Here is a 56,175-nt window from a genome sequence, read left to right on the forward strand (position 1 = left end):
GGTGCTCCTGCTGGTGCCGAAGGCCCGCAAGTCGAAGGCCGTCCAGGCGATGCAGCCCAAGGTCTCGCCGAGCCAGCTCGGCCTCGGTTACGTCTATCGCTTCTGAGCCGCGAACGCTGGAGCTTGCGATTATGTCGTCTGTCTTCTCGCATCTGCTTGTCCGGATCTCTGTCTGCGGCGCTCTCGGGGTGATCGCCGGCGCGTGCTCGGCGACCCTCGACTTCACCGAGTGCTACGAGGACGCCGACTGCGCGTCGTTCTTCGACGACAACAAGCCGATGTACTGCGCGTCCCACGTCTGCAGGCCCCGCGAGAACGGCTGCGACGCCAACTCGCAGTGCGCGGGCCTCGGGGACGCGTACATCTGTGCGACCTCGAGTGCCCCGCGCGAGTGCGCGTCGACCGAGTCGGACGAGTGCGGCGCGCCCATCTACCCCGGCGGCGAGATCAGCGACGACGTCGCGTTCATCGGCGTGATGCTGCCGAAGACCGGCGCCGACAAGGACCTCGGCCTGGCGATGGAGAAGGGCGTGCTGGCGGCGGTCGAGGAGTTCAACGGCAGCGGCGAGCTGCTGAACGGCGACAAGATCGCGCTGGTCGTGTGCGACACCCAGAGCGAGGTCGCGTCGGCGACGTCGGCCGCGCGTCACCTCGGCGACACGCTGACGATCCCGGTGCTCATCGGCCCGGTCGACGACGTCGAGTTCACGACGGTGGTCGATCAGGTGACGTTCGCCCAGGGCGTCAACGCCTTCACCATGGGGCCGATGATCACGGCCGACATGAGCGAGCTCGACACGTCGACGGGCAGCGGCCTGGTGTTCCAGGCGATGGCCGGCGCGAAGTACCAGGGCCCCGCGCTGGGCGAGCGGATCGCGGTCGACTTCGCCGGCGACCCGATGGCCAACGCCATCCTGCTGCTGTCGGAGGACCCCTACGGGCTCAGCCTCTACAACGCGGTGGCGACCGAGGACACGACCGGCCCGAACCAGATCCCGCAGGTCCCCGGCAGCCAGTTCATCGCCTCGTACCGCGGGTTCGACGACGCGACCAAGGGCGCCAAGGCCAAGCTCGACACGGCGCTCGACACCTTCGCTAGCCCGCCGATGCTGATCCTGCTCGGGCGGTCCGAGGTCGCCGACATCATCAAGTACTACAAGACGACCGGGGCTCCGCTGCCGCAGAAGATCTACATCCCCAAGCGGGCGATGGCGGCGGTCGCGGCGCTGAAGGACCCGGAGCTGGCGAACATCGTCGTCGCCATCACGCCCGACCTCGAGACGCCGCAGCTGGCCAAGCTGCGCACGCGGCTCGGCGAGTCGGACCTCAGCCCCGAGGGCGCGCTCGCCTACGACGCGACCATGGCCTCGCTCATCGGCATGGCGGCCGTGAAGTCCGGCGACATCGTGGTCGGCCTCCGCGTCGCCGACGCGTTCAAGAAGCTGTCCGACAAGGCCGGCACTGCGGTCGACTTCGGCGAGGGCCCGAAGAAGTTCGTGCCCGCGGCGCTCACCGCGTTCCAGTCCAACAAGACGGTCGACCTCACCGGTATCACCGGCACGCTCGACTTCGACACCCGCGGCGAGGTGTGCAGCCCGATCGCCGCCTACACGCTCGACGACAAGGGCGGGTGGGTGAAGTCCGCCGTGTTCACGCCGGCCTGCCCCGAGAGCACCGGCACCTGGGCGCCGGTGCCCTGAGCCGCGAGCGCGAGAGGCTGACCGCCAGGACATGTCCTGGCGGTCATGCTGCTTTCGGACTCGGTGAGGCGCGCCGCGGCGACGACCGCTGCGAGGGGTGAGGGCGTCCGCGGCGGCGAGCGCTCACTCGATGAAGGCGTGCCCGGATCGAGAGCTCCAGTGAACAGGCCTCGCCGTCACCTTGCTCGCGCTCGGTCGCGGCTGACAAGCTACAGGGCCGTTCGGACATGTCCGAACGGCCCTGGCCGGGAGCACATGTTTTAAAGATCAGACGAACAGGGCCGGGTCGAGGGCGCTCTCGTCGTTCGACTGGATGCTCTTGCCGAGGGCGATCGCCTGCGGGAGGAGCGCGGCGACGAAGAACTCGAGGTTGCGCTGCTTGCCGATCAGGTGCGGCTCGTCGCCGCGGGTCTGGCGGAGGCGGGCGGCGACCAGCGCCTGCTCGATGCACTCGACGCCGAGCAGGACCAGGCCGAACATGCGGGTGAACGGGACGGCCTGCATCATCGCCGCCTCGACCTTGCGCGCCTTGCCGAGGCCCGCGAGGTGCATCGCGCTGGCGGCGAGCAGCTGCACGGCCTTGCCGATCGCCTCCGCGGGGCCGCCGAGGCCGGCCTCGCCGGCGGCGGCGAGCCGGCCCTGGGCCTCCTGCATCCAGTCGATGAACAGGGCGCCGCCGCCGATCCGCAGCTTGCGGCCGACCAGGTCCATGGCCTGGATGCCGTTGGTGCCCTCGTAGATCGAGCAGATCTTGACGTCGCGGACGAGCTGCTCGACCGGATACTCGCCGATGTAGCCGTAGCCGCCGTAGACCTGGACCGCGCCGACGGCGACCTCGAAGCCGAGGTCGGTGCAGGTGGCCTTGAGGATCGGCGTGAGCAGGTCGATGCGGCCGCGCAGGCGCTCGCGCTCGGCCGGGTCCTCGCTGGCGTGCTCGCGGTCGACGACCAGCGCCATGCGCAGCAGCAACGACCGCATCGCCTCGGCGTAGACCTTCTGCGTCATCAGCATGCGGCGGACGTCGGGGTGCTGGACGATCGCCACGCTCGGCGCGTCCTGGCTGCGGGCCTCGCGGATCGACTGGCCCTGGATCCGCTCCTGCGCGTAGCCGCGGGCGTAGTTGTAGGCCGCGGCCGCCATCGCGTGGCCCTGCACGGCGACGCCGATCCGGGCCTCGTTCATCATCAGGAACATCAGCTCGATGCCCTGGTTCTCCTGGCCGAGCAGCACGCCGCGGCACGGGAGATCGCCGCCGAGGCCGAGGACGCAGGTCGAGGAGCCGTGGATGCCCATCTTCTCCTCGATCCGCAGCACCTTGGCGCCGTTGCGGGCCCCGAGCGCGCCGCCGACGTCGAACTCGTACTTCGGGACCATGAACAGCGACAGGCCCTTGGTGCCCTTGCCGGCGTTCGGGGTGCGCGCGAGGACCAGGTGGACGATGTTGTCGGTCAGGTCCTGGTCGCCGCCGCTGATGAAGATCTTCTCGCCCTCGAGCAAATAGACGCCGGGCTCATCCGTGGGGGTGGCGCGGCAGCGGTTGTCGCCCACCGAGCTGCCGGCGCCGGCCTCGGTGAGGCACATGGTGCCGCCCCACTCGCCGGTGAACATCTTGCGGGCGATCATCTCCCGCGTGTCGGCCGGGCCGTGACCCAGGATGACGCGCGCCGCGCCGACGGTGAGGCCGGCGTACATCATGAAGGCCATGCAGGCGCCACACAGCATCTCGCTCAGGCACATGTGGATCGTGAAGGGCAGGCCGCCGCCGCCGAGCTCGCTCGGCGCCGAGGGCGCCAGCCAGCCGCCCTCGCGCAGGACCTCCCAGGCCTCGCGATAACCCCGCGGGGTCTTCACGTTGCCCTGGCCGTCGAAGCTGCAACCTTCGAGATCGCCGGGGGCGTTGATCGGCGACAGGACCTCCCGCGCGAGGCGCTCGCCCTCCGCCAGAGTGGCCTCGTAGACCTCGCGGTCGAGATCGGCGAAGCGCGGGATCGCGGCGAGTTGCTCGTGCGCGGCGAGCTGGTCGAAGAGGACGAAGTGGAGATCGCGGAGGTCGACGGAGAAGCTGGTGGTGCTCACGATTCCTCGCTTTGGGCCGCGGCGCGAAGGCGCCGTCGCACTGTGGTACTTCCTCGAACCGAGGGCGTCCAGGCCACAGGCACGGGCTCGCGCCGAGGGTCGGGGGATCGCGCCCCCAAGAGGCGCTGGCGTCGCTTCCGGGCGCTTCGTGAGGATGCAATCGTCGGCGACGCGCTCCCGCGGGCAGGAGCGCGGCCAAATTGACCGGCGTGGCGCAGGTGCTCCTGTTCAACAAGCCCTACGGGGTGCTGACGCAATTCACCGATCGCGAGGGCCGACCGACACTGGCGAACTTCATCGACGTCCCGGGCGTGTACGCCGCCGGTCGCCTCGACTTCGACAGCGAGGGCCTGGTGGTGCTGACCGACGATGGGGCCCTGCAGCACCAGCTCAGCGATCCGCGTCACAAGCTGCCGAAGACGTATTGGGTGCAAGTCGAGGGGACGGCCGAAGAGGCGGCGCTGGACCGCCTGCGCGCCGGGGTGGTCCTCCGAGACGGCCCGACCGCACCCGCCGAGGTGAGGCTCATCGACCCGCCGCCGCTGTGGGAGCGAACACCGCCGATCCGCACGCGCCTGACGATCCCGACCTGTTGGTTACAACTTGTCCTGCGCGAGGGCCGAAACCGCCAGGTGCGGCGCATGACCGCCGCGGTCGGCTTGCCGACGCTGCGTCTGGTTCGCTGGGCGATCGGGCCCTGGACCCTCGACGGCCTCGCGCCGGGGCAATGGCGGGCGCTGACGGCCGAGGAGGCGCGGTCCCGGGGTCAGCGCCAGCTTTTCCGCCCGCGGCGGCCGTGCTAGCGTCCAACGAGCGCGATGGCGACGAACGAAGGGAGCCGCGACTCCGGCCAGGCTGGCGAGGATCGATCGGGGCCGCGGTTGACCGCGGTCATCGTGGATCCTCCGGACTCGCTCCCGCCGACTCCCGTGGTCGCGAACGAGTCGAGCGCCGACGACGACTTCGCGGAGGAGTATGAGGCAGCGCTCGAGAACCAGGTCTCGGCGGCCCACTTCTCGATCGACCTCGGACGGCCGTCCAGCGCCGACGCCGAGCTCGATGGCCAGCCGACCAGCGTGGACGGCGAGCCCCACACCGACGACGAGAAGACCGTCGAGCGCGCCGCCGCCAAGAGCATGAAGGCCACGGCGGCCAAGCGCGACGCGCTGTTCGGCCAGGTGCTGGCCGATCGCTACCGGATCCTCGACCTCATCGGCAAGGGCGGCATGGGCAAGGTCTACCTCGCCGAGCACGTGGCGCTCGGCAAGAGGGTGGCCGTCAAGGTCCTGAACCCGGCCTACACCAACCGCCCCGACCAGGTGAAGCGGTTCCTCCGCGAGGCCCGGGCGGCCTCGACGATCGGCCACGAGAACGTCATCGACATCACCGACTTCGGGGCGATGCCCAACGGCCAGGTGTTCTTCGCCATGGAGCACCTGCAGGGCGACGACCTCGGCAAGATCCTCAAGAAGGGGCCGATGTCGTGGGGGCGGGCCCGCCGGGTGATGCTGCAGATCTGTCGCGCCCTGCAGGCGGCCCACACCCACGGGATCGTCCACCGGGACATGAAGCCGGAGAACTGCTTCCTGATCCAGCGCAACGGGATCCGCGACTTCGTCAAGGTGCTCGACTTCGGGATCGCCAAGTTCCTCGAGGAGAACCGCGACGGCGGCACGAACCCGCTGACGCAGGTGGGGGCGCTGATCGGCACGCCGGAGTACATGGCGCCCGAGCAGATCCATGGCGACCCGGCCGACCAGCGCATGGACATCTACGCGGTCGGCTGCATCCTCTACCAGCTGCTCACCGGCAACCTCCCGTTCACGGACAAGACGATGTACGGGGTGCTGTCGCAGCAGGTGAACGCCAAGCCGGTGCCCCCGCGGCAGCTGGCGCCCGAGGCCGACATCCCGGTCGAGGTCGAGGCGGTCATCCTGAAGGCGATGGAGAAGGACAAGACGCAGCGCTACCAGACGATGGGCGAGCTGATCGAGGCCATCGTCGCGACGCCGCGTGGGACCGCCGGAGACGCCGGGCGGACGACGACCAACCTCGAGGCGGCGGCCCAGGCGGCGCGCCTGGCCGTCGGGGTCAGCATGCCGGCGGGCGCGCTGCCCCCCAACGCGGTGACGCCGGACGATTCGTTGCTGACGCACGGACTCAACAGCAGCGCGTCGGGCCTGCGGCCGACGTCGCTGTCGCTGCCGTGGCGCGGCGGGACGATGGACGCGCAGATGTTGTCGCGTCTGGTGATCGGCCTCGGCGCGGCGGTGCTGGTGCTGGTGGTCGGTCTGGTGTGCGCGCTGAGCCGCGGCGACGACCCGAAGCCGCCGGTCGACAAGCCGACCGAGGTCGCGGCGGTGTCGGCCGGGACGCCCGAGGCGGCGAAGCCGGTCGAGACGGCGCCGGAGCCGAAGGTCGAGGCGCCGCCGGAGACCAAGGTCGAGGCGCCGCCGGAGCCGAAGAAGCCCGACGAGCCGATCGTGGTCGACGACGAGGCCAAGAAGGACCCGGGCAAGAAGGTGGTCGAGGCCAAGAAGCCGCCGTCGGGGAAGAAGGCCGAGCCGGCCACGCCGAAGGGCGAGGAGGCGTCGGCCAACTGGCCCGAAGTGCTCGGGCCGATGGAGCGGTCGCAGGCGCTGAAGAGCTACCGCGCCGAGTTCGAGACCTGTCGGACGATCAGCACCCCGAAGGGCAAGACCTACAAGCTGCGGCTCAAGGTCGACGGGCCCAAGGGGCGCGTGACCGAGGCGACGTCCGAGGACACCAGCGCCGAGGCGAAGTGCCTGGCGCGGGCGTTCAAGACCAAGGTCAAGTTCGTCAACACCCGCAAGTCGCCGCAAGAGTTCACGATCGTCGTGCCGCTCTGATGCGCGTCGCGTTCAGCACTCACGGCTGTCGCCTCAACCAGTTCGAGTCCGACGCCCTCGAGCAGATGGCCCGCGCGGCCGGCCACACCGTGGTCGACGCCGAGGCCGCGCCCGAGGTCGTGGTCGTCAACACCTGCACGATCACCCACGAGGCCGACGCCGACGCCCGCCAGCACGTGCGACGGGCGGCGCGCGCCGGGGCTCGCGTGGTGGTCACCGGCTGCTGGGCGACGGCCGCGCCGACCGAGGCGGCGGCGCTGCCCGGGGTGGCGCTGGTGGTCGGCAACCGCGAGAAGGAGCGGCTGTTCGACATGCTCGCAGAGACATGTTCGGAGGCACATGTCCCGGAGATCCACGTGGCGCCGGTCGACCTGCTGCGGCGGGTCCGCGTGGCCCGGCTGCGCCCGGCCGCCGACCCGCGACGCAGCCGGGCGTACCTGAAGATCCAGGACGGCTGCGACTACCGCTGCAGCTTCTGCGTGGTGCCGCAGGTCCGCGGGCGCAGCGCGAGCGTGCCGCCCGAGGAGGTGCAGGCGCAGCTGCAGGAGCTGGTCGCCGCGGGGGTGCCGGAGGTGGTGCTCACAGGGGTGCACCTCGGGATCTACGGCCGCGACCTGCGACCGCGCGCGTCGCTGTCTTCGCTGGTGGAAGCGTTGCTGCCGCGGCTCGGGCCGGCGCGGCTGCGCCTCGGCTCGGTCGATCCGCACGAGGTCGACGATCGGCTGGTGGCGCTGCTGGCCGGCGACCCGCGGCTGTGCCCGTACCTCCACTTGCCGGTGCAGAGCGGCGACGACGACACGCTGCGACGGATGCGACGGGCGCACACGGCCGCCGACCTGCGGGCGCTGGTGCCTCGCCTCGCCGAGGCGGTGCCGGGCATCGGCGTCGGCACCGACGTGATCGTCGGCTTCCCGGGCGAGTCGGACGAGGCGTTCGCAACGACGCACGCGCTGCTGGCCGAGCTGCCGCTGGCGTACCTGCACGTGTTCGCGTACTCGCCGCGCGCGGGGACCGACGCGGCCTGTCTTTCGGGGCAGATCGACGTGGAGGTCAAGCAGCGGCGCGGGGCGGCGTTGCGGGCCCTGTCGGCGGCGAAGCAGCGGGCGTTCGCGGCGGCGCAGGTCGGGCGGACGCTGCCTGTGGTGCTCCACCGGACGCGGCACCGGCGGACGGGGCTGCTGGTCGGCCGGGCCGGCAACGGGTTGACGGTGCTGCTGCCGGGCAGCGAGGCGTTGCTCGGCCGCTCGGTGAGCGTGGCGATCGAGCGGGCCGAGGAGACGCTGGCGATCGGGCGCTTGCTCGAGTGAGGCACTCGTCGTGGGGCGAACCTTCGGGCGCCTCCACTCGGAGGAGGCGAGGACGTGCGGCTGGCGAAGCCGACTTCGGGGGTGATGCTTGCGTCAGTCCCAGAACCAGGCTTCGGCTTCGGACTGGTGCTCGCGCGGCGGGCGGTAGTCGTAGTGGACCCGCACGTTCTTGGCGTCGACGCGGCGGGACAGCTCGCGCAGCGCGACGGCTTCGGGGTTCGCCGCGAGCTCGGCGACGGTCGGCTCACGGCGGAGCTCGGCGTCCTCCTCGGCGACGATCGGCTTGCCGGTGAACGGGCTCATGCCCAGCACCTCGCCCTTGTGCACCCGGCGGGTGCCCGGGAAGAGCATGTCCGGGCCGAAGTTGATCCACATGGCGATCAGCTCGAGGTCGCCGATCGCCTCGGCCGCGCGGGCGACGTGCAGGGCGACCGCGCCGACGGACGGCGGCTGGGGCGGCTCGGCGTCGGCGCCTCGCAGGACCCCGGCGGCGACGAGCTCGTGCCACAGCGGCGTGCCGGCGTCGCAGTACAGCGAGCCCTCGAGGAGGACGCCGTTCTCGTGACCGACGCGCAGCCGGTCCTCGGGCGGCTCGCGGCAGAGGACCTCCGAGTCCACGAACCGCCACTCCTTCGGGGGCGCGCCCCGGAAGGCGCGGTTGTTGGCGGCGTACTGCGGGTGCGAGGTGAGCGGCAGGCGGTAGGTGAAGCGCCGCTCGACGAGGATCTCGAGCACGCGCCCGTGGGTGAAGCCGCAGTCGAAGCCGGCCTGGAAGTCGTACAGGGCGAAGAACAGGTCGCGGTGGTCGTCGCCGCGGTGGTGCTCGTGGAGCAGCCGGACCGAATCGGCGACCGTGTCCTCGATCTCGTGTTGAGACATGGTGGCGAGCTTATCGCCCGGAGCTCGCGCGCATGTCACGGGCGCGGCAAGGTGGGTCGTGACCCGGCGCGGCTCGGCGGGTCACGAAGACGAGCTGGCCGCGAGGACATGTCCTGGCGGCCAGTCGAGCTCGGGGCGTCCGCGAGTCACGAAGACCGAGCTGGCCGCGAGGACATGTCCTGGCGGCCAGTCGGGCTCAGAGCTTCAGCTTCATGCCGTCGCGAGCGGCGACGGTGCTGGGGAAGTGCTCCTGCGCGGCCGCCTCGATCTTGCGCAGCATCTCGTCGTCGTGGGTCGGGTCGTGGCTGTAGAGGACGAGCTTGCCGACGTGGGCGGCGCGGGCCAGCTTGACGGCCTCGGAGAAGGTGCTGTGGCCCCAGCCCTGCTTGCCGGCGCTGTACTCCTCGGAGGTGTACTGGGCGTCGTAGATCAGGACGTCTGCCCCTTCGGCCAGGTCACGCAGGGTCTCGTTGATGTGGTCCGGGGCGTGCTCGGTGTCGGTGGCGAACACGACCGACTTGCCGCGCTCGTCGACGCGGAAGGCGGTGCTCTCCTGCGGGTGCGGCAGCGGGATGTGCCGCAGCGTGGCCTCGGCGATGGTCGTGACCTCTTGCGGCAGCAGGTGATGGAAGAGCTTGGTCGAGCCCATCACGTCGAGGCCGACGGGGAAGAACGGCGTCGACATCTGCCGGTCGAGGATCGCCCGCGCGTCCTTCGTGCAGTAGATGTGGAGCCGGAAGTCCGGCATGAAGGCCGGCGGGAAGAACGGGAAGCCCTGGATGTGATCCCAATGAGCATGGGTCAAAAACAGGTGGATGACGCGCGAGTGCGCGGCTCGAGTCTGCACGAGTCGGATGCCGAGCTCGCGGATGCCCGAGCCCGAGTCGAGGATGACGGTGTCGGTCGTGCTCTCGAGCGCGATCTGAAGGCAGGGCGTGTTGCCGCCGAACTCCGCGTACTTCGGCCCGGAAACTGGAATGCTGCCCCGGGTGCCCCAGAAAGTCACTTCCATGGGGCGCTATCCTTCGCTGGCTGCATGTTTCGCCGATGATAGGGCAGAACAAATTCGGCTGGCAAGCACGGGCCCATGGCACCTCGGAGGTCGGACGGAGATGATATCGCAGTCCGGCCGCGAAGGGGCACGCGCACCAGGCGGTCGCGACCCGGTTCGCGTGGCGCTGGGAGGCTGCGGGGGAGTCGGGAAACGCCGGGGTTTTTCGCCGCCATTGGGCCGCAGAGCGCGGCGGAGCCCCCAGAGGCCCGTTGCGGGGGCGACCCTGGCGGGGGCGACCCAGTCCCACATGGCGCATGGCGCGTGAGGCGGCGCCGCCGAATTCGCGCGTGGCTGCGAGATCATGGCGAGGCGCACGGGTTTATTTGCGGGGCCGATCCCGGCGCCTTTAGCCGATGATCATGTCCTCGCGGCGGGCCACACCCCCGGTCGCGAAGCGACCCGGGTCCCAGCGGGCGAGCATCGGGTGGGCCTCGCCGTCGACGAGCCAGCGCGCGAGCAGCCGGCCCACCGCGGGCGCCATCATGAAGCCGTGCCCGGTGAAGCCGCACACCTGGATGAAGTCGGGGTGGCCGGGGCTGGGGCCGACGATCGCGTCGCCGTCGGGCGAGACGTCGTAAGGGCCGACCCACTGGCGCAGGACCTTCATCGCCGCGGTGATCGGCATCAGGCGCGTGAGCGTGGCGCTGAGGTGGGTGAGGAAGCGGAGGCTGGAGTGGAGGGTGAGGCTCTCGTCGCTGCCGTCGGGCGCGTCGGGCAGGCTGATGCCGGTGACGAGCTCGCCGCGGGTGCTCTGAGAGAAGTAGAGGCCGGTCGAGAGATCGACGACGAGCGGATCGAGGAACGGCTTGAGCGGCTCGCTGGAGAGGATCTCGTGGCGGTGCGGGCGGTTGGGCAGGTCGATGCCGAGCTGGTGGTTCAGCGCGCCCGACCACGCGCCGGTGGCGTTGACGACCCGCCGCGCGCGCACGACCTCGCCGGTGTGGAGGTGCAGCGCGTAACCCCGGGCCAGCGGCTCGACGCGGACGACGCTGGTGTGCGTGCGCAGGAGGACGCCGCGCTCGACTGCCTTGGCGGCGTAACCCCACACGAAGGCCCACGGGAACACCACGCCGTCTTCGGGGTTGAAGGTGGCGAGCCGGACCTCGGCGACGTCGAGCTGCGGGACGATCGCGTGCGCCTCGGCGGCGGTCAGCAGGCGGGTCGGCGCGCCGACCTCGGCGTGCAGCTGGACGTTGCGCTCGAGCCGGCCCTCGCCGGCCTCGCTGCGGGCGAGGAACAGGTAGCCGCCCTGGCGGAACCACAAGTTGATGCCGAGCTGCTGCGCGAGGTCCTTGCACAGCTCGATGCTCTCCATCATCAGGCGGACGTTGCCGGCGTCGCCCCACTGCATGCGCACGCCGCCGCCATTGCGGCCCGAGGCGCCGCTGACGAGGTAGCTGCGCTCGATGACGGCGATCGACGGCGGCGGCTTGCCCTTGCCGGCGGACAGCAGGGCGAGGTGGTAGGCGAGGCCCAGGCCCATGATGCCGCCGCCGATCACTGCGACGTCGACGTCGGCCGGCAGCGGGGTGTCGGCGCGGCCCATCGCTGCGGTCATGGCGAGGGATCCTCCGGAAGTTCGCTCGCGCCGGCCGCGAGGGCGCCGAAGGTGACCGGCTCGACCGGCGGGCGGGCGGTGAACGGCCGCAGGGCGGCGGGCGAGATCAGGTTGCGGGCGACGAGCAGCCGCCCGAGCGCGGACAGGCACTCCTTGCCCTGACAGGGGCCGGTGCCGAGGCCGGTGTAGCGCTTGATCTCCTCGACGTCCGTCAGGCCGGCGGCGATCGCCCGCTCGATCTCCGTCAGCGTGACGTCCTCGCAGCGACAGACGAAGGTGCGCGCGGTCATGGCAGGCCTCGGCCAGGGAGAGAGGAGGATGAGAGGGACGGCTGGCTGTCCTCGGGGGCAGGTGACTCGGCGAGCGCGCGCAGGAGGGCGGCGGCGCAGCGGTCGACGGTGCCACGGATCTCGGGGGGGGTGGTGGCGCCCGCGAGCTCGCCGACGGCCCACAGGGTCCACGGCGGCGGGGGGGCGGTCTGGGCGTCGGCGGCCTCGAGCGGGTGCGCGGCGGGAGCGGTGGCGATCCGGCCGTCGGCGTCGCAGACGGGGGCGAAGCCGGCGCCTGTGAAGTGGATCGGGGCGCCGGCCTGGGCGGCCAGCTCGAAGGCGGGGGCGGGGTCGGGGGCGAGGGCGACGAGGTCGCAGCGGAGGATCCGGCGGTCGTCGAGCTGCACGCCCTTGACCCGGCGCGCGCCCAGCAGCTTGTGCACCCGCGCCGGGGCGACCCGCTCGGCCGCGAGGAGGCCGGCGAGGTGCTCGGCCCGGGCGCCCTCGCCGATGACGACGACGCGCGCGGTCAGGCGGCGGCCTGTCTGTTCGAGCATGTCCACAAGGCCACGTGCGGACACGACCCCGGGCAGGTCGTTGTTGGCGAGCGGGATGGTCGGCTCGTGGGCGCCGACGGCCAGGACGACGTGGCGCGGGCGCAGCCGGTGGAGCACGGGCGGCTGCTCCGAGGCGGCCGCCCACAGCCGCTCCTGCGGGTAGCAGGCGAAGACGCCGACGCCGGCGAGGAGGTCGGCCGGGAGGTCGGGGCCGGCGAGGGCGGCGGCGGGCCGGCGCTCGACGACCCGCGGTGTGTGCCCGCCGGCGGTCAAGGCGGCCGCGAGCGCGCGGCCGGAGCGACCTGCCCCGATGACCAGGACCTCGGGGACATGGTCGACGAGACCGGCGACCTCGGCCGGCGGCGCGTCCGGCAGCTCGCCGAAGCCGGCCAGCTCGCGGGCGACGCCCTGCATCATCTGGTTGGCGATTCGCGGGTAGACGACGAGGTGGTGGTGGTCGATGCCGCGGCGGAAGATCTGGTCGACGAGGGCGGTCGGGTCGAGGCCGCCGTAGGTGTTCTGCGGCTCGACGAGCATGTCCTCGCGGACAGGTGTGAGGCAGGCCCGCTGGTTGGGCCGGCCGTCGACGCGCACCAGGCAGGTGCCGCAGCCGCCGTGCAGGCAGGCGGGGCCGCGCAGGCGCCGGTACTTGGCGCTGCGGCTGGTGGCGAGCTCGCCGGCGGCGATCAGGGCGGAGGCGACGGTGTCGCCGGGACAGGCGGGGATGGCGGCGCCGTCCCAGCGGAACGTGAGCGTCGGCGGCCCGGGCGGCGCGAGCAGGGGTGCCTTGGGCACGCGCCTGCGATAGCACGCCGCGCTGCGCGGGGACACGGGCGTCCGCGGCCGCGCCGCTTGCCCTCGGTCACGAGCGCCGGCGAGGCGCGAGGTTTCCGACGTGGTCGACGGTTCGCACCGGTCCTGCGACGCGAGTTCCGACGCGGGGGTCGACGGTTCGCGCCGGTCACGAGCACGTTACGACGCGGTGGTCGACGGTTCGCACCGGGGGTAGCGACCCCGGCGGCGGACGCGGATCCGGGGCGCCGGCGATCGATGGCGGGCGCGAGCGAGGTCAGGCGCGAGGAGGGCGGGCGCCGAAGATGGCGGTGCCGACCCGGACCATCGTCGCGCCTTCCTCGATCGCGACCTCGAAGTCGGCGCTCATGCCCATGGAGAGGTGGACGAGGTCGACGCCCGGGCGCGCGATCGCGGCTTCACGGCGCGAGAGCTCGCGCAGGCGGGCGAAGTGGGGCCGGGTCTGCTCCGGATCTCCTTCGGGAGGTTCGGGCGGGATCGCCATCAGGCCGACGCAGCGCAGCTCGGGGCGGGCGGCGATCCGGTCGAGCAGCGCCGGCAGGTCGTTCGCGGTGACGCCGGCCTTCTGCGCCTCGTCGCCGACGTTGACCTCGACGAGCACCTCGAGCGGAGTGGTGGCGCCCCGGCCGGCGCGCAGGCGCGCGACCTCGCGGGCGAGCTCGTCGACGAGCCCCGGTCGGTCGACGGTGTGGACGAGGGCGCCGACGGCGACGACCTTGCGCACCTTGTTGGTCTGCAGCGGGCCGATGAAGTGCCAGCGCGGCGGCGTGACGGCGGCGGCGACGACCTCGGCCTTGGCCACCAGCTCTTGGGCGTAGTTCTCCCCGAGGTCGCCGAGTCCGGCCCGGCAGGCCGCGATCACGGCCTCGGCCGGCTGCTTCTTGCTGACGCCGATGAGCGTCGGCACGGGCCCGGGCCCGCGCCGGGCCACGGCGGCGGCGACCCGGGCGCGCACTGCGGCGAGGTTGGCGGCGATGTCGTCTGGCGTCAAGGACATGCTCTTAAAGGCCTGTTCGAAAGGTCAGGTGGTGGAGGGCGGACGGCCCATCGGGCGAGAGGGGGACGGTCGCGCATGGGACCTGGCGAAAGAGACAGGTGCACAGGTTCCGTGGGTGCTCGGCGCCGGGGCATGGTGACGGCGGCGGACGCGGAGCCGGGCTCACTGCGGCAGGCAGGCGATCGGGGCGACGGCGCCGGCGAAGGTCGGGCCCATGTCGCGGTAGGTGTGGGCGCGCCAGAAGTCGCGCGGGTCCTCGGCGAGGTGGAGGGTGCGGTCGTCGCCGCTGCCGCGGACGGCGATCGCGGTCTCGAGGCCGTCGTGGCGCAGCGGGAACGACAGGGCCAGGCGATCGCCGCGCTGGCGGTAGGTGAGGGTCTCGGTGGTCCACTCGTCGTAGTCGCCGCGGTGGTGCCAGCCGACGCCGCGGCCGTCGATCGCCTGCGGCTGCAGCTGGTAGATCGAGAAGCCCATGCCGCCGGTGGCGTAGCGGACCTCCTCGCCCCACAGCCGCCCGCCGATCCGCTCGGCGGTGGCGAGCTCGGGCATGGCGGGGGTACCTGGCTCTGCAGGCAGGTCGGAGGCGGCCAGGAGCGGCGCGGGGGAGCCTGTCTCTCGGGACATGTCGGCGAGCGCGGGTCCGCGGGGGAGGTCGAGGGCGGGCGCGGGGGAGCCTGGCTCTCGGGACAGGTCGGCGAGCGCGGGGGCGCCTCGTGTTTGCGGCAGGTCGCCGGCGGGGTCGAAGCAGGGGGCGCCGGTGGCGGCCGCCGGGGCCTTGAAGTAGCGGGCGCCGCCGACCTCGCGCGGGTCGTCGTCGAGGACCAGCCAGGTGCGACCGTCTTGCTCTTCGATCCGGTAGCGGACGCGCTGCCGCTCGCCGGTCTTGCGGAAGGTGAGCTCGAGGTGGCCGCCGTCGGCGCGGTAGTCGAAGCTGTGGGTGTTGGTGAGGCCGACCTTGCCGTAGCGGTAGAGGCCGAAGCCGCCCTCGTGGAAGAAGTAGAAGCGCATGCGGTCGCCCTCGGCGAGGGCCTCCCAGCGGTGCCAGACGCCCAGCAGCTCGGGATCGACGGCGTCGGCGTCGCAGGTGTCCTCGGGGACAGGTTCGACGACCTCGGGGGCCTCGACGGCGATGAACGGGGCCGACAGCGCGAGGACCGCGAGGAGGTAGACGCTCGAGAGGCAGAAGGGGCGCCGCATGGCCGAGATGGTAGCACGCGCCGCCGCTGGGCCCGCCGGGGCGCCAGGCATCCCGAACAGGGCTCGTGGGCCGCGGCCGCGCTCGCCGGCTCCGGCGAGCACGGCCGTCCCACGCGAGGGCCGCGCGAGCGAGACGAGCGCGCGAGGTCGCGGGCGTGAGGTGCGGCGAGGTCGCGGGCGTGCGGGTCGTGGGTCGAAACGATCCGCGAGTGCGCCCGGCTGATGCCACGTCCGGCGAGGTCGCGGGCGTGAGGGCGGCGGGCCGAACCATCCGCGAGTGCGCCCGGCCGATCGTACGTCCGACGCGCGGCGCGGCGAGGTTGCGTGAGGGCCCGCGATCCGGCAAAAGCGGCCGACCATGAACGAGCCGGTGCCGCAGACCTCGCCTGTCCTCGTGCTCGCCTCGGCGTCGCCGCGCCGGGCCGAACTGCTCCGCTCGGCCGGGATCGCGTTCACGCGCGCACCGGTCGACGCCGACGAGACCTGGCTGCCCGGCGAGCCGCCGCCGGTGTACGTCGAGCGGGTCGCGCGAGCCAAGGCAGACCTGGCCTTGCGGCCAGGTTCGGTGGTGCTGGCCGCCGACACGACGGTCTGGCTCGAAGGACAGGTCGAGCCGCTGGCGAAGGCGGCCGATCGCGCCGAGGCGGCGGCGATGTTGACGCGGCTGGCCGGGCGCTCGCACTTCACGACGACGGCGGTGGCGATCGCCGACGTCCGCGGGCCCGAGGTCCGCTGGCACGAGTTCGCGGTGACGACGACGGTGTGGTTCAGGCCGCTGACGCAGGTGCAGCTCGATCGCTACCTCGATACCGAGGAGTGGCGCGACAAGGCCGGGGCCTACGGGATCCAGGGCGCCGCGGCCGGACTGGTGCGCCGGATCGAGGGCAGCTACACCAACGTGGTCGGGCTGCCGCTCGCCGAGGTGGTGGAGCTGCTGGAGACGCTCGCGGTCGGCTGAGCCGAGCTCGCGCGCTCGCACGGGGCCGGCGGACCATGGCGATCGGAGGGTTCGCGGCCGAGGTCGTGCGAGTCGAGGTCATCGGCGAGACGTACGAAGCCTCGGCTGCCGGCGCCTGCGTGGATGCTCACCGTGGCGAGGGCCGAGAGTCGAGGCTTCGAGGGCGTTGCTCGCGCGGGCGGGCCGATGCGCAGGGTGTCCTCAAGGACATGGGCGATCGGACATGCTCGAACGGTCAGCCTTCGGGCGGGCCGAGCTTGTCGCCGACCTCGCACAGGAAGTGCGAGCTGGTCGCGCCCTTGCCGTTCATGTTGAACGCCACGTAGCCGGTGAGGACGGGCGGCTGGACCTTGAGGTTCCAGTCGTAGTAGAGCGAGCAGCCGGCGCAGTTGTTGACGCCGGGCTGGCCGACGAACAGCTTGTCGGTGACCCAGTAGGGCAGGACGACGGCGGGGGACTGCGGATCGGGCCGGATCGCCCACTGCGGGCAGTCCTCGCTGTTGAGGGGCTTGCTCTCGCAGCTGCTGCCGGGGGTGACGGGGTAGATGCCCATGATCGAGAGGTAGCCGGCCGCGTCGCTGTCGATCGCGGAGGTCGAGGGGAAGTCGCCGTCGTTCTTGACCGGGGCGAACACGTCCGCGCTGGCGGCGATGATGGCGGCCTTGAGGTGCGCCGCGCTGCGCGGCGAGAACAGGCGCAGGCCCCAGGTGGCGCACTTCTCCTCGGCTTGCGCCGCGGTGAGCGGCTCGCCGAGGAACTTGTCCGGATCGGGCGGGTCGGGGACCATGGTGCCCGAGGCGTACTTTAAAAAGGTGTAGCCGCCGGCGTCGGCGTCCATGTCGCACCAGACGGTCGGGTGACCATCGGCGCGATGGACGACGTGGAGACCGGTCTTCGCCGCGTCGCCCCAGCCGGTCTCGATGTCGAGGCACGAGGTGGCGAGGGTGCAGTCGGGGAGGCAGCCGTACATCGGGTTCGAGTCGTCGCACGCCTCGCCCTCTTTGGCCTGGACCAGGCCGTCGCCGCAGCGCGGGGACAGGTCCTTGCAGAACTTGCCGCAGTGGCCGTAGGTGCCGTTCTTGCCCTTGCCGTCGTCGCACAGCTCGTGGCCGACCTTCACCAGGCCGTCGCCGCAGACGTTCCAGCGGCAGGAGCGGGTGCAGTCGCCCTCGTCGTCGTTGGCCTCGCCCTGGTCGCACTGCTCGGGCGGATCGATCTTGCCGTTGCCGCACGGCGCCGCCGGAGACCCGGTGGTCGAGGTGCCGCCGCTGTCGCCGTGGCCCGGATCGACGGTGGTCGTCATGATGCCGAGCGTCGCACCGCTGCCGTCGGTGCTGCTGCCGTCGCCGCTCGCGGGCTCGACGCCGGTGCTGCTCCCGGGCTGGTCGCCGTTGTCGAGGCAGGCCGCGACCGTCAGTGCCACGCCGATGCTGCCCGCGCGCCACGCGACTCCGACCCAGATCCGAGGAGGGACTCGTTCGTGCATCGACTCGTTCCCGACGCTGGTGAGGGAACAATGGGCGCGGGCAAATTGCAATGATTGCACACGCAACCACCGCGGGCCCGCAGGCGCCGGACTCTGCCGTGCGCTGAATGCGAGGGGCGAGGCTCTGACTAAATTGCGATCTGGCTTACAAAGCGTGCAGTCACTCGCTCGGGACCGTAACGCGCTGCGGCTGCACGCGGGAGCCACGGAGCATGTCCTGGAACGGATTGTCGTCGCGCCAGACGTCGCCGGCGAGCATGCTGATGAGGCCGCGGCGCAGCTGCGGGTCGGGGGTGCGGGCGAAGAACAGGTGGGACACGAGGCGCGTGTGGTAAAAGCGGCGGATCAGCTGCTCGAAGCTGTCGTAGGCGATCTGCATGGTGGCGTGGACGGGGGCCATGAGATCGGCCGCGGCCTCGCGACCTTCGGCGAGGGCGGGGACGAGGACGTCGACGGTCCGCTCGGCGCCCAGCATCGCCAGCGAGACGCCCGAGGAGAACACGGGGTCGAGGAATGCGCAGGCGTCGCCGACACAGGCCCAGCGCGACCCGGAGGGGCGCGTGTTCTTGTAGCTCCAGTTGCGGATCGTCCGCGAGGCGCTGCGGGTCGCCCCGGCGGTGAGGCGACGGCACAGCGGCGAGGCGGCCAGGGCGGCCTCGAAGGCGTCGTCGTCGAGCTTGCCGCGCCACTTCACCAGGCCGACGCTGAGGCGACCGCCGTGCATCGGGATCAGCCAGTGCCAGCCGTCCTCGACGATCAGGACCTTGATGTTGCCCTGCTCGCCGAGCTCGGCCCAGACCTCGGGCGAGAGGCCGTCGAAGTGACAGAAGACGGCGGCGCGCCCGAGCTCGTGCAGCGGGGCGATCGTGCGGGCGCCGCGGCCCAGCATGGCGTCCTGGCCGGTGCAGTCGAGGAGGAAGCGGGCCCGGTGCTCGCCGCGGTCGGTGACGACGCGGACGTGGTCCTCGGCGAACTCGACGTCCTGCACGCGCTCGCCGAAGCGGATGTCGGCGCCGCGGCTGGTGGCGAGGTCGGCGAGCATGGCGTCGAAGGTGGCGCGGTCGACCTGCCAGGCGTGCGGGGGCGTGCCGTCGAGGCCGTCGGCGAAGCTGAAGAAGGCGAACTCGCCGGTGCGCTCGTCGATGAACTCGGCGCCCTGCTTGTACTGCCAGCGCGCGCGGTCCATGACGACGCCGAGGCGGGCGAAGATCGGCAGGTCGATCGGCAGCAGCGACTCGCCGATGTGGAAGCGCGGGAACACGTCCCTGTCGAGCGTGAGGGCCCGGACGCCCGCTTGCGCGAGCAAGTTGGCGGCGGTCGAGCCGGCAGGGCCGGCGCCGACGATCACGACGTCGTGCATGACCGGGTCATACCATGCCGCCGTTGATGCCGATCACCTGACCGGTGATGTACGCGGCGGCGTCGCTGGCGAGGAAGGCCACCATCGCGGCGACCTCGGGGGCGGTGCCGAGCCGCTGCGCGGGGATCCGCGGCATCACGTGCTCGAGCGGGACGTCCTTGATCATGTCGGTGTCGACCAGGCCGGGGGCCACTGCATTGACGGTGACGCCCTTGCGGGCGAGCTCCAGCGCCAGCGACTTGGTCGCGCCGATGACGCCGGCCTTGGCCGCGGCGTACGCGACCTGCCCGCGGTTGCCGAGCTGCGCCGAGACGGAGCTCATGGTGATGATCCGGCCCCACTTGCGCCGCACCATCGGCATGATCACGGGCCGGGTGACGTTGTAGAAGCCGCCGAGGCTGGTCCGAAGGACAGCTTCCCAGTCGGCCCGCTCGAGCGCGGGGAACGGGGCGTCGCGGGCGATGCCGGCGTTGTTGACGACGACCCCGAGCGGCCGCGGGTCGGCGAGGATCGCGGTCATGGCGGCGTCGGCGGCGGCGTCGTCGCCGACGTCGAAGCGGCTGAGGACGACCTCGCCGCCGGCGGCGCGGATCCGGGCGGCGACGGCCTCGGCGGCGGCGTCGTCGCTGCGGTAGTTGAGGACGATCGGGTGACCGGCGGCCGCGAGGGCCTCGGCGATCGCGGCGCCGATCCCTCGACTGGCGCCGGTGACGAGCGCGCGTGGCTTCATGCGGAGCTCCCTGCAGAGCGGGTGACGGGGGCGGTGGAGACGACGGAGAGGACGGCCTCGGCCAGCGGCTGGCCGCGGCAGGTGACGGCGGCGCGGTACTCGGCCATGGCGCCGGCGAACACGCGGGTGGCGACGATCTGCAGCGGGTCGCCGACGGCGAGGTGCTCGGCGTGCAGCTCGAGGCCGCGGCAGGCGGCGATGAGGCCGAGCGCGGGCGGCTGGCCGCCTTCGCGCGCGCGCAGGCCGGCGAACGCGGCGATCGTCTGGGCCATGTACTCGAGCAGGGCCGAGGCGTGGAGGCGGCCGCCGGCGAGGAACAGGTTGTCGGCGCGGACCACCGCGGCGCAGGTGATGCCGTCGTCGTCGGCGGCCACGACCTCGTCGACGAGCAGCATCGGCGGGCGCTGCGGGACCAGCTCGGCCACCGGCGGGAAGGCGGCGGCGGTCATGCGCCGGCTCCGAGCGCGCACTGCCAGCCGGCGGCGAGGTGCGGCTCGAGGGCGACGCGCGCCGGGGCGCCGGCGGCGAGCGCCTCGACCAGCGTGAGCGCGGCGGCGCACGGGTTGTCGGCCAGCCAGGGCGGGATCGGGCGCGGCGCTTCGGGCATGTCGTTCGCGCCATGTTCGAGGCGACATGTCCTCGCGGGCATGTCCCCGGGGGCAGACGCGGAGAGGGCGAAGGCGGCGGCGAACGGGTCCCAGCGGCGGCCGGCGGCCAGCGGCTCGGGCAGCGGCTCCTCGGCGATCACGAGCACGACGTCGCCCTCGCCGGCGGCGACCAGGGCGGCGCACTCGAGCAGGCCCATGGCCACCGTGGAGCGCCCGGCCGAGAGGGCGGCGTTGCCGGCCCGGTTGCCGGTGGCGATCGAGACGTAGCCGGCCGCGGTGTTGTGGACGCTGTTGTGGAACTTGGTCGGCGAGAGCGGCTCGCCGGCGACGAGCAGGGCGGCGAGGAGGTCGAGGGTGGTGCGGATCTCGCCGTAGACGGAGCCGTAGACGAAGGTGGCGCCGGTCGGGTCGAGGCTGCCGTCGCGCAGCGCCTGGGCCGCGACCTCGGCGGCCATGCGCGTGAGCAGGCTGGTGCGCCGGCGCATCATCGGCGGCAGCAGCTCGGCCTTCGGCGCGGCCGGCTCGCGCGCCTGGCCTTCGGGACAGGCGTCGGGCCGCGCCCGCCAGGCGGCGAGGTCGGGGTAGCCGGGGGCCCAGAAGCCGAGGCCGCGGACGGTGAAGGCGAGCGCGCTCATGCCGGGCCTCCGGGCGGGTTCGCGAGGGTCGCGGAGGATGAACTTCGGGACAGGGCTTTGGGGGCCTGTCCATGAGTGCAGGCGCGCGCGCGCTCGCGGTCGGCCGCGCGGCCGGCGGCGGGGCGACGCGACGGGCGAGCCGCCCGAGCCGCCGAGGATGAACTTCGGGACATGGCCTTCGGGCCCTGTCTGAAAGCGCAGGCGCTCATGCCGGGCCTCCGACGAGGACGCTGCAGTTGCTGCCGCCGAACGCGAACGAGTTGCTGAGCGCGGCGCGGGTCGGGACGTCGCGGCGGGCGGTGACGACGTCGACGGCGAGGGTGTCGTCGAGCGGGTCGGCGCCGACGCTGGCGGGGAGGTAGCGCCCGGCGATGGCGTCGACGACGAAGGCGATCTCGGTGGCGCCGGCGGCCCCGAGCATGTGGCCGGTGTAGCCCTTGGTGGCGACCACCGCGGGCGCGGCGGCGCCGGCGAACACGGCCCGGATCGCGGCGCTCTCCATGCTGTCGTTCTGCTTGGTGCCGGTGCCGTGGGCGTTGACGTGGTCGACGTCGCCGGCGAAAAGGCCGGCGTGGTGCAGCGCCCGCTCCATCGCCAAACGGGCGCCGAGGCCCTCGGGGTGCGGGCTGGTCATGTGGTAGGCGTCGGAGCTCTCGCCGACGCCGAGCAGGCGGGCCGGGCCTTCACCTGTCCGTTCGACCAGGAGCAGCGCGGCCCCCTCGCCGATGTTGATCCCGGCCCGCTCGCGCGAGAACGGACGACATGGCTTCGAGGACAGGACCTCGAGGCCCGCGAAGCCGCGGACGGTCAGGCGGCACAGGCTGTCGACGCCGCCGACCAGGACCGCGTCGCACAGGTCGGCCGCGAGCAGCCGCTGCGCCGAGGCGAACACCTTGGCGCTGGAGGAGCAGGCGGTCGAGACGACGTAGGCGGGGCCGCCGAGGCCGCCGCCGAGGACGCGCGCGAGGTGGAGGACGGCGTCGAGGGCGTGCGAGTGCTCGACGTCGTAGTCGGGCGGAAGGGCGCCGCCGTGGGCCTCGGCGTGGGCGTAGGCGGTCTCGCTGGCCTCGATGCCGCCGGTGCTGGTGCCGAGGACGATGGCGACGCGATCGCCGCCCCAGCGGGCCCGCGCCCGCTCCAGCGGGGCCTGCAGCTCGGCGAGGGCGACGGCGGCGATCCGCGCCTGGCGGGTGTCGCGGACGGGGCCGAGCAGGCGCGGCAGGGCCGGGAGCGGGCTCGGGATGGCGCCCACGACGGCGTCGAGCTCGAACTCGGCGGGGCACGGGCCGAGGCCGGAGCGACCCGCACGCAGGGCGGCGAGCACGGCGGCGGTGCTGTCGCCCATGCCGTTGCACAGGGCCATGGCGGTGATCGGGTAGGGCTGCATGACGGCGAGGGCGGCGCGGCGAGATCAGAGGCCGGGGGCCGGGAAGACGCTCAGGAACTCGCGCACGCGGCCGCGGTGGGCCTCGCAGCGGGCGTCGTCGGCGTTCTCCACGGCGAGGGCGATGCCGTCGGCGATCAGGTCGGCGATGGCCGGCATGTGGTGCGTCTGCACGCCGCGCGAGGTGATCGCGGCCAGACCGATCCGCAGGCCCGAGGGATCGAACGGCTTGCGCGGGTCGAACGGGATGGCGTTGGCGTTGAGCTCGATGCCGCAGCGGTTGAGGACGCGGGCGACCTGGCGGCCGCCGTGGCCGGTGGGCGTGAGATCGAGGAGCAGCAGGTGGTTGTCGGTGCCGCCGGAGACGAGCGCGTGGCCGCGCGCGAGCAGGGCCTCGGCGAGGGCCTTGGCGTTGGCGACGATCTGGTGGGCGTAGTCGCGGAAGTCCGGCTGCAGCGCCTCGCGGAAGGCGACGGCCTTGGCGGCGGTGGTGTGGCAGTGCGGGCCGCCCTGCAGGCCGGGGAACACCGCCTTGTCGATCGCGGCGGCGTGCTCGGCCTTGCTGAGGATCAAGCCGCCGCGCGGGCCGCGGAGGGTCTTGTGCGTGGTGGTGGTGACCACGTCGGCGTGCGGCACCGGGCTCGGGTGCGCGCCGCCGGCGACGAGGCCGGCGATGTGCGCGATGTCGGCCGCGAGGTAGGCCCCGACCTCGCGCGCGATCGCGGCGAAGCCGGCGAAGTCGAGCTGCCGCGGATAGGCCGAGTGACCGACCCAGATCAGCTTGGGCCGATGCGTCTGCGCCAGGCTGCGGACCTCGTCCATGTCGATGCGGTGGTCTTCGCGGCGGACGCCGTACTGGACGGCCTTGTAGTAGATGCCGGTGGCGCTGACCTTCCAGCCGTGGGTGAGGTGGCCGCCCGCGGGGAGCGCGAGCCCCATGATGGTGTCGCCGGTCTGGCACAGGGCCAGCAGCGCGGCCAGGTTGGCCGGCGAACCGCTGTAGGGCTGGACGTTGGCGTGATCGGCCCCGAACAGCTCGCGCGCGCGGGCGACGGCGAGCGACTCGATCGGGTCGACGAAGTCCATGCCCTCGTAGTAGCGCTTGCCCGGGTAACCCTCGGCGTACTTGTTGGTGAGGCTGCTGCCGGTGGCCGCGAGCACGGCCTTCGACACGTAATTCTCGCTGGCGATCAGGCGCAGGCTGTCGCGCTGGCGCGCGTCCTCCTGCTCGATCAGCGCGAAGATCTCGGGGTCGGCGGCGGAGAGCTCGGGGTCGCGGGCGTGCATCGCCCGAGGTTTTCAGGCCCGGAGGGCCGCGGAGTCAAGCCTCCCGCGCGCCGCGTCGCCGCCGACCGAGGTCCCACGCGCCGGCCATCGCCGCGGGCCCGGACGGCGAATGTCGTTTCGCGTCCCGCCGCGGCGGCGCTGCGGCCGCTCCCCTGCAAAAAGGGGCGCCGCGCACCCCCTGGCCCACAACGGCGCCGGGGCTTGATAGGATGCCGGCGTGGGCGAGGCGGCGAGGACGGGCGAGGGGCCTTTCGCGGACGGCCCGCCGAGCGCACGCAGCACCGCCGGGGGCCTGTCCGACCTCGACCAGTCGCGCATGACCGGGGTCGAGACCCTGGTCGAGTCGCCGTCGATCGACGAGGTCCAGGCGCTCAAGTTCGAGCGCGGGGCGGCGATCGAGCGCTACACGGTGCTCGACCGCATCGGCGCCGGGGCGATGGGCGTGGTCTACACCGCCTACGACCCACGGCTCGACCGGCGGGTGGCGCTCAAGATCATGCACGCCCGGCCGGGCCACCGCGCCGACGAGATCGTCGGCCGCCTGCTGCGCGAGGCCCAGGCGCTGGCCAAGCTGCAGCACCCCAACGTGGTCGCCATCTACGACGCCAACCGGATCGGCGAGCTGGTGTACCTGACGATGGAGCTGGTCGACGGCCAGAACCTGTCGCGCTGGCTCAAGGACGCCAAGCGGACCCCCCGCGAGATCCTCGACACCTTCGTCGCCGCCGGCCGCGGGCTGGCGGCCGCGCACAAGGCCGGGATCGTCCACCGCGACTTCAAGCCCGACAACGTGCTGGTCGGCCGCGACGGCCGCGTGCGGGTGGTCGACTTCGGCATCGCCCGCGGCGCCGAGGGGCCCGAGTTCACGGCTGTCCCTCGGGACATGTCCGAAAATATCTCGACGCCGCCGAGCCCGTCGACGTCGGCCAGCCTGTCGCCGTTCGCGACCACCGACAGGGGCAACCACCCGCCGCCGCTGGCCGACACCGACCCGGCGGCGGCCAAGCTGCAGGCGGCCGCGCTGGCCTCGCAGGCGCCGCAGCAGGGGCTCGACTCGGCGATCGCGGGGCTGTCGTCGATGCGGCTGACGCGGACCGGGGCGCTGGTCGGGACGCCGGCCTACATGGCGCCGGAGCAGCACCTCGGGGCCCGGGTGGACGCGCGCGCCGACCAGTTCGCGTTCGCGGTGGCGCTGTTCGAGGCGCTGTTCAAGGCCCACCCGTTCCCGGCCAAGAACTACGTGCAGCTGACCACCAGCGTGCTCGGCGGCAAGGTCGACGCGACGCCGGTGCGCACGTCGGTGCCGCTGCACGTGCGGCGGGCGATCCTCCGCGCGCTGGCGGTCGAGCCGAGCCAGCGGTTCGAGTCGATGGACGCGATGCTGGCCGCGCTGGCGCCGGAGAACCGGCGGCGGCGGACCATCGTCGGGGCGGCCGCGGTCGCCAGCGTGGCGGCGGCCGTGACCGGCGGGATCGTGTGGGCGCAGGTCAAGCCGCCGGGCTGCGAGGGCGCCGATCGCCACCTCGTCGGGGTGTGGGACGAGGCGACGAAGGAGAGGACGCGGCAGGCGTTCCTCGAGACCGGGCAGCCCTACGCGGCGCGCGCGGCCGAGACCGCGACCGCGGCGCTCGACGAGTACGCGGCGACGTGGCTCGAGATGCGCCGCGAGGTGTGCGAGGCGTCGCTGGTCCATCACGAGCAGTCGCCGCTGCTGCTCGACCGCCGCATGGCCTGCCTCGACCGCCACCTCGATCAGCTGCAGGCGACCGCGGCGCTGTTCTCCGAGGCCGACCGCGAGGTGGTGCAGCGGGCCGCGGTCGCGGTCGAGGGGCTGCCGGACCTGAAGGAGTGCGCCGACGCCGAGCGGTTGATGCACGGGGCCGGGCGTTCGCTGGCGAGCCGCGAGGAGGTGGCGCGGCTCGAGGGGATCCTGGCCCATGCGCTGGCGAAGCGGCACGCGGCCAAGTACGAGGCGGCGCAGGGGCTGGCCGAGCGCGCGCTGCAGGAGGCCCGCGCGCTCGCGTCGGCGCACGTCGAGGCGGAGGCCCTGATCACTCTCGGACAGATCGCCGCCGACCAGGGCCGCTTCGACGCCAGCGTCGACCTGTTGACGCGGGCGATCGCGGCGGCGGAGGCGGGTGCGGCCGATCCGGCGCGGGCCCGGGCGACCGCGGAGCTCGGACGGGTCCTGGCGTTGAAGCACCTGCCGAGCGAGGGCGAGCGGCTGCTGCGGCTGGCGGTGCCGATCGACCTGCGCGTGGGGGCAGGTCCGATCGAACAGGCGCGAAGGGACATCTTGCTGGGCATCGTGCAGTCCGAGCGGGGCGACTACGAGTCGGGGCGCCAGACGCTGCTGGCCGCGGTCGAGGTGCTGCGGGCGACGCCGGCGTCGTCGCGGCTGCTGCTGATCCAGGCGTTCAACGCGCTCGGGTCGCTCGAGGACCGCTGCAGCCGCGAGGAGGCGGCCCGCAAGTACTACGGCGACGCGCTGGCGCTGGCCGAGGACCGGCTCGGCCCCGACCACCCCGACGTCGCGGCGATCCTCAACAACATCGGCGTGCTCGAGTGGCGAGCGGGTCGGCTCGAGCAGGCGCTCGCCTCGCTCGAGCGGGCGCTCGACATCCGCGTGCGCACCCTGGGGCCCGATCACATCGAGGTCGCGTCCTCGCGGATGAACCTCGGCAACGCGCTGGTCAGCGGCGGCGACTACGCGCGCGCGAGCGGCTACTTCGAGGCGGCGGCGGCGGTGCTGCGGCGCACGTCCGGGCTGGGGCCGCGGCTGGTCGAGGCGCTCTACAACCTCGCCAACTGTCACCACCTGCAGCACGACTACGCCCACGCGGTGCCGATCTACGAGGAGGCGCTGGCGCGCAGCCAGGCGCTGCTCGGGCCCGACGACCCGGACGTGGCGTACCCGCTGCACGGCCTCGGCGTCGCGCTGGTCGAGCTCGGGCGGCTCGAGGAGGCCCGGCCGCTGCTCGAGCGGGTGCTCGAGATCCGCACTCGCAAGGACGTCCAGCCCGTCGATCTCGGGGAGCTGCGGTTCGCCCTCGCGCGCGCGCTGCCGCCGCGCGACCGGGTACGGGCGCTGACGCTGGCCGCGGAGGCGCGGGCCGACTACGTGGGCGATCAGGCCGACGAGGAGGTCTCGCGCGTCGACGCCTGGCTGCTGGCCCACGTCGACCGCTGAGGCGACCTCCGCCGATGGAGGGGATCTGCGGCGGTGATTGTCGATATGTTCATGAGGACATGTCCGATCGACCATGTAATCGTGCAAATGCGCGCGAGGCACCGCGAGCGATCCTGCTCGCGGGGCCCCGGCGCGCAGGCGCGCGCGCGATGTAACGCGTTTGTACGGCCGAGCGAATGATCCACGAGGGGCGTTGGTTACGCTCATCGACCCGGGCGCCGGGACGATTCACCCGGTTCGAGTGACAGCATGCCGACACCGAAGATGAGGCGAGATGTGATTCTGAAGACGGGGGTCGCGGCGGGGCCCGTGGCCAACCTCGACATCGACCTGAACGCGACGTTCACGACCGCGCTGACCGGGACGACGATCACGTGGGAGGACGAGAGCTCGGGCAACCCCGAGGAGAAGACCAAGTTCAAGATGTCCTTCCTCAACGTCGGCGGCGCGAACGTCGGCGCCCTCACCGTCAAGCTGGTCGGCAACCCGTGCCCCGACGTGCCGGCGACGGTGACCAAGACGGCCCGCCAGGTCACCGACCCGACGGCCATCAGCGGCAACGTGACCCTGCTCGACCCGGCCGACGACACCTTCGAGCGGGTGTGGCGGCAGGCCGTCAACAACTCGCGGGTCCAGGTGCTCGACAACGTGGCCAAGGTCGACATCCGCGTGAAGGCCGAGACCGGCTACACGGTGAACCAGGCCGTCGGGACCGCGACCGACAACTCGCTGATCGTCAATTACAGCTTCCTCGACGCCACCGGCACGGCGGTGGTGTCGGGCAGCGTCCAGTTCGACACCGTGGCGACGGCGGCTGCGGGCTACACGCTCGGCAACGTCCGGATCGTCGACACCGACTCCGGCGCACGCACCCGGCGCCGCTAGCGTCGGCGCGGGCGGACCTCGGCGGCTGCGCGATCGGACAGGCTCCGGCGCGCGGCTGCGCCGTGGGCCCGCGTGTCCTACCTCGGGGCTCGATCTGCGCCGTCGATCGCGTGGGCCGACGCGGTGTATCCTTGGCGGCATGATCGCGGGTCCGCCCCTGATTGAGCCGGTGTCGCCGCGGCTGGTGCCGGTCTGGCGCGAGCTCTTGTGCGACGGCATCACCCCCGTCGAGGTCTACGCCCGCCTGCGGGCCTACGCGCGCGGCGGCAGCTCCGGACCGCCGGACCTGCCGGGCGTCAGCTTCCTGCTCGAGAGCGCGGGCGGGGCCGGCGAGCGGTGGGCCCGCTACAGCGTGGTCGGCGTCGGCGCGCGGGCCCACGTGCGCGGGGTGTGGAACGGCTACGACCTCGACGTGACGATCACCCCGGGGCCGGGGTTCTCGTTGCCGCCGGGGGTCGAGGCCAGGAGCCGCGGCCTGTCCGGGATCGCCGCCTTGCAGCGCGCGTACGAGAGCCCGCCGCGGCCCGAGCTGCCGCGCTTTTGGGGCGGCCTGGTCGGGGTGTGGGGCCACGACTCGGCGCGGGTGTTCGATCCGATCCCGGCCGTACCTGGCCTTTCGGTCATGTCGAGCGACCTGCCCGCGGTCGAGCTGGTGGCGAGCGACACTCTGGTGGTGTTCGACAACTTCTCGAACCGGGTGCGCGTGCTGGCGACCGCCTGCGCCGAGAGCGAGGGCGGGGCGGAGGCGGCGGAGGCGGCCGCGCGGGCTCGCGTCGACGCGGTGGCGCGGGCGCTGCACGGGCCGGCGGTGCTGGGGCCGCGGCGGGTGCCGGACGTCGCGCCGCCGGCGACGGAGGTCGCGCACCCGTGGTCGCGCGAGAAGTACCGGGCGTCGGTGTCGACGGCGCGCGAGCACATCATGGCCGGCGACATCTTCCAGGTCGTGCTGTCGCAGCGGTTCGTCAGTCGGCGCGACGGGGTCGACCTCCTCGATGTCTACCGCATGCTACGGGTCGGCAACCCGGCGCCGTACATGTACCTGTTCGACCTGCCGGCGGCGGCGTTGACGGGCGCGTCGCCGGAGGTGCTGGTCCGCTGCGACCGCGACGCGCTGGCGCCGGCGGTGACGGGGGCCGCGAGCAGTGAGGTGGCCCCGCAGTCGGGCCTGCGCGTGACAGTGCGGCCGATCGCGGGCACGCGGCGTCGCGGCAGCGACGCCGTCGAGGACGAGGCCCTGGCGAGCGAGCTGCTCGCCGATCCGAAGGAGCGCGCCGAGCACCTGATGCTGGTCGACCTCGGCCGCAACGACCTCGGCCGGGTCAGCGTGGCCGGCAGCGTGCGGGTGTCGGAGTCGTTCTCGATCGAGCGCTACAGCCGGGTGATGCACATCGTCAGCGAGGTGCAGGGCGAGCTGCGGCCGGAGCTGACGGCGCTCGACGCCCTGCGCGCGACGTTCCCGGCCGGGACGCTGAGCGGGGCGCCGAAGATCCGCGCGCTGCAGATCATCGACGCGCTCGAGCCGGCGCCGCGCGGCTGGTACGGCGGCGCCGTCGGCTACCTCGGCTACGACGGCGCGGCCGACTTCGCCATCTGCATCCGCTCGCTGGTCGCCGTCGGCGACGAGTTCCGGGTCCAGGCCGGCGCGGGCGTCGTGTTCGACTCGTCGCCCGAGGGCGAGGACAACGAGTGCCACGTCAAGGCGAGCGCGGTGCTGCGCGCGATCGCGGCGGCGGTCGAAGGAGGTGCAGGATGAGCGCGAACGACAACTCCGTCGCCGCCGTGGACGCGGCGCCGCCGTTGCCCGGCGGCCAGCGGCTGCATCCGGCCGGCGCGGCGCGGCCCGGCTGCCGCGTGCTGATGATCGACAACTACGACTCGTTCACCTTCAACCTCGTGCAGTACCTGCTGCAGCTCGGCGCGGTGGTCGACGTCCACCGCAACGACGCGGTCACGCTCGCGCAGGTGCTGGCCGACGCGCCGAGCCACATCGTCCTGTCCCCGGGGCCAGGTACGCCGGCGGACAGCGGGGTGTGCCAGGACCTGTGCCGCCGCCTGGCCGAGGCCGACGCGCCGGCGATCCCGGTGCTCGGGGTCTGCCTCGGCCACCAGACCCTGTGCGAGGTGCTGGGCGCGCGGGTCGAGCGGGCCGGCCGGATCATGCACGGCAAGCTGTCGCCGATGCTGCACGACGGCACCGGGGTGTTCGCCGGGCTGCCGACGCCGTTCATGGCCACCCGCTACCACAGCCTGGTCGCGGTCGAGAGCACGCTGCCGGCCGCGCTGGTGCCCAACGCGCGCACCGACGCCGGCGAGCTGATGGGGGTGCGCCACGCCACGCGGCCGCTGCACGGGGTCCAGTTCCACCCGGAGTCGGTGCTCAGCGAGCACGGCCACGCGATGCTCCGCACCTTCCTCGAGATGCATGTCCCATCGGACATGGCGGTGACGACATGAGCGAAAGCGCAGGCGACGGGGCGCTGCGGCGCGGGCTCCACCGCCTGGCCCACGGCGAGGCGATCGAGGAGGCCGAGGCGCTGGCGCTCTTCCGCGAGATCGTGGCCGGCGCGGCCGACCCGGCGCAGATCGGCGGGCTGCTGGTCGGGCTGGCGATCCGCGGCGAGACCGCGCCGGTGATCGCGGGCGCGGTGCGGGCGATGCGAGAGGCGGTGGTGCCGGTGCCGCTGCGCGAGGCCGGGGCGATCGACACCTGCGGGACCGGCGGCAGCGGGGTGGCGCGCCGCAACGTGTCGACGGCGGTGGCGATCGCGGCCGCGGCCTGCGGGGCCCGGGTGGCCAAGCACGGCAACCGCGGGATCTCGAGCCCGTGCGGCTCGGCCGACGTGCTGGCCGCGCTCGGCGTCGACATCACCGCGCCGCCCGAGCGCGTCGGCCAGTGCGTCGACGAGGTCGGCGTCGGCTTCATGTTCGCGCCGAGCCTCCACCCGGCGATGCGTCACGCGTCCGGCCCGCGCAAGGCGCTCGGGCTGCGCACGCTCTTCAACCTGATCGGGCCGATGTGCAACCCCGCGGGGGTGCGCCGGCAGGTGATCGGGGTGTTCGACCCGGCCAAGGTCGAGGCGATGGCGACCGCGCTCGGCGCTCTCGGCAGCGAGCGCGTGTTCGTGGTCCACGGCTTCTTTTCCGGCGCGGACCGGCCCGGGATCGACGACCTCAGCCCGGAGGGCCCGAGCACGATCGCCGAGTGGCACCGCGGCGCGCTGCGCACGTACACGCTGCGCCCGGTCGACGCCGGGCTGCCGGAGGTGCCGATCGCGGCGATCGCCGGCGACGACGCGGCCGGCAACGCGAGCGCCCTGCGGGCCCTGCTGGCCGGCGAGCCGGGGGCCTACCACACAAGTGTGCAGTACAGCGGCGCGCTGGCCCTGCTGGCGGCCTCGGACGACGGCATCGAGACGCTTCCGGCCAAGGCGCGGGCGATCGGCGCGGCGCTCGAAGACGGCCGGGCCGCGGCCGTGCTCGACCGGCTCGTCGCCGCCAGCCGCGCTGCGCTACCCTGAGGGCAGGACATGAGCGACAAAGGCAGCACGTACCTCGACAAGATCCTGGCCGCCAAGCGGGCCGAGCTCGCCGCCCCCCGGGCGACCCGCTCGGGGGCGCTGACCGACCGCGAGTTGCTCGAGCTCGGCGCCCGCCTGCCGCGCCCGCGCGACTTCATCGGCGCGCTGCGCGAGGGCCCGCGGCCGGGGATCATCGCCGAGTTCAAGCGCGCCTCGCCCAGCGCCGGCGCATTGCGCGAGGGCGCCGACGCGCGCCAGATCGCCATGCTCTACGCGGCCAACGGCGCGGCCTGCATGAGCGTCCTGTGCGACAAGCATTTCCAGGGCTCGCTCGACGACCTCCGCTCCGTGCGCCAGAGCGTGGCCCTGCCGCTGCTGGCCAAGGACTTCATCCTCGAGAAGACCCAGATCGTCGAGGCCAAGCGGGTCGGGGCCGACTGCGTGCTGCTGATCGTCGCCGCCCTGCCGGCGCCGCAGCTGCGCAACCTGATCGAGTTCGCCCACACGCTCGAGCTGCAGGTGCTGTGCGAGACCCGCGACGAGGCGGAGATCGATCGGGCGATGGCCGCGGGGGCCAAGCTGATCGGGGTCAACTCGCGCGACCTGCAGACGTTCGAGCTCGACCCCGACCGCGCCGCCAAGCTGCGCAAGTACGTGCCCAAGAGCTTTACGTACGTCGCCGAGAGCGGGGTCCGCACGATCGACGACGCGCTTCGCCTGCGCGACTCGGGCGCCGACGCGCTGCTGATCGGCAGCTACTTCATGACCGCCGAGCAGCCCGGCGAGGCGCTGCGCGAGCTGGTGATGGCGCTGTGAGGCCCTCCCCGAGGGCATGTTCACCAGGACAGGGTGAAAAGGACAGGTCGGTTCGGACATGCCGGTGAAGCTCAAGGTGTGCGGGGTGACCCGGCCCGAGGACCTGGCGGCCTGCGTCGAGCTGGGGGTCGACGCGGTCGGGATCAACCTGTGGAGCGGGTCGCGCCGGGGGCTGTCGCTGACAGAGGCGGAGGCGCTGCTGCGCGCGGTGGACCCGCCGCGCTCGCTCGAGCGCGTGGGGGTGTTCGTCGAGCCGTCGGCGGAGGAGGTCCGTCGCGCGGCCGAGGCGCTGGCGCTCGACCTCGTGCAGATCGTCGGGGCGCAGGAGGTGATGGGCCACGGGCTGCCGTATCTGTGGGTGGTCCGCGGGACGCCCGCGCTGGCCGAGCTGCTGCCGCCGGAACCACGCCCGGCCCGCGCGCTGCTCGACGCTGCCGTGCCCGGCTACGGCGGCGCGGGCCAGACGACCGACTGGAGCTGGGCCGCGGCAGCGGTGCAGCAGCTCGCAGGGCTCGAGGTGTGGCTGGCTGGCGGGATCACGCCGGCCAACGCGGCCGCGGCCATCGAGCAGGTCCGCCCGGCCGGGCTCGACGTCGCCAGCGGGACCGAGCTCCCGGGGGCCCGCCGGGGGGAGAAGGACCGGGCGGCGATCGGGACGCTGCTGGCGGCCTGCCGCGGCCTGGCTGATTGAGCGTGCGCTGAAGGGCGTCGCGTTATGCTCGGCCGGTGACGAGCGTCTCGCGGCCGATCGCGGCGGCGGCTCCGTGGGCGGAGTCGATGTTCTCGTTCGGCGTCACCGGCACCAACGGCAAGACGTCGACGACGTGGATGATCGCGGCGGCGGTGCGGGCGGCCGGGCTGTCGGCGCTGCGGGTGTCGACCCTCGGGGTGGCGTTCGACGACGAGGTGTGGCCGCGCGGCAAGCGGTTCGCCGACTTCGTCGCCACGCTCGCGCGGGCGAACGAGCGCGGGGCGAGGCACGCGGTGATCGAGACGACCAGCCACGCGCTGGCGCAGGGCTACGCGCGCAGCTGGCGGTTCGACCTCGGAGTGTTCACGAACCTGTCGGTCGACCACTTCGGCACGCACGGCAGCTGGGAGCACTACCTGGCGGCCAAGGCCCAGCTGTTCATGCACCTGGGCCCCGGGCGCACCGCGGTGCTCAACGCGGCCGACAAGCACGCGCTGTTCGTCGACCAGGCGATCCCGGCCGACGTCGGGCGGCGATGGTTCGCGTCGCCGGGCCGCGGGCCTCGCTTGCGAGAGGCGGACCTCGAGGCCGAGACGATCGAGGTGCGGGCGACCGGGACGCGGGTAGTGCTGCGGCCGTCGGCGGCCGCGGCGGCGCTCGGCGGGGTGCTCACGACTCGCATGGTCGGCGAGGTGTTCGCCGAGAACGCGCTGGCGGCCGCGCTCGCGGGGCTCTCGGCCGGGTTGCCGGGCGAGGCGGTGGCGCGAGGCATCGCCGGGTGTCCGGTGGTGCCGGGACGCTTCGAGGTGCTGGCCCACGGCGAGGGTCGAGCGACGATCGCCGTCGACTACGCGCACTCGCCCGACGCCCTGGCGCACACGTGCGCGACTGCGCGGCGGCTCGCGGGGGCGGAGGGCCGGGTCTTCGTGGTGTTCGGCGCGGGCGGCGGCTCGACGCCGGAGAAGCGGGCGCCGATGGGCGCGGCCGTCGGAGCGCTGGCCGACGTGGCGGTGGTGACGAGCGACAATCCGCGCGACGAGGAGCCCGCCGCGATCGCGGCGGCCGTGGTCGAGGGGCTACAGGGCGGGCGCGCGACGTGGACGATCGAGCTCGACCGCGGGCGGGCGATCGCGGCGGCGATCGCAGCGGCGCGCGCGGGCGACGTGGTGGTGATCGCGGGCAAGGGCCACGAGGAGGGGCAGACGGCGCGCGGACAGACGCGGCCGTTCTCCGATGTGGCCGAGGTGCGCCGGCTCGTCGGCGACGATCGCTGAACGGGCAGGTTAATGATCCACGGACCGATCGGACATGTTTTTGAGGGCATGCCCTCGAACGCCCGAGAGCCGTGCGGTGGGCTCGCCGCGGACGGCGTGCGGTCTGGAGCGCGTGCGGGGATCGGGAGCGAGTTCGACGCTGCGACCGGCGGGTCGGGCGGTCGCGTGAATGGATGAAGAGACATGTCACGATGGACATGTCCTCGGGTCGTCCCAAGCGGCCTCGGCGTGGCCGGCGGGCCGACTGGTCGCGGGGACATGTAGCGAGGGACATGTCCATTCTTCGAGAGATTTCAGCAGTCGGCTTCGTCGGAGCCGTCGGGGCAGTCCTCGGCCGTGTCGCACTTCCAGGTCGCCGGGATCTCGGTGCCGTTGGTGCAGGTGAAGGCCTCGAGGCCGCAGCCGGTGACCTCGTCGGAGTTGTCGACGCAGTCGGGGACCTCGTCGCAGGCCCAGGTGCTGGGGATCTCCTTCTTGTCGCCGTTGCAGGTGAAGGCCTCGATGCCGCAGCCGGTGACCTCGTCGGAGCCGTCCGGACAGTCGGGGTTCTCGTCGCAGACCCACGCGGGGTTGTCGAGCGCGGTGCCGTCGCTGCAGACGAAGCCCTCGCCGGTGGTGCCTGCAGTGGTGCCCGCGGTGGCGTCGGTGGTGCCGGTCGTGGGGACGTCGGTGGTGGTCGGCGCGCTGGTGCCGGGGTCCGTCTCGGTGGTGTCGTTCGAGTCGACGCCGGTGCCGGTGGTGGTCGCGTCGTCGGTGGTGCCGGAGGTGCTCGTCGTCGTCGTCGTCTCGGGGCCGAGGTTGGTGTCGGTGAAGCCGTTCCCGAGGTTGATCGTGCAACCGGCCGCAGCCGCGCCCTGGCTCATGAGAGCGGCGACGGACAAGAATTTGGCGAGGTCGATGTTCATCGTGCCGGCGAATGTGCCACGGGCCGGCGCGCAGGGGCGCGCCCGGCCGGTGAGCAGCACGGAGCAGCGAGCGCGCGGATCAGGCCGGCGCGAGGCGAACGGTGACCTCTGCGCTCGGGTCGAACGGCGAGCCCTTGACGTCGGCGATGCATTTGACGACGAGCCGCACCCGCGGGTCACGCGTGGCGGCGTTGGGGTCGGGGAAGCCGTTGCGCGCGAGGATGCCGGCGAGGTCGACGTCGCTCACCATCCACGGCTGGGTGATGACCTGCCCGGGCTTGAGGTCGCACGGCATCTTGAGGCAGCTGTCCGAGTAGCTGACGTTCGGATCGGGATCCTTCTCGGCGCGGGCGAGGTTCGGCGAGTCGACGTCGTCCTTCTTGATGTACAGCCAGACCTCGTACTTGGTCGCGAGCAAGGTGCACTCCTGCTGCGCGGTGATCACCATGGTGCCCTTGAGCACCGAGTCGGTGACCGGAAAGGTGGCGGTCTCCGCCGGTTGACGCTCGATGACGGTGATGGCGACGCTCGCCATGTTCTTGCCGCCGAGGAACTGCTTGGCCTTGTCGAAGAATCCCATGCGACGAGGCGTACCACGTCCGCGCCTCGGCGAGACGAATCCGCGCAGCGACCGGCCGACTCGAACGAGTGCCCTCGACGCTCGCGGCGAGCGACCCACCTCGACCGACGAGGGGGGCCGCACCCGCGGAGGTGCCCGAGACTCAGCCGACAGCCACCTGGATCGGCGGGGCGTAGGCGGAGGACCGATCGCTGACGGCCGCGCCGTGGAGGGAGGCCTGGTAGCGGTCGCCGAACATCGTGTACGGGGTGGTGGCGGGCGGCGTGCTGGCCTCGTCGAGGCGGCGCAGGAGCTCGGGCGGCAGGCGGAAGTCGAGTGCGCCGAGGTTGTCCTCGAGCTGCTCGGGCCGGGTGGCGCCGACGATCACCGAGGTGACGCCCGGACGCGTGAGCACCCACTGCAGCGCGACCTGGGCCATGCTGCGTCCGAGCTCGCCGGCGACTGCCTCGAGCTCGCCGACGATCTTCCAGTTGCGCTCGGTGAAGAGGCTGAGCGACTTGCCGGCGCCGGTGGCGAGCCGGCCCGCGTCGCCGTCGCTGTTCGGGCGGTACTTGCCCGACAGGAGGCCGCTGGCCAGCGGACTCCAGGCGGTGATGCCCATGCCGAGGTTGGTGGCGAGCGAGGTGAACTCGGCCTCGATGCCGCGCTCGACCAGCGAGTACTGCAGCTGCAAGTTGACGATCGGGGCGAGGGCGTGCGCCTCGGCGTAGGTCTGCACCCGCGCGGCGTACCAGGCGGGGACGTCGGACAGGCCGGCGTAGCGGATCTTGCCGGCCCGCACGAGGTCGTCGAAGGCGCGCGCGACCTCCTCGGCCGGGGTGATCCGATCCCAGGTGTGCAGCAGGTAGAGGTCGAGGTAGTCGGTCCGCAGCCGCTTCAGCGAGGCCTCGACGGCGCGGATCATGTTCTTGCGGCCGTTGCCGCCGGCGTTGGGATCGCGCTCGGAGAGGTTGTAGCTGTACTTGCTGGTGAGCACGAGGCGATCGCGGCCGCCGTCGGCGATGAACTCGCCGAGCAGCGACTCGCTGGTGCCGCGCTGGTACAGATCGGCGGTGTCGATGAAGTTGCCCCCGGCGGCCAGGTAGCGGTCGAACACGGCGCGCGCGGCCTCCTTGCTCGAGCCCCAGGCGCCGTACGGGCCGTCGATGCCGAAGGTCATGGTGCCGAGCGCGAACGGGCTGACCCGCAGGCCGGAGCGGCCGAGCAGGTAGTACTGATCGAGAGACATGACAAAACACTCCTGTCGGCGACGGCCACAGGCGGCGCGTCGCGGGTTGTCACGAATTGTGGACTACGCAGTCAAGAACTTGCGGAGGGCGGCGAGGCCTTCAGGGCGGCGATCGCGAAGCCGGCGACGGCCCGCAACGCCTCGGGGGTAGCGCCGGTGCGGGCGCTGATCCGCAGGCCCTGCAGGGTGGTCAAGAGGAAGCGGCCGGCGCTGCGCTCGTCGACGTGCGGGCCGACCTCGCCGCGGCGCTTGGCCTCGGCGACCATGCGCTCGAACGCGGCCTCGCACACGGCGGTGGCGCTGCGCGCGAGCAGGACGACGTCGGGGTCGCGCCGGGCCATCTCGACGATCGACTGGATCCCCAGGCAGCCGCGCGCACGCGCCTCCGGGGCCTCGCCGGCGACGCCGAGCAGGATGTCCTCGATCGCGCCGAGCGGCGAGGCGACCGCCCGCAGCCGGTCGAGCAGGGCGGCGCCCTGGCGCGCCTGGTAGCGCTCGAGCGCGGCGAGGTAGAGGCCGTGCTTGTCGCCGAAGGCGGCGTACATGCTCTGCCGCCCGATGCCCATGGCCTGCAGCAGCTGCTCGGTGGAGGTGGCCTCGTAGCCGTGCTCCCAGAACACGGCCATGGCCCGCTCGATGGCTTCGTCTCGATCGAACTCGCGGGGGCGGGGCACGGAGAGAAAACTAGTCGTTCTTGACTGCGCTGTCAAAAATAAATGTCAGCGGTGCGGCAAATGCGCGAGGCGAGAAAGGCGCAAGGGTAGAGGTGATGGCGGCGCCGTTCGACGGCCGCTGCAGACATTGAACGATGCGGGCCCGCGACGAGGACGGACGCGCGGCGAGGCGTCAGCGCGGTGACGCGGGGCCGGGGCGGAACGAATCGACGAAGCGGCGCAGCTCGTCGGCGAGTTCGCGGGCTCGCGCGCGTGGGGCTTCGGCGACGACGACGCAGGTGGCGTCACCGACGGCGACGACGCGGACGAGGCCGTGGGCGTCGTCGGTGGTGAGGGTGCCTTCGAGGCCGGCGGCGCCGTCGACCTCGATCGCGCGCACGCCCGCGAGGTGCATCATGTCGGCGATCCCCCGCACCTCGTCGGCGGCGGTCCGACCGGCGATCGGGCGCGCGCGGGCGCTGCAGGAGACGAGCCGCGAGGCGTGGCCCGCCTGCTTGAGCGCGAGGATCCGGGTGGCCATCGCCACGCCGTCGGCGGCGGTGAAGTTCTGCCGCTGCGCGTTGGGCCGCTGGGGAAAGACGGCGGAGAAGCCGGCGTCGGGGAAGGCCCAGCGGACCTGCGCGCCCTCGCGTCCGACCTCGACCGGGTCGACGGCGCCGGCCGCGACCGCGGCGAGCACGGCCTCCTGCTGCTCGGCGTGCTCGCGCAGCTCCTCGGCCAGCGCGTCGACGCGGGCGTGCGGCTCGCGATCGGGGGCGAAGGCGGTGCGCAGCGCGGCGAGATCGGCGGGAGCCACGGCGGCGGCCTCGAGGCGATCGGCGAGGTCGAGGATCCGGTCGCGCTCCTCGGGGAGGAACCACGGGGCGACTGTGTCGGCGAGCGGGACGAGGGTGGCGGCGGCGAACGCCGGGGCGATGACGTCGGGGAGCGCGAGGGCGCTGGCGAGGACGTCGTGGACACCGCGCGCGAGGTGAAAGCGGGCGCCGACGAAGGCGCTGCGGGCGGCATCGTCGGCGGCGAGCCGATCGACGCGCACTGCGGACAGCGCGAAGAAGGCGGTCGCGACTGCCGCGTACTCGCGGCCGAATTCGCGGCGGCCGAGCGCGCGGGCGCTGTAGAGCTGCAGGATGTCGGCGACGGCGAGGTGCAGGGCGCCGAGTTGATCGTGACTGGTGGTGGCTCGCGCGGCTGCCTCGATGTCGCGCAGCGAGACGAGCCGCTGCATCCACGCGGCATCGGGACCCTCGAGGCGCGGGAGCAGCTCGGGGCGCTCGCGCTCGAGGCGGACCAAGACGTCGCGGACCTCTTGATAGTCCTGCGCCGACCACGAGACGTCGCTGCCCGGGAGGTCGTAGGCCCGCTGCAGCTCGCTGCCGGTGGCAGGGGCGTCGGTGCTCGGGGGAGCGGTGGTCTCGGCGCTGCGACGACAGGCGCCGAGCAGCACGAGCAGCAGCACCAGGCCTCGACCGGCGACGAAGCTGCGACGGCGCGGGGCAACGGACGAGGCGAACATCTTCTCGGGACGATACACCGACGCGACCGGTGACGCACGGCCGAGGAGGCGATGGCCTCGCTGCGGAAGGGCGAGTGGAGGTCGATCGCGGTTCGTGAGCGGAGAACGTTCGCGGTGTCGTCGGTTCGTTCGCGTCGCAAGACCTGTTCGTTCCGACACGCGGTGAGCGGTCGCGCGGAAGGGCGAGCTTCGCTGCGCCTGATCGCTGGCGAGGTGTGAAGATTCTCGGGCGAAGGCTTCGCTGCGAGACGCGGCACGAGAAAAAGCGCGACCCTCGGGGAGGGTCGCGCTTCGGCGGGCGAGAGTGCCTGCGGGACGGCGATCAGCCGGCGAGGGCCTTGGCTTCGCGCTTGCGGCGGTTGTGGTCGAGGTCGCGCTTGCGCAGGCGGAGGCTCTTCGGGGTGACCTCGAGCAGCTCGTCGTCCTCGATGTAGGCGAGCGCTTGCTCGAGGCTGCGCTCGAGCGGCGGGGTCAGGAAGATCTTCTCGTCGGCGCCGGCGCTGCGGATGTTGGTGAACTTCTTGGCGATGCACGGATTGACGACGAGGTCGTTCTCGCGGCTGTGCTCGCCGAGGATCTGGCCGGCGTAGACCTGGACGTGATCGCCGATGAAGAGGACGCCGCGGTCCTGCAGGCGGCCGAGGGAGTAGGCGAAGGTCTCGCCGGGCTCCATGACGATGAGGACGCCGCGCGGGCGGGTCTTCCGCGGCCCGAGGTAGGGCCCGTAGCCGGCGAAGGTGGCGGCCATGATGCCGGTGCCGCGCGTGTCGGTGAGCATCTCGCTGCGGTAGCCGATCAGGCTGCGCGTCGGGGTGCGCATCTCGAGGCGGGTGCGGCCGGGGCCGGCGCTGTCCATGGCCCGCAGCTCGCCGCCGCGCTGGCTCAGCTTCTCGATGATGGAGCCGCTGTAGTCCTGATCGCACTGGATGATCAGGTTCTCGTACGGCTCCTCGAGCTCGTCGTTCTCGTCGCGGCGGAGGATGACCTTCGGCCGCGAGACGCACAGCTCGTAGCCCTCGCGCCGCATGGTCTCGATGAGGACGCCGAGGTGGAGCTCGCCACGGCCGGCGACCTCGAACTCCTCGGCGGTCTCGCCGGGGCTGACGCGCAGGGCGACGTTCGACCGCACCTCGCGCTCGAGCCGCTCGGCGAGCTTGCGCGAGGTGACCCACTTGCCCTCGCGCCCGGCGAACGGGCCGTCGTTGACGCGGAAGCGCATGGTCATGGTCGGCGGGTCGACGTCGAGCCGCGGGAACACGTGGCGCGTGGTCGGATCCTCGGTGGTCAGAGTGTCGCCGACCTGCAACGTCTCCATGCCGGCGATGGCGACCAGGTCGCCCGCCTCGGCGTACTCGCGCTCGAAGCGACGCAGGCCCTGGAAGCCGAGCAGGCGACGGACGCGGAACACCTCGGCGACGACGGGCGGACCGGCGGTCTCGCCGTGCGCAGGCCGGGGCGGGTGACGCAGCTGGGCCAGACGATCGCCGACGGAGATCCGGCCGCTGCGGATCCGGCCGATGGCGACGAAGCCGAGGAAGGGATCGTAGTCGAGGGTCGAGACCCACAGGGCCGCGCCGCCCTCGTGCACCACCGGCGGCGGGGCGTACTGGACGATGAAGTCGAGGATCCGCGACATCGGACCCTTCTCGTCGTCGGGGTCGCTCATCGCGTAGCGCTCGCGCGCGCTGCAGAAGATGACCGGGAAGTCGAGCTGCTCCTCGCTGGCGCCGATGCCGGCGAGCAGGTCGAAGGTGGCGTCGACGGTCTTGTGCGGCTCGGCGCCGGGACGATCGATCTTGTTGACGACGAGGAGGATCTTGAGGCCCAGCGCGACGGCCTTCTCGGTGACGAACCGCGTCTGCGGCATCGGCCCCTCGAAGGCGTCGACGACGACGAGCACCGCGTCGACCATGTTGAGCACGCGCTCGACCTCGCCGCCGAAGTCGGCGTGCCCGGGCGTGTCGACGAGGTTGATGCGCACGTCCCCGTAGGTGACGCTGGTCGGCTTGCTGGTGATGGTGATGCCGCGCTCTTTCTCGAGATCGCCGCTGTCCATCGCGCGCTCGATCTGACCTTCTCCGCGGTCGAGCGCGCCTGCTGAGGTGAGTAGAGCGTCGACCAGCGTGGTCTTGCCGTGGTCGACGTGGGCGATGATCGCCAGGTTACGAATCTGCTGCGGGGCGGCCATAGACGCCGTTTTGGGCGGCGGCGGGAAGTAAACCCGGCTGCGCGGCGCTGGCAAGTCGCGCCGATGTGAGCCGCACGGGCTTATTCGCGGGCGACAGGACGGTCACAGGAGTGAATCGGGAGCGAACACCGGTCGACTCGGACGCCGCGCGGCCACGAAGGCGGCCCTCCGGCGGCGATCGGCGTCGATCTGCGCCCGCATGACCGCCCAGAGGTGAGCCTCGGTCGAGGTGGATGCCAGGCAATCGCGGGGATCGCGCGGCGGGACCGGGGCGGGCAGATCCGGGCCGCCCGGCTCGGGCTGCTCCCTGGGCTCCGGCTCCGGCCGCGGCGCGACGTCCGGCAAGCCGGGGTCGTCAGGGGACGGCAATTCCCGGACCGGCGTGGGGGTGATCCGCAGTCGGCGACGGCGTTGCATGGGATCGGATCTGCACTGAACACCCAATCAGTGTCCAGCCATCTCCGATGCTGCCCTGAACTCTTGATCAGAGGCGGACCAACCAAATCGCGCGGCGCAAAACTGCGCGGAGCGGTAGATAGCGGCCTTTAGCGGCCCGAAGGCCGTTTTGGGGCCGGGGCGGAGACGCGCGCAGATCGGCGGTAAACGCGAGGGGCGGGAGCGCGCCGGGCTGGTCTTCGGGACAGGGAGATCGCTTCATGGGCGAAGCCGGCGCCTGGATTTGGGGGCCTGGCGCGGCGGGTGAGGTCTCGCGGCGCGAGAGCGCAGATGAGGCGAAATCGCGCGGCACCGGGAGGGCCAGCGGGGGCAGGCTGCGCGAATTCGCCCGGTCGACGCGGGCCGGCGCCCGGATGTCACGCCTGGATGGTACTTGCCGGTGCGTGCGGGGCTGGGCCTTCACGTCGGGGGACTGGCGAGGCGCCTCGCCTGGCTGTTGGCCGACGACCACCGGGGATGTGTTGGCCATCCTCGACGCGATCACCATGAGGTCGCGTGCAGCGCCGAGGTCCGCGAAGTGCTGCGCTCGCTCCGAAGGTCGAAGAAGCATGCGTCGACCGCAGTTTCATCCTGCCTGGCGCAGCTGGCGGACGCCTGCGCAGGCGAGCGGTGCGTGGATTTTCGAGCGCGCTCAGAATGGGCCGTGATGACGGCGCCGGTTTTTCCACCCGAGCTGAGCTTCGTGGGCGCGATGTTCGAACGTTTCGGCGCGGCCTCGAAGGAAGAGGTGCATCGGCTGCTCAAAGCCGCCAGCGTGGACGAGCTGGACGCGGTGACCGCAGTGTCGATCCGCCTGCTCGAGCGAGGGGCGGCGGGCATGTTCGCGATGTACCGCTTCGCCGAACAGCTGGAGAACCGAGGCGAGCACGATTCAGCCCGGAGAATCCGTGCATTCACGCAGGGGATCATGCCTGTCGTGGTGGGCTAGTGCGGGATAGCTGGCGCTTGAGACATGTCGAGAAGGACATGTCCCATGGGACTCCCGACGACGCGATCATCGACGCCCCGCGGTCGGAGCTCGTGAGCTCAGGGCCGGCGGACCGTGGCGTTGGCCCTGAGGCCGCGGCCGACGAGGTACTGCTCGGTGCTCGTGGAGCGCGAGTTCTTGGCGTGGTAGGGGCGGGCTTCCTGGAAGCTGGCGCGAAAGCGCTTGAGGAGCTCGCCGAAGCCGCCGCCCTGGAAGACCTTGGCGACGCAGTGGCCGCCGGGCCGAAGGACCATGCAGGCGATGTCGAGGGCGCGCTCGGCGAGGCCCTCGCTGCGGACGACGTCGGTGTGGCGGTCGCCGGTGGTGTGCGGGGCCATATCGCTGAGGACGACGTCGAAGGGCGGGAGCTCGGGGCCCGGGGCCCACTCGAACACGTCGGCGACGCGGTGCTCGACGTGCGCCGGGAAGCTGAGGACGACCGGCTTGAGGTCGAGGCCGAGGACGTAGCCGGTCTCGGTCACGCGGTCGCCGGCGTACTGGATCCACGAGCCGGGCCAGCAGCCGAGGTCGAGCACCCGCGCGCCCTGGCGCAGGATGTGGAACCGCTTGTCGATCTCCTCGAGCTTGTAGACCGCGCGCGCGGCGTAGTTCTCCTGCTTGGCGCGGTGGTAGGCGGCGTCGTGGCGGTGGGCCTTGTCGCTGAGGCGGTGGCGGGTCATGACTTGCGGCTTAAAGCGGACGAGCCGGCGTGGCCGGCTCGAGCGATCAGGCCCGGAGGGCCGGGGAGTAAGTTGGCCCGGAGGGCCGGGAAGTAAGTTGGCCCGGAGGGCATATCCCGAAGGACAGGGCCTTCGGGACAGGGCCTTCAGGCCTTGTTGTTGCCGGCCTTGATGGCGGGCTTGACGGCGGCGCGGATGGTCACGAACTCGTTGTTGGCGCCGGGGATCGGGCCGCGCACGAGGATCAGGCCGCGCTCGGCGTCGATCTTGATGATCTCGAGGTTCTGCAGGGTGACGCGCTCGTGGCCCATGTGGCCGGTCATGCGCTTGCCGCGGTGGACGCGGCCGGGGGTCTTGCGGCAGCCGATCGAGCCGCCGTGGCGGAAGAACTCGTGCTGGCCGTGGCTGTTCTTCTCGCCCTCCATGTTGTGGCGCTTGATGACGCCCTGGTAGCCCTTGCCCTTGGAGGTGCCGGTGACGTCGACGCGGGCGCCCTCCTTGAACAGGTCGGCGCCGAGCTGGCTGCCGACCGGGTGGGCGGCGAGCGCCGTGGCGGGGACGCGGAACTCTTTGTGGACGTAGAAGGTGCCGACCTTGGCGGCCTCGGCGGCGCCCTTCTCGGGCTTGCTCGCGCGGGAGGCCTTCTTCTCGGCGAAGCCGACCTGCAGGGCCGTGTACGTGTCGCGCTCGACGGTGCGGTGGGCGGTGACGGTGTTGCCGGTGACGTGCAGGACGGTGACGGGGACGCGGTCACCCTCGTCCTTGAACACCTGCGTCATTCCAAGCTTTTTGGCGATGAGACCGATCTGGAAATTCATCTTGCTCCGAGGTTCTGCGGGCGCGGCTTCCTTCACGTTGGAATCAGCGAAGAGCGAGGCGCCGCAGGGACGGGGAAGGTGCCCGCGATCGCGCCGGGCGTCAACCTGCGGGCGCGCCGGGGGCCGGGCAGCCGCGGATTTGCCTCACGCGCCGGCCGGGGCGGGCAGGCGGAAGAAGGCCCGGGCGTTGGCGCCGGCCTGCACCGCCAGGGCGGCCGGATCCTCGCGCCGGACGCCGGCGAGGTGCGCGCAGGTGAAGGCGACGTTGGCCGGCTCGTTCTTGCGGCCGCGCACGGGCACCGGGGCGAGGTAGGGCGCGTCGGTCTCGAGCAGGAGCCGGTCCATGGGGCACAGGCGGGCCGCCTCGCGCAGACCCTCGGCATGCGGGAAGGTGGCGATGCCGGAGAAGGAGAGCAGGTAGCCGCGCGCGAGCCACTGCTCGGCCTCGGCCGGGGTGCCGGTGAAGCAGTGGACGACGCCGCCGCGCGGCAAGGCTGGGGCGTCGTCGAGGATGGCGAGGGCGTCGGCGTGGGCGTCGCGGATGTGCAGGACCAGCGGTTTGCCGAGGTCGCGGGCGATCTCGCGGTGGGCGGCCAGCGCGCGTTTCTGCGCGTCGGGCGGGCTGCGGTTGTAGTGGTAGTCGAGGCCGGTCTCGCCGACGGCGACGACCTTCCCGTCGCGGGCGAGGGCGGCGATCTCGGCCAGAGCGGCCTCGTCGGCCTCGCTGGCGTCGTGCGGGTGGATGCCGACGGCGGCGAACAGGTGCGGGTGCGGCTGGACGAGGGCGACGGCCCGCGGGGCGCTCGCGCGCGAGCAGCCGATGTGGATCAGCTGCTCGACGCCGGCGTCGGCGGCCCGCTGCAGGGTGGCGCCGAGGTCGTCGATCATCGGCGGGTAGTCGAGGTGGCAGTGGGTGTCGACGAGGCCGGGGAAACGGGGCGGACGCGGCGCAGGCATGGTCAGGGCGACATGGCGAAGATGAGGAAGTACTGGTGCGGGAGGAAGTCCTCCTCGCGCTCGAGGGTGAAGCCGGCCTGCTGGAGCTCGGCGACGATGGCCTCGCGCGAGAGCCTGTACTTCGGGTCAGGTGCGAATTTCTCCGGCGGCTGGGCGTCGGGCCGGAAGTCGACGATCGCCAGGTGGCCGCCAGGCTTGAGCGCGTCGTGGACCTTCTTGAAGTAGCGCACGCGGTCGCGCAGATAGGCGTAGGTGTTGGCGACGAACACGAGGTCGACGGCCTTTTCGGGCAGGGCCGGGTCGTCGTAGAAGGCGAGGTGCGGCTGGATGTTGGGGGTGCCCCAGCTCTCGCGCTGCGACTCGATGTGGGACCGGAACTCGTCGTCGATGTCGACGGCGTAGACGGTGCCGGTCGGGACCTGCATGGCCAGGCGGCGCGAGAAGTAGCCGGAGCCGGCGCCGATGTCGGCGATCACCGCGCCCTTGTCGGGGATCGGGAGGCTGCGGACGATGCGGTCGGGCATCTCCCACGACTCGCGGCCCTCGCTCTCCATGGTGGCGATCGCCGCCTTGGGGTCGTCGTAGTCCATGTCGGCGACGACCTCGCGCTTGCGACACCCGACGGCAGCGACCACGAGCACGGCACCGAGGAGGGGGCGGTACATGCCCGTCAGCTTACGCGCGAGGCCGGCCCGGCGGGAAGAGCCCCAAGGCCAGTTCGAGGACGGCCCGAGTCGGCTACACTCCGCGGCCGATGGCTGAGCCCGGAACAGCGAGCGCGGCGCGCGTCCGCCAGGAAGCGAAGGGTCGCGAATTGCTGGCCGATTCGGGCGTGCTGTGGAGCGCGCTGCCGGTGGAGTGGCCGCGCGAGGCCGAAGGCGGGTCGGCCGCGGCGCTGCCGGGCTGGGGCTGGCGGGTGCGTCGCTCGCTGGCGGCGCTGCTGCTCCGCCCGCGGCGAAGCTTTCAACACGTCCACGAACCGGTCGACCACGCAGCGGCGCTGCGGCTGCTGCTGACGGTGCGGCTGCCGCTGTGGGCGGTGCTGCTGGCGACGCTGGGGATTGCAGGCCCGACAGCCCCGCTCCAGGAGGGGATCCCGCTGTTCGACGCGCGCCTGGTCGAGGCGCTGTCGCTGTGGCTGCTGCTGATGGCGCCGGTCGGCGTGCCGCTCCTCTACGCGGGGCTGGGGATCGCCACCCACGTGGCCCTGGCGCTGACCGGCGGGGCGCCGCGCTCGATCGCGGCGACCATGCGGGCGATCGGCTACGCCCTGGCGCCGGCCCTGCTCGGCGTGGCGCTGCTCGACCTGCCGCTCTACCTCGGTCTGCTGTCGCTGCCCGTCTACCTCGGCGGGCTGGGGGCGCTGACCCTGACGACCTTCGTGGTCGCCGGCAACGCGCTCACCGGGACCCACCAGATCCCGCCGATCCGCGGGTTCGTGGTGGCGATGGTCCCGGCCGTGATGTTCGCCGCCACGCAGGCGCTCCGCGCCGTGCTCGCGCTCGGCGAGCTGCCCGGCTACGCGCCGCCGCCGGGGCTGCCGTACCTGGTGCCGTGAGGCTGGCTCCCGGGGCATGTCGTGAGGGGCATGTCCGGAGAGACATGGTGCGAGGGGCATGTCCGAAGGAACATGCATCGGGCGAGCCGAGCGCCGAGGAGCCTGGGTGCGGGTGAAGGCTCGTGCCGGCTGCGGGACGCGTGCCGGGAGCTCGAGACCGCGCGGCGCCGCCGGCTGTCCGAGGGGACGGGCTCGTGAGCGCGGGCGCGGCGTGACTTCAGCGTTCGCCTCACGGACGAGGACAGCTCGCCCCGCTCACGACACGTCGGACTCGCGGTAGGACCGGAGCAGCTGCTCGAGCAGGGCGGGCGTCGCTTCGGTCCGCAGCCACGCGCGGAGCGGAGCGGCCCACGAGGTCGTCGCCAGCGCGTCCAGCACGCGCTGCGCGTCCGCGAGGCAGCGCAGGTCCGCGGCCGGCAGCCCGTGCGCGGGCGGCAGCGCGTCGGCGCCGGGCCCGTCGGTGAACGCGGCCAACAGGCGCGAGAGCGCGACCAGGGTGTGGCTGTGAGCCTCGAGGGCGCGCACCTGGGCGAGGACCTCGGCGTGGTCGTCGCTCACGAGGACGGGCCCGGCGGGCCGACGCGACGACCCCAGCTGCGCGAGCACGCCGTCCAGGGCCGGGCCCCACATCTCCTGCCGCGCCCGGGCGTCGGGGGTGTAGCCGCCGTCGTCGCGCAGGCCCGGGTCGGCGCCGTGGTCGAGCAGCGACCGGACGATCGCCACGCTCACCTCCCGCCCGTCGTGGACGGCGTAGTGCAGGGCGGTCCGGCCGTGGAAGCCGCGCGCGTTGGCGTCGGCGCCGCGGGTCAACAGCATCGCCACGATCGCCGCCTGTTTCTGCCAACAGGCGATGTGGAGCAGGGTGTCGCCGTCGGCTGTCCTCGCGGACAGGAGCGGCGGATCGGCGCGCACTGCCGCGGTCACCTCGTCGGCTGCGCCGCGCTCGACGGCGGCGACCAGTTCGTCGATTCGCATGGCGGGCGATGCTAGCACTCCTGCCGTTCGATGCGGCGGTGGCCGAGCTCGCGCCTCACGGCGCCTTGGGGCCGGTCACCCTGCGCCTTGCTGGTTGGTGAGCTGCACGCACTGCCCGAGGTCTCGATCCTCGACGAGGCCGGCGTAGAGCGGGTAATCGAGGTCATCGTAGGGATGCCACGCGCACACGGGCATGTCGGTTCCGTAGAGGTTCCTGATCGAGCTCAAGTACGAGATCAAGTCGTCGAGATCTTGGTCATGGTCTTCCGTGGGTCTTGAGGGCGCGACCCGTCGAGTCGCACGGGAGTGAGAGCCGCGACGCCTCCGCTCGGATCCAGATTTTTCTGACGGCTTTGGCCGGCGAAGGCGCGGGGCGAGACCTCAAAAAACATGTCGCCAGGGACATGGCCCTGGCGACATGTTTCAAGGGATCGGCCCGGGTGGTGATCAGCCGGCCTTGGGCTCGGCGGGGGCGTCGGCGGGGACGCCGAGGACCTCTTGAATGGCGGTGTTGAGGCCCGCGAGGTCGGCCGGGGCGACGCCGGTGTACTTCACCGCGTTGCGGCCGTCGGCGAACATGACGGTGCGGCTCTTGGTGATGTTGTACCAGCTGTCGAAGGCCTCGTTCTTGCCGCCCTCGTCGGCCGGGACGACCAGCGGCATGGTGACGCCGAGCTCGGTGCGCAGGGCCTTGACCTTGGCCTCGAGGGCGGCGCGGTCGCCGGTCGGGGTGGCGGCCTTGCCGTCCTTGATGTCGGTGATGACCGCGAACGCCTTGAGCTTGTCCTCGCCGTACTTCTGGACCAGCGCGTCGAGGTTCTTGAGGTCGTTCTTGAAGGCCTCGTCGTCGATGGTGCCGACGGCCATGATCTTCGGGCTGCCGCCGAACTTGCAGACCTGGCAGTACTTCTCGCCGCTGTCGCAGTTGACGATCTCGAACGGCTTGAACTTGCCGCCGACCCCGAGGCCGCTGTCGGCGAGGACGGGCTGCTCGGCGGGCTTGGCCGGGGCGGCCTCGACCGGCTTGTCGGCGGGCGCGGGCGTGGCCGGCTTGGCGGCCTCGACGGGGGCAGGCTTGGTGGCCGCCTCACCGCCGCAGGCGGCAGCGAGGAGCACGGCGAGGGCGAGGCTCGAGCGGGTGGTGAGCATGGTTTCTTCCTCCGAGTGGCGGCCATTTTGTCCGGGCAGCCGGCGCGGCGCCAGCCACCTGGTGGTATTTCGCCGCCTGGCGCCGCGCACGCGCGCGGGGGCCCGGGGCCTCGCCGCAGCGCGGTTCGTGGGTCGACGTCGGCCCGCGTTCACGGGAGATGGTGGGCCCGCGGGCGCAGGACGAGGGTCTCGACGCGCGTCGCCGGGTGGCTCCCTCGGGCGGCCGCGGAGCTCACGGGCACAGCGGGCTCGACGGTGCGGCGCAGGCGAGGCCGGCGACGATCTCGACGCGATGGTTGGCGCGCCGGCCCTCGTCGCTGTCGTTGTCGGCGATCGGCTGCTCGCCGCCGCGGGTGCGGACAGACAGGGCCTCGTGGACGAAGCCGCGATCGATCAGGACGTCGCGCACCTTGCCGGCCATGTCAAGGCCGAGCTGGCGCGCGTCGCCGGGCGGGAGCGAGTCGTCGGTGTGACCCTCGAGCACGAACACGCCGCCGGTGTGCATGCGCGGGCCGAGCTGCTTGCGCCGCGCGTCGAGCTCGAGGAAGGCGTCGGGGTCGAGCTCGCGGGTGACCGGGTCGTAGCCGACGCGGACGACGAAGCGCCCGCAGTCGGCGACGAACGCCTCGGGGCAGCCGTCGTCGTCCTGCTCGCCGTTGACGGTCTCGGGCTGATCTCGACAGTCGCGGCGGTGGATCCCGCGCTCGATCTTGCCGTCGCAATTGGTCCACTCGCTGCCGGTCCAGCGCGCGGCGTCGAGGATGCCGTCGCCGTCGTTGTCGCGATCGGGGCAGCCGTCGTCGTCGACGAAGCGGTCGTAGTCCTCGGGGGTGTCGATGCAACGATCGACGGCGTCGAGGTGGCCGTCGCCGTCGCGGTCGGGGGCGAACGGGGGGCAGGTGCGGCGCAGCTGGACCCAACTGCCGGCCAGCGGCTCGTCGGCGGGGCCGCCGGCGACGCCGTGGACGACGAGGGCGACGCGTCCGGGAGGCCGGACCTCGGCGCGCAGGCGCGCGAGCAGGTCGTCGCCGAACCGGCGCAGGCGGGCGTCGACGTCCGCGGGCGTGGCCCCGGCGCGCGCGGCCGCGGCCATGTGCACGCCGAGCTCGACGCGCAGCTGCGGATCGGCGTGCAGACGGGCGACCCACTCGTCGAGCTCGGCGACGCCGTCGGGGTCGAGCTGCAGCTGGGGGGCCTCGGAGGCGTACGGGATGGTGGCCAGGATCGCGGCGCACTCCGAGGTCGGTGGCGGCAGCGGTCGCTCGGGCGCGTGCGGGCCGGAGCAGGCGACGAGCCAGGCCAGCGAGGTCGTGACGGCGAGTCGTCGCACGGAGACTCAGGATAGCGCGAGGCCGATCGACGAAGTCGAGTTCTGTCGCTGCGACCGGAGCTGGCCAGCCTTTGCTCGCGCCGGGACCCGCACGCGGTTCGCCCCGCTCGGGTCCGCGCGCTGGTCCGGAGCCGCGGCGGAGGATAGGGTGAGCGCATGCATGGCTTGAAGTACTTCGGGGTTGTTCTGGTGCTGGTCGGGTGCGCGGGCGGGCCGACGCCCGCGGGCAGCGAGGGCACGGGGGCGGCGAGCGAGACGGCGGCGAGCGAGGCGACGACGAGCTCGAGCGGCGGGTCGACGATGGAGGAGACGTCGACGAACGAGGCGCCGACGTCGTCGACGAGTGGGTCGTCGACGGCCGAGTCGTCGACGACGGAGGCGCCGGTGGTCTACTGCCAGGGCTTCGACCGCGACGCGCCGGCGCCGTTCCTCGAGCTGACTGTGAAGGGCGGGGCGGCGCTGGTCGACGGGGTGGAGTGGCCGCTCGAGTGCGGCGGGCAGGGGCTGTGGATGTTCGCGCTGTACCCGTCGCTCGGCGGCTTCGAACCGGGCGGCTATTACCCGCACGTGACGGTGATCGTCGACGTCGAGGGCTACGACCTCGGACCGACCGGGCACTTCTACCACCGCCAGGGCGAGTCGTATTACATCGGCTGCGAGCAGTCGGACGGTGGAGTGTTCGGGGTCGTGCCGGTGTTCCCGCCCGACGAGCTGGCGAAGCTGTCCGAGGTCGACGGGCTGCCGGCGCAGGTTCACGTCGAGGTCGAGACGGCCGAGGGACCGCTGACGGTCGACGCGCTGGTGACCCTGTCGGCGCCGCCCGAGCTGGTGAAGCAGGGCTGCATCCTTTGAGGCTGTCTCGCAGGGCATGCTCTTGTGGGCATGCTCTTATGGGCATGCTCTTATGGGCATGCTCTTATGGGCATGCTCATCGGGACATGTCCGTCAGCGATAGAGCGCGCGCTGGCGGAGGCGGGCCTCGAGGGCGGGCCAGAAGTCGCGGCGCCAGCTGGCGGTCCAGGCCTGCTGGGCGAGGGCCCGGCGCCGCTCGGGGATCACGACCAGGCCGAGCATGAAGCTGAGGGTGAAGCCGCTGCTGACGAGGCCGAGGAAGGCGAGCACCCACAGGTCGCCGCTGACCAGGAACAGGGCGAGGAGCAGGCAGGCGGCCAGGGCGACCTGGGCGCAGAAAGTTGCGTCGCTGAACCAGCCCGGAGGGGCCGCGCCGGCGAAGGAGCCGCCGGCGGGGCGGATCCGCAGGCCCACGCGGGTGTGGCCCTCGCTGGCCACGGCGGTGACGTCGACCCAGAGGCCGAGGTCGCTGGCGTCGTGGTGCCAGTGCAGGGTGGCGCCGGTCGAGCGGTCGTGCAGCTCGAGGCTCTTGCTCAGCGACTCGAGGGCGTCCATCACGACCGGCAGATCGGCGTCGCAGGGCCGCCACTCGCAGTCGGGGTCGCCGGGGACGGGCGCGACGGGCAGGAGCGGCTCGTGGCACGCGAGCGCGGTCGTCTCGAGCTCCGGGAGGGCGAGGCCCGGGACCGGCAGGAGGGGGACGGTCTTTCTCCTCATCGCGGGCGGCACGGGGCGGCGCCCTGTCGAGGATAGGCGGGTCGCGGGCACGCGACGAGCCGGGGGGCGTTCACGGGGCCTCCTGGGCCACGCGCGGGGGGACGACGCCGTCGAGCGCGGGGGGCTCGGGGGGGAGCAGGGGCAGCCACATGCGCACGGCGGTGCCGCGACCGACCTCGCTGTCGATGCGGATGGTGCCGCCGTGCGAGCGGACGAACTTCTGCGCCATCGACAGGCCGAGGCCGGTGCCCTTGCCGGGCGGCTTGGTGGTGTAGAACGGCTCGAACACGTGCGGGAGGTCGTGCGCGGCGATGCCGACGCCGCTGTCGCGGATGACGATCTCGACGCCCTCGCGGCCGTCGGTGCCGGCGGCGGCGCGGGCCAGGATCTCGATCGCGCCGCCCGGGCCGGTGGCGTCGGCGGCGTTGCCGAACACGTTGAGCAGGGCGGACTCCAGCGACGGGCGGTGGACCACGAGGGCGGGCAAGCTGCCGCCGCCGAACGCGGCGACCAGACGGATCCCGCGCTCGTCGGCCTCGGGCCGCACGAGCTCGACCAGCCAGCGCAGCACCTGGCCGAGCTCGCAGCGCTCGGCGCTCGGCGGGCGCCGGCGGGTGTACGCGAGCAGGGCCTCGACCAGCGCGGCGCAGCGCTGCGAGTGCCGCTCGATCCGCTCGAGGGCGCGGCGCATGAACGGGTCGCGGGGGCTGCGGCGCAGCAGCATCTGCGCGCTCATGCGAATGACCGCGACCGGGTTGTTGAGCTCGTGCGAGAGGCCGGCCACCAGCGCGCCGACGGCCGCCATCTTGCTCGACTGGACCAGCTGATCCTGGGCGTCCTCGAGCGCGCGCAGGGCCTCCTCGAGCGCCTGCTTCTGGCGCACGACCTCGAGGTGGGTGCGGTGCAGGCGGAGCGCGGCGCGGACGCGGGACCGCAGCTCGACGGGGGCGAACGGCTTGGGCAGGTAGTCGTCGGCGCCGACGTCGAGGCCGCGGGCGGTCTCCTCGCGGCTGGCCTTGGCGCTGAGCAGGACGACCGGGACGTCGCGCAGGTCGTCGTCGCGCTTGAGGCGGGTGACGAGCTCGTAGCCGTCCATCTCCGGCATCATGACGTCGGCGAGGATGACGTCGGGCCGGCGGGCGCGGGCGGCGTGCAGGGCGTCGCGGCCGTTGGCGGTCAGCTCGACGGCGTAGTCGTGGCCGAGGAGCGCGGCGATGTAGGCCCGCATGTCGGGGTTGTCCTCGGCGACGAGCAGCCGCGGCAGCTCGGGCGCGGGCTCGGGGGAGGCCTCGGCGGGGACGACTGCGAACGGGGCCTGGCCCGCGGAGACGCGCTCGCCGGCGGGCGCGAGGCCGACGAGGCGATCGGCGTCGATCGGCAGGTCGACGACGAAGCAGGCGCCCTGGCCGAGGGCGCTGTGCAGCTCGACGGTGCCGCCCAGCTCCTGCGTGAACTCGCGGACGATGGCGAGGCCGAGGCCGGTGCCCTCGTGCTTGCGGGTGATCGAGCTGTCGAGCTGCTCGAAGCGCTGGAACACCCGCTCGTGCTCGTCGGGGGCGATGCCGGGGCCGGTGTCGCGGACGAGGAGGCGCAGGCGCGGGCCGTCGCCGCGGGCGAGCTCGACGGTGACGCTGCCGCCGGCGGGGGTGAACTTGAGGGCGTTGCCGAGGAGGTTGAGCAAGATCTTCTCGAACATGCGGCGGTCGAGCGGGACGGTCCCCAGGTCGCTCGCCAGCGCGTAGCGCAACGTGAGGCCCGCCGCCTGGGCGGCCGGCTCGGCGTCGAGGACGATGTCCTCGACGAGGTCGCGGACGTCGACCGGCTCCCAGGCGGGATGCAGCTTGCCGGCCTCGAGCTTCTGATAGTCGAGGATGTCGTCGACGAGCCGGCCGAGGCGCGAGGCGTTGCGCCACATGCGGGTCAAGGCGGCGCGCGTGCGCTCGCCGAGCGGCTCGTCGACGTCGGCGAGCAGCGACTCGAGCGGGCCGAGGATCAGCGCCAGCGGGGTCCGCAGCTCGTGGCTGATGGTGGTGAGGAACTCGCTCTTGGCCCGCAGCGCGGCGTCGGCGGCCTCCTTGGCGGCCTGCAGCTCGAGCTCCATGTGCTTGCGCTCGGTGATGTCGACGTAGATCCCGAGCAGCCCGGTGACCTCGCCGCGGTCGTCGCGGATCGGCACCTTGCTGGTGAGCAGGTAGGTGTCGGTGCCGTCGAGCATGCGCATCGGCTCCTCGACGTTGAGGATCGGGACGCCGTCGCGCATGACCTGGCGGTCCATCCGGCGGAAGTGGTCGGCCTCCTCGCGCGAGGCGCAGATGTCGTAGTCGGTCTTGCCGATCACCTCGTCCGGGCTGGTGAGCCGGGTCCGCTTGAGGAAGTGCTGGTTGCAGCCGAGGTACCGCGATTCGCGGTCCTTCCAGAAGATCGCCTGGGGCACGTTGGCGAGCACGTACTTGAACACCGCCTGCTGGCTGGCGTAGCGCTCGATCGTCTGCTCGCGCTCGGTGACGTCGATGGCCACGCCGATGAAGCCCAGCACCTCGCCGCCGTCGCTGCGGAGCGGGCTGTAGTGGGCCTCGTAGAGGACGCCGCGCAGGTCGCCGACGGCGGACAGCGATTCGCCGGCGAGCGCGCGGCGGGCGGCGTCGACGACCCACGGGATGTCGCCGTAGGCGTCGAAGATCGTGCGGCCGACGGCGTCGCCGGGGTCCGGCCGCAGGGAGCTGAGGCCGTGGGGCTCGTTGACGACGAGGACGCCGCGGGCGTCGCAGGCGAACATCACGACCGGGGCGTGGCTGAGGAGCGTGCGGAGGCGCTGGTTCGACTGCAGGTCGGGTGCGACGAGCGGGGCGGGCTCGGGGCGGAGCACGACCCAGGCGCCCTCGGGCCGCGGGATGACCCGCGCGGCGAGCCGGACGCCGGGGCCGCCGTCGATGGAGAGCCGGGTCTCGTCGGGGCTGCGACAGGCGTGGGCGAGCGCGGGGTCGGGTAGCAAGCCGGCGAGGTCGCGGCCGACGAGCTCGGCGCGCGAGACCCCGAGCAGGTGCCCGGCCGCGGCGTTGGCCGCCTCGACCGCGCCCGCCGGCGAGACGACGAGGAGGGCGTCGTCCATCAACTCGGTGAACTCGGCGCCAGGCAGCACGACTGCCAAGAATACGTGAGTCCGGAGCGTTGTTCGAAGCGGCCGACAAGGAGGGGTGAACGGCGCGCGCGGCTTTGCGCGGCGGGCCCGCCGACCTCGAGGCGGGCCCGCCGCCCCCGTCCCGGAGGCGGCGGGTCGATGGTGGTGAACGGCGATTCATAGGATGTTTTAAGGGGCATGTCGTTTGGGATAGGTCTTCATGGGCATGTCCTTTGGGGCATGTAAAGATGAGCCGCGGGATCGGCGGCGCCGCGGCGGGCGCCTCTCGAGCCGGAGCGCTGGCGCGGTCCGCTCAGTCGCGGGCGAGGTCGGGGATCGGCGAGGGCGGTGGATCCTCGCGGGCGGCGGCGTGTGGGGAGGAAGTGGGTGGATGTCGGGGCGAGGCCGCGGCGGGTCGGCCGCCCGCGGCTGAGCGGCGCGCGCGGGCTGGCACGATCGGCGGCCGTCGATACGCTCGGCCGAAGCGCTGGCGACGTCGTGGTGACGAGGCGCGAGCGTGAAGGAGGGCTGACCATGGAGAATCGTCGTCGTCGTCGTCGTCGGGTTGCTGGACTGCTGGCATTCGTGGTCGCCTCCGGGTGCGAGGAGGTCGAACCATTCGCGGAGGACGCGGAGCTGTCGCCGGCGGACGAGCTCGCGGCCGGCGGCGAGGAGGCGGTCGCTCGCGGCGGGACGTCGATGCAATCGCGGTACGGGCTCACCTGCAGCAGCCGGTGGGACGAGGCGGGGGGCGCCACGAATTGCGGCGGGACCCCGGGCGTGAAGTGGCGCTTGAAGGTGCGCTGCTGGTGGCAGGGCGAACGCCTCGGCGCGTGGAAGTCCGGGCCGGGCAACGATCGCATCGCGTGCAGCCTGGGGGCGGAGAGCTCGCGGGTGGTCTGGGGCTGAGCGCGCCCGCGGTCGCGCGCGGGTGGCGGTCGCGCACTGGCTGCGGGGGTCGCGGGCGCGGTACGATCCGCCGGTGCGCTCGCAGTACATCGCCGGGCCGACCTACGACGCGGTGATGTTCATCGGCGCGCCGTTGCTGGCGCTGGGCCTCGGGGTGGCGATCGCCGGCACGCCGCTGGCCGACGAGGAGGTGACGCTGTGGGGCCGCGAGGCGACGGTCACCAGCTTCTTCATCGGCAGCTTCATCATGGCGCACCTCGGGCTGGTGTTCGTGCGCAGCCACCTGAACCCGCGGATCTTCGCTCGCCACCCGCGGCGGTTCGTGATGGTGCCGGTGGTGTTGCTGCTGCTGCTGTTCGCGTCCGACTGGTTGCTGGCGACGGCGGTGGTGCTGACGGTCTGGTGGGACGTGGTGCACTCGAGCCTGCAGACGTTCGGGCTCGGGCGGATCTACGACGCGCGCCGCGGCAACCCGCCGGAGATGGGGCGCAGGCTCGACCTC

Annotated in this window: 50 protein-coding genes (2 of these 50 cut by a window edge); 19 read left to right on the plus strand and 31 right to left on the minus strand. The window is 72.7% G+C overall.

Features of this window, described 5'->3' with window-relative positions; genetic code table 11:
• Both O0S08_RS17095 and O0S08_RS17100 read left to right on the plus strand, forming a co-directional pair.
• On the plus strand, positions 1-106 hold the 3' end of the coding sequence (locus O0S08_RS17095; RefSeq protein WP_269040226.1) for a tetratricopeptide repeat protein. 761 nt of this gene lie to the left of the window's left edge; only the last 106 of its 867 coding nucleotides appear in the window; its start codon lies beyond the left edge, outside the window; its stop codon occupies positions 104-106.
• A gap of 25 nt (positions 107-131) precedes the next feature.
• On the plus strand, positions 132-1,700 hold the full coding sequence (locus O0S08_RS17100; protein WP_269040227.1) for an ABC transporter substrate-binding protein: 1,569 nt from the start codon (positions 132-134) through the stop codon (positions 1,698-1,700).
• 267 nt (positions 1,701-1,967) lie between these two features.
• On the opposite strand, the gene O0S08_RS17105 is transcribed toward O0S08_RS17100, so the two are convergent.
• A complete protein-coding gene (locus O0S08_RS17105) occupies positions 1,968-3,776 on the minus strand; it encodes an acyl-CoA dehydrogenase (protein WP_269040228.1) in 1,809 nt (602 codons plus the stop codon).
• A 209-nt stretch (positions 3,777-3,985) separates the two neighbouring features.
• Here O0S08_RS17105 and O0S08_RS17110 point away from each other — a divergent pair, with 209 nt between their 5' ends.
• The 3 genes from O0S08_RS17110 to mtaB all read left to right on the plus strand — a co-directional run bounded on the left by O0S08_RS17110 (position 3,986) and on the right by mtaB (position 7,953).
• Positions 3,986-4,579 (plus strand): pseudouridine synthase, encoded by a 594-nt coding sequence (locus O0S08_RS17110; protein ID WP_269040229.1) that lies wholly within the window; start codon positions 3,986-3,988, stop codon positions 4,577-4,579.
• Positions 4,580-4,705: 126 nt separating this feature from the next.
• Complete coding sequence (locus O0S08_RS17115) at positions 4,706-6,646, plus strand: serine/threonine protein kinase (RefSeq protein ID WP_269040230.1); 1,941 nt, start codon at positions 4,706-4,708, stop codon at positions 6,644-6,646.
• Complete coding sequence (gene mtaB / locus O0S08_RS17120) at positions 6,646-7,953, plus strand: tRNA (N(6)-L-threonylcarbamoyladenosine(37)-C(2))-methylthiotransferase MtaB (RefSeq protein WP_269040231.1); 1,308 nt, start codon at positions 6,646-6,648, stop codon at positions 7,951-7,953. Before O0S08_RS17115 ends, mtaB begins: the two co-directional genes overlap by 1 nt.
• 93 nt (positions 7,954-8,046) lie before the next feature.
• On the opposite strand, the gene O0S08_RS17125 is transcribed toward mtaB, so the two are convergent.
• From O0S08_RS17125 to O0S08_RS17155, 7 genes are all read right to left on the minus strand, one after another.
• The gene (locus O0S08_RS17125) at positions 8,047-8,832 is read right to left on the minus strand and encodes a hypothetical protein (protein WP_269040232.1); all 786 of its coding nucleotides are present in this window, start codon (positions 8,830-8,832) and stop codon (positions 8,047-8,049) included.
• 196 nt (positions 8,833-9,028) lie between these two features.
• Positions 9,029-9,844 (minus strand): MBL fold metallo-hydrolase, encoded by an 816-nt coding sequence (locus O0S08_RS17130; protein WP_269040233.1) that lies wholly within the window; start codon positions 9,842-9,844, stop codon positions 9,029-9,031.
• A 388-nt stretch (positions 9,845-10,232) separates the two neighbouring features.
• Positions 10,233-11,444, minus strand: a complete 1,212-nt coding sequence (locus O0S08_RS17135) for an NAD(P)/FAD-dependent oxidoreductase (protein ID WP_269040234.1) — start codon at positions 11,442-11,444, stop codon at positions 10,233-10,235.
• Entirely contained in the window at positions 11,441-11,734 is a 294-nt protein-coding gene (locus O0S08_RS17140; protein WP_269040235.1) for a (2Fe-2S)-binding protein, read from the minus strand. The genes O0S08_RS17135 and O0S08_RS17140 overlap by 4 nt, the downstream gene beginning before the upstream one ends.
• Entirely contained in the window at positions 11,731-13,065 is a 1,335-nt protein-coding gene (locus O0S08_RS17145) for a 2Fe-2S iron-sulfur cluster-binding protein (protein ID WP_269040236.1), read from the minus strand. The genes O0S08_RS17140 and O0S08_RS17145 overlap by 4 nt, the downstream gene beginning before the upstream one ends.
• A gap of 274 nt (positions 13,066-13,339) precedes the next feature.
• Complete coding sequence (locus tag O0S08_RS17150; RefSeq protein ID WP_269040237.1) at positions 13,340-14,080, minus strand: YggS family pyridoxal phosphate-dependent enzyme; 741 nt, start codon at positions 14,078-14,080, stop codon at positions 13,340-13,342.
• A 162-nt stretch (positions 14,081-14,242) separates the two neighbouring features.
• A complete protein-coding gene (locus tag O0S08_RS17155; RefSeq protein ID WP_269040238.1) occupies positions 14,243-15,277 on the minus strand; it encodes a hypothetical protein in 1,035 nt (344 codons plus the stop codon).
• A gap of 358 nt (positions 15,278-15,635) precedes the next feature.
• On the opposite strand from O0S08_RS17155, the gene O0S08_RS17160 reads away from it, so the two are divergent.
• The gene (locus O0S08_RS17160) at positions 15,636-16,235 is read left to right on the plus strand and encodes a Maf family protein (RefSeq protein ID WP_269040239.1); all 600 of its coding nucleotides are present in this window, start codon (positions 15,636-15,638) and stop codon (positions 16,233-16,235) included.
• A gap of 235 nt (positions 16,236-16,470) precedes the next feature.
• Here O0S08_RS17160 and O0S08_RS17165 read toward each other — a convergent pair whose 3' ends face one another.
• The 7 genes from O0S08_RS17165 to glyA all read right to left on the minus strand — a co-directional run bounded on the left by O0S08_RS17165 (position 16,471) and on the right by glyA (position 23,725).
• Entirely contained in the window at positions 16,471-17,658 is a 1,188-nt protein-coding gene (locus tag O0S08_RS17165) for a hypothetical protein (protein ID WP_269040240.1), read from the minus strand.
• A gap of 223 nt (positions 17,659-17,881) precedes the next feature.
• Positions 17,882-19,081, minus strand: coding sequence for an NAD(P)/FAD-dependent oxidoreductase (locus O0S08_RS17170; RefSeq protein ID WP_269040241.1), 1,200 nt, complete (start codon positions 19,079-19,081; stop codon positions 17,882-17,884).
• A gap of 7 nt (positions 19,082-19,088) precedes the next feature.
• A complete protein-coding gene (fabG, locus tag O0S08_RS17175) occupies positions 19,089-19,811 on the minus strand; it encodes a 3-oxoacyl-ACP reductase FabG (RefSeq protein WP_269040242.1) in 723 nt (240 codons plus the stop codon).
• A complete protein-coding gene (locus O0S08_RS17180; protein WP_269040243.1) occupies positions 19,808-20,260 on the minus strand; it encodes a hotdog family protein in 453 nt (150 codons plus the stop codon). The genes fabG and O0S08_RS17180 overlap by 4 nt, the downstream gene beginning before the upstream one ends.
• Entirely contained in the window at positions 20,257-21,054 is a 798-nt protein-coding gene (locus O0S08_RS17185) for a beta-ketoacyl synthase chain length factor (RefSeq protein ID WP_269040244.1), read from the minus strand. Before O0S08_RS17185 ends, O0S08_RS17180 begins: the two co-directional genes overlap by 4 nt.
• Before the next feature lie 205 nt (positions 21,055-21,259).
• Positions 21,260-22,441, minus strand: coding sequence for a beta-ketoacyl-ACP synthase (locus O0S08_RS17190; protein ID WP_269040245.1), 1,182 nt, complete (start codon positions 22,439-22,441; stop codon positions 21,260-21,262).
• A 24-nt stretch (positions 22,442-22,465) separates the two neighbouring features.
• Positions 22,466-23,725 carry a serine hydroxymethyltransferase gene (gene glyA, locus O0S08_RS17195; RefSeq protein ID WP_269040246.1) on the minus strand — a complete coding sequence of 420 codons (1,260 nt, stop codon included), beginning with the start codon at positions 23,723-23,725 and terminating at the stop codon, positions 22,466-22,468.
• Positions 23,726-23,942: 217 nt separating this feature from the next.
• Between glyA and O0S08_RS17200 the strand changes: the two genes are divergently transcribed.
• The 8 genes from O0S08_RS17200 (at position 23,943) to O0S08_RS17235 (ending at position 34,099) form a co-directional block, all read left to right on the plus strand.
• Positions 23,943-26,915: a serine/threonine-protein kinase gene (locus O0S08_RS17200; RefSeq protein ID WP_269040247.1), complete on the plus strand. Its 2,973-nt coding sequence runs from the start codon at positions 23,943-23,945 to the stop codon at positions 26,913-26,915.
• A gap of 276 nt (positions 26,916-27,191) precedes the next feature.
• Positions 27,192-27,800, plus strand: a complete 609-nt coding sequence (locus tag O0S08_RS17205) for a hypothetical protein (RefSeq protein ID WP_269040248.1) — start codon at positions 27,192-27,194, stop codon at positions 27,798-27,800.
• A 139-nt stretch (positions 27,801-27,939) separates the two neighbouring features.
• Positions 27,940-29,553: an anthranilate synthase component I family protein gene (locus O0S08_RS17210; RefSeq protein WP_269040249.1), complete on the plus strand. Its 1,614-nt coding sequence runs from the start codon at positions 27,940-27,942 to the stop codon at positions 29,551-29,553.
• A gap of 104 nt (positions 29,554-29,657) precedes the next feature.
• Entirely contained in the window at positions 29,658-30,254 is a 597-nt protein-coding gene (locus tag O0S08_RS17215; protein ID WP_269041851.1) for an anthranilate synthase component II, read from the plus strand.
• On the plus strand, positions 30,251-31,318 hold the full coding sequence (trpD, locus tag O0S08_RS17220) for an anthranilate phosphoribosyltransferase (protein ID WP_269040250.1): 1,068 nt from the start codon (positions 30,251-30,253) through the stop codon (positions 31,316-31,318). The genes O0S08_RS17215 and trpD overlap by 4 nt, the downstream gene beginning before the upstream one ends.
• Positions 31,319-31,327: 9 nt before the next feature.
• The gene (locus O0S08_RS17225; protein ID WP_269040251.1) at positions 31,328-32,134 is read left to right on the plus strand and encodes an indole-3-glycerol phosphate synthase TrpC; all 807 of its coding nucleotides are present in this window, start codon (positions 31,328-31,330) and stop codon (positions 32,132-32,134) included.
• Between the two features lie 58 nt (positions 32,135-32,192).
• Complete coding sequence (locus O0S08_RS17230) at positions 32,193-32,825, plus strand: phosphoribosylanthranilate isomerase (RefSeq protein ID WP_269040252.1); 633 nt, start codon at positions 32,193-32,195, stop codon at positions 32,823-32,825.
• Positions 32,826-32,860: 35 nt separating this feature from the next.
• Positions 32,861-34,099, plus strand: a complete 1,239-nt coding sequence (locus tag O0S08_RS17235; protein ID WP_269040253.1) for a Mur ligase family protein — start codon at positions 32,861-32,863, stop codon at positions 34,097-34,099.
• Between the two features lie 293 nt (positions 34,100-34,392).
• Here O0S08_RS17235 and O0S08_RS17240 read toward each other — a convergent pair whose 3' ends face one another.
• The 7 genes from O0S08_RS17240 to O0S08_RS17270 all read right to left on the minus strand — a co-directional run bounded on the left by O0S08_RS17240 (position 34,393) and on the right by O0S08_RS17270 (position 41,604).
• Positions 34,393-35,004, minus strand: coding sequence for a hypothetical protein (locus O0S08_RS17240; protein ID WP_269040254.1), 612 nt, complete (start codon positions 35,002-35,004; stop codon positions 34,393-34,395).
• A 79-nt stretch (positions 35,005-35,083) separates the two neighbouring features.
• Positions 35,084-35,584 (minus strand): hypothetical protein, encoded by a 501-nt coding sequence (locus O0S08_RS17245; protein ID WP_269040255.1) that lies wholly within the window; start codon positions 35,582-35,584, stop codon positions 35,084-35,086.
• A 142-nt stretch (positions 35,585-35,726) separates the two neighbouring features.
• Positions 35,727-36,812 carry an aldo/keto reductase gene (locus O0S08_RS17250; protein WP_269040256.1) on the minus strand — a complete coding sequence of 362 codons (1,086 nt, stop codon included), beginning with the start codon at positions 36,810-36,812 and terminating at the stop codon, positions 35,727-35,729.
• A 71-nt stretch (positions 36,813-36,883) separates the two neighbouring features.
• The gene (locus tag O0S08_RS17255; protein ID WP_269040257.1) at positions 36,884-37,486 is read right to left on the minus strand and encodes a TetR/AcrR family transcriptional regulator; all 603 of its coding nucleotides are present in this window, start codon (positions 37,484-37,486) and stop codon (positions 36,884-36,886) included.
• A gap of 172 nt (positions 37,487-37,658) precedes the next feature.
• On the minus strand, positions 37,659-38,999 hold the full coding sequence (locus O0S08_RS17260; protein ID WP_269040258.1) for a hypothetical protein: 1,341 nt from the start codon (positions 38,997-38,999) through the stop codon (positions 37,659-37,661).
• 322 nt (positions 39,000-39,321) lie between these two features.
• A complete protein-coding gene (gene typA, locus O0S08_RS17265; RefSeq protein ID WP_269040259.1) occupies positions 39,322-41,187 on the minus strand; it encodes a translational GTPase TypA in 1,866 nt (621 codons plus the stop codon).
• Between the two features lie 102 nt (positions 41,188-41,289).
• A complete protein-coding gene (locus O0S08_RS17270) occupies positions 41,290-41,604 on the minus strand; it encodes a hypothetical protein (RefSeq protein ID WP_269040260.1) in 315 nt (104 codons plus the stop codon).
• A gap of 556 nt (positions 41,605-42,160) precedes the next feature.
• Between O0S08_RS17270 and O0S08_RS17275 the strand changes: the two genes are divergently transcribed.
• The gene (locus O0S08_RS17275; RefSeq protein ID WP_269040261.1) at positions 42,161-42,571 is read left to right on the plus strand and encodes a hypothetical protein; all 411 of its coding nucleotides are present in this window, start codon (positions 42,161-42,163) and stop codon (positions 42,569-42,571) included.
• Positions 42,572-42,669: 98 nt separating this feature from the next.
• Here the strand turns inward: O0S08_RS17275 and O0S08_RS17280 are convergent, their stop codons facing one another.
• From O0S08_RS17280 to O0S08_RS17295, 4 genes are all read right to left on the minus strand, one after another.
• Positions 42,670-43,290, minus strand: coding sequence for an SAM-dependent methyltransferase (locus O0S08_RS17280; RefSeq protein ID WP_269040262.1), 621 nt, complete (start codon positions 43,288-43,290; stop codon positions 42,670-42,672).
• 146 nt (positions 43,291-43,436) lie between these two features.
• The gene (gene rplC / locus O0S08_RS17285; RefSeq protein ID WP_269040263.1) at positions 43,437-44,108 is read right to left on the minus strand and encodes a 50S ribosomal protein L3; all 672 of its coding nucleotides are present in this window, start codon (positions 44,106-44,108) and stop codon (positions 43,437-43,439) included.
• 144 nt (positions 44,109-44,252) lie between these two features.
• Complete coding sequence (locus O0S08_RS17290; RefSeq protein WP_269040264.1) at positions 44,253-45,065, minus strand: TatD family hydrolase; 813 nt, start codon at positions 45,063-45,065, stop codon at positions 44,253-44,255.
• 2 nt (positions 45,066-45,067) lie between these two features.
• Positions 45,068-45,730 (minus strand): class I SAM-dependent methyltransferase, encoded by a 663-nt coding sequence (locus tag O0S08_RS17295; protein ID WP_269040265.1) that lies wholly within the window; start codon positions 45,728-45,730, stop codon positions 45,068-45,070.
• A gap of 89 nt (positions 45,731-45,819) precedes the next feature.
• Between O0S08_RS17295 and O0S08_RS17300 the strand changes: the two genes are divergently transcribed.
• The gene (locus tag O0S08_RS17300; protein WP_269040266.1) at positions 45,820-46,623 is read left to right on the plus strand and encodes a YIP1 family protein; all 804 of its coding nucleotides are present in this window, start codon (positions 45,820-45,822) and stop codon (positions 46,621-46,623) included.
• Positions 46,624-46,878: 255 nt separating this feature from the next.
• Here the strand turns inward: O0S08_RS17300 and O0S08_RS17305 are convergent, their stop codons facing one another.
• The 3 genes from O0S08_RS17305 to O0S08_RS17315 all read right to left on the minus strand — a co-directional run bounded on the left by O0S08_RS17305 (position 46,879) and on the right by O0S08_RS17315 (position 50,077).
• The gene (locus O0S08_RS17305; protein ID WP_269040267.1) at positions 46,879-47,598 is read right to left on the minus strand and encodes an ankyrin repeat domain-containing protein; all 720 of its coding nucleotides are present in this window, start codon (positions 47,596-47,598) and stop codon (positions 46,879-46,881) included.
• A 447-nt stretch (positions 47,599-48,045) separates the two neighbouring features.
• Positions 48,046-48,747, minus strand: a complete 702-nt coding sequence (locus O0S08_RS17310) for a hypothetical protein (RefSeq protein WP_269040268.1) — start codon at positions 48,745-48,747, stop codon at positions 48,046-48,048.
• Positions 48,748-48,979: 232 nt separating this feature from the next.
• Positions 48,980-50,077 carry an OmpA family protein gene (locus tag O0S08_RS17315; protein WP_269040269.1) on the minus strand — a complete coding sequence of 366 codons (1,098 nt, stop codon included), beginning with the start codon at positions 50,075-50,077 and terminating at the stop codon, positions 48,980-48,982.
• 156 nt (positions 50,078-50,233) lie between these two features.
• Between O0S08_RS17315 and O0S08_RS17320 the strand changes: the two genes are divergently transcribed.
• Positions 50,234-50,929 carry a hypothetical protein gene (locus O0S08_RS17320; RefSeq protein ID WP_269040270.1) on the plus strand — a complete coding sequence of 232 codons (696 nt, stop codon included), beginning with the start codon at positions 50,234-50,236 and terminating at the stop codon, positions 50,927-50,929.
• A 93-nt stretch (positions 50,930-51,022) separates the two neighbouring features.
• Here O0S08_RS17320 and O0S08_RS17325 read toward each other — a convergent pair whose 3' ends face one another.
• The gene (locus tag O0S08_RS17325; protein ID WP_269040271.1) at positions 51,023-51,646 is read right to left on the minus strand and encodes a hypothetical protein; all 624 of its coding nucleotides are present in this window, start codon (positions 51,644-51,646) and stop codon (positions 51,023-51,025) included.
• Positions 51,647-51,716: 70 nt separating this feature from the next.
• Positions 51,717-54,785 (minus strand): ATP-binding protein, encoded by a 3,069-nt coding sequence (locus O0S08_RS17330; RefSeq protein ID WP_269040272.1) that lies wholly within the window; start codon positions 54,783-54,785, stop codon positions 51,717-51,719.
• A 564-nt stretch (positions 54,786-55,349) separates the two neighbouring features.
• Here O0S08_RS17330 and O0S08_RS17335 point away from each other — a divergent pair.
• Both O0S08_RS17335 and O0S08_RS17340 read left to right on the plus strand, forming a co-directional pair.
• Positions 55,350-55,673 (plus strand): hypothetical protein, encoded by a 324-nt coding sequence (locus O0S08_RS17335; protein WP_269040273.1) that lies wholly within the window; start codon positions 55,350-55,352, stop codon positions 55,671-55,673.
• A 73-nt stretch (positions 55,674-55,746) separates the two neighbouring features.
• On the plus strand, positions 55,747-56,175 hold the 5' portion of the coding sequence (locus O0S08_RS17340; protein WP_269040274.1) for a hypothetical protein. Its footprint extends 594 nt past the window's final position; only the first 429 of its 1,023 coding nucleotides appear in the window; the start codon lies at positions 55,747-55,749; the stop codon falls past the right edge of the window.

The organism is Nannocystis punicea, from assembly GCF_026965555.1.
Taxonomy (GTDB): Bacteria; Myxococcota_A; Polyangia; order Nannocystales; family Nannocystaceae; genus Nannocystis; species Nannocystis punicea.

What these genes read in the sequence shown, in the direction of transcription:
- O0S08_RS17130 (WP_269040233.1), bottom strand. Translation starts at nt 9,844, where the DNA reads ATGGAAGTGACTTTCTGGGGCACCCGGGGCAGCATTCCAGTTTCCGGG.
- fabG (WP_269040242.1), bottom strand. Translation starts at nt 19,811, where the DNA reads ATGAAGCCACGCGCGCTCGTCACCGGCGCCAGTCGAGGGATCGGCGCC.
- O0S08_RS17305 (WP_269040267.1), bottom strand. Translation starts at nt 47,598, where the DNA reads ATGCGAATCGACGAACTGGTCGCCGCCGTCGAGCGCGGCGCAGCCGAC.
- O0S08_RS17180 (WP_269040243.1), bottom strand. Translation starts at nt 20,260, where the DNA reads ATGACCGCCGCCGCCTTCCCGCCGGTGGCCGAGCTGGTCCCGCAGCGC.
- O0S08_RS17140 (WP_269040235.1), bottom strand. Translation starts at nt 11,734, where the DNA reads ATGACCGCGCGCACCTTCGTCTGTCGCTGCGAGGACGTCACGCTGACG.
- O0S08_RS17225 (WP_269040251.1), top strand. Translation starts at nt 31,328, where the DNA reads ATGAGCGACAAAGGCAGCACGTACCTCGACAAGATCCTGGCCGCCAAG.
- O0S08_RS17325 (WP_269040271.1), bottom strand. Translation starts at nt 51,646, where the DNA reads ATGAGGAGAAAGACCGTCCCCCTCCTGCCGGTCCCGGGCCTCGCCCTC.
- O0S08_RS17270 (WP_269040260.1), bottom strand. Translation starts at nt 41,604, where the DNA reads ATGCAACGCCGTCGCCGACTGCGGATCACCCCCACGCCGGTCCGGGAA.
- O0S08_RS17230 (WP_269040252.1), top strand. Translation starts at nt 32,193, where the DNA reads ATGCCGGTGAAGCTCAAGGTGTGCGGGGTGACCCGGCCCGAGGACCTG.
- O0S08_RS17150 (WP_269040237.1), bottom strand. Translation starts at nt 14,080, where the DNA reads ATGTCCTTGACGCCAGACGACATCGCCGCCAACCTCGCCGCAGTGCGC.
- glyA (WP_269040246.1), bottom strand. Translation starts at nt 23,725, where the DNA reads ATGCACGCCCGCGACCCCGAGCTCTCCGCCGCCGACCCCGAGATCTTC.
- O0S08_RS17210 (WP_269040249.1), top strand. Translation starts at nt 27,940, where the DNA reads ATGATCGCGGGTCCGCCCCTGATTGAGCCGGTGTCGCCGCGGCTGGTG.
- O0S08_RS17190 (WP_269040245.1), bottom strand. Translation starts at nt 22,441, where the DNA reads ATGCAGCCCTACCCGATCACCGCCATGGCCCTGTGCAACGGCATGGGC.
- O0S08_RS17260 (WP_269040258.1), bottom strand. Translation starts at nt 38,999, where the DNA reads ATGTTCGCCTCGTCCGTTGCCCCGCGCCGTCGCAGCTTCGTCGCCGGT.
- O0S08_RS17320 (WP_269040270.1), top strand. Translation starts at nt 50,234, where the DNA reads ATGCATGGCTTGAAGTACTTCGGGGTTGTTCTGGTGCTGGTCGGGTGC.
- O0S08_RS17245 (WP_269040255.1), bottom strand. Translation starts at nt 35,584, where the DNA reads ATGGGATTCTTCGACAAGGCCAAGCAGTTCCTCGGCGGCAAGAACATG.
- O0S08_RS17100 (WP_269040227.1), top strand. Translation starts at nt 132, where the DNA reads ATGTCGTCTGTCTTCTCGCATCTGCTTGTCCGGATCTCTGTCTGCGGC.
- O0S08_RS17125 (WP_269040232.1), bottom strand. Translation starts at nt 8,832, where the DNA reads ATGTCTCAACACGAGATCGAGGACACGGTCGCCGATTCGGTCCGGCTG.
- typA (WP_269040259.1), bottom strand. Translation starts at nt 41,187, where the DNA reads ATGGCCGCCCCGCAGCAGATTCGTAACCTGGCGATCATCGCCCACGTC.
- O0S08_RS17160 (WP_269040239.1), top strand. Translation starts at nt 15,636, where the DNA reads ATGAACGAGCCGGTGCCGCAGACCTCGCCTGTCCTCGTGCTCGCCTCG.
- O0S08_RS17155 (WP_269040238.1), bottom strand. Translation starts at nt 15,277, where the DNA reads ATGCGGCGCCCCTTCTGCCTCTCGAGCGTCTACCTCCTCGCGGTCCTC.
- O0S08_RS17280 (WP_269040262.1), bottom strand. Translation starts at nt 43,290, where the DNA reads ATGACCCGCCACCGCCTCAGCGACAAGGCCCACCGCCACGACGCCGCC.
- O0S08_RS17300 (WP_269040266.1), top strand. Translation starts at nt 45,820, where the DNA reads ATGGCTGAGCCCGGAACAGCGAGCGCGGCGCGCGTCCGCCAGGAAGCG.
- O0S08_RS17250 (WP_269040256.1), bottom strand. Translation starts at nt 36,812, where the DNA reads ATGTCTCTCGATCAGTACTACCTGCTCGGCCGCTCCGGCCTGCGGGTC.
- rplC (WP_269040263.1), bottom strand. Translation starts at nt 44,108, where the DNA reads ATGAATTTCCAGATCGGTCTCATCGCCAAAAAGCTTGGAATGACGCAG.
- O0S08_RS17240 (WP_269040254.1), bottom strand. Translation starts at nt 35,004, where the DNA reads ATGAACATCGACCTCGCCAAATTCTTGTCCGTCGCCGCTCTCATGAGC.
- O0S08_RS17310 (WP_269040268.1), bottom strand. Translation starts at nt 48,747, where the DNA reads ATGCTCACCACCCGCTCGAGCCTCGCCCTCGCCGTGCTCCTCGCTGCC.
- O0S08_RS17290 (WP_269040264.1), bottom strand. Translation starts at nt 45,065, where the DNA reads ATGCCTGCGCCGCGTCCGCCCCGTTTCCCCGGCCTCGTCGACACCCAC.
- O0S08_RS17215 (WP_269041851.1), top strand. Translation starts at nt 29,658, where the DNA reads ATGATCGACAACTACGACTCGTTCACCTTCAACCTCGTGCAGTACCTG.
- O0S08_RS17170 (WP_269040241.1), bottom strand. Translation starts at nt 19,081, where the DNA reads ATGCACGACGTCGTGATCGTCGGCGCCGGCCCTGCCGGCTCGACCGCC.
- O0S08_RS17295 (WP_269040265.1), bottom strand. Translation starts at nt 45,730, where the DNA reads ATGTACCGCCCCCTCCTCGGTGCCGTGCTCGTGGTCGCTGCCGTCGGG.
- mtaB (WP_269040231.1), top strand. Translation starts at nt 6,646, where the DNA reads ATGCGCGTCGCGTTCAGCACTCACGGCTGTCGCCTCAACCAGTTCGAG.
- O0S08_RS17185 (WP_269040244.1), bottom strand. Translation starts at nt 21,054, where the DNA reads ATGAGCGCGCTCGCCTTCACCGTCCGCGGCCTCGGCTTCTGGGCCCCC.
- trpD (WP_269040250.1), top strand. Translation starts at nt 30,251, where the DNA reads ATGAGCGAAAGCGCAGGCGACGGGGCGCTGCGGCGCGGGCTCCACCGC.
- O0S08_RS17135 (WP_269040234.1), bottom strand. Translation starts at nt 11,444, where the DNA reads ATGACCGCAGCGATGGGCCGCGCCGACACCCCGCTGCCGGCCGACGTC.